The organism is Actinomyces marseillensis (genome assembly GCF_900155605.1).
In the GTDB taxonomy this organism is placed as follows: domain Bacteria; phylum Actinomycetota; class Actinomycetes; order Actinomycetales; family Actinomycetaceae; genus Pauljensenia; species Pauljensenia marseillensis.
This window is the reverse complement of sequence record NZ_LT707420.1, coordinates 1,523,199-1,574,928: the sequence shown is the minus strand read 5'-3', so window position 1 is coordinate 1,574,928 and position 51,730 is coordinate 1,523,199. Positions and strand designations below refer to the sequence as shown.

Annotated in this window: 49 protein-coding genes (1 of these 49 running past the window's edge); 48 read left to right on the top strand and 1 reads right to left on the bottom strand. The window is 55.5% G+C overall.

The features are described from left to right. The 30 genes from BQ8011_RS06950 to BQ8011_RS06810 form a co-directional block, all read left to right on the top strand. Positions 1 to 2,384, top strand: a 2,384-nt coding sequence (locus tag BQ8011_RS06950) for an HAD-IIA family hydrolase (protein ID WP_234952152.1), incomplete at its 5' end; no start/stop codon positions are given. 2 nt (positions 2,385 to 2,386) lie between these two features. Beyond that, positions 2,387 to 2,527, top strand: coding sequence for a hypothetical protein (locus tag BQ8011_RS09070; RefSeq protein WP_173656062.1), 141 nt, complete (start codon positions 2,387 to 2,389; stop codon positions 2,525 to 2,527). Further along, positions 2,524 to 3,393: a TlyA family RNA methyltransferase gene (locus tag BQ8011_RS06945; protein ID WP_072455903.1), complete on the top strand. Its 870-nt coding sequence runs from the start codon at positions 2,524 to 2,526 to the stop codon at positions 3,391 to 3,393. Before BQ8011_RS09070 ends, BQ8011_RS06945 begins: the two co-directional genes overlap by 4 nt. Then, entirely contained in the window at positions 3,390 to 4,250 is an 861-nt protein-coding gene (locus BQ8011_RS06940) for an NAD kinase (RefSeq protein WP_034503568.1), read from the top strand. The genes BQ8011_RS06945 and BQ8011_RS06940 overlap by 4 nt, the downstream gene beginning before the upstream one ends. Next, a complete protein-coding gene (locus tag BQ8011_RS06935) occupies positions 4,247 to 5,722 on the top strand; it encodes an AAA family ATPase (protein ID WP_084797513.1) in 1,476 nt (491 codons plus the stop codon). Before BQ8011_RS06940 ends, BQ8011_RS06935 begins: the two co-directional genes overlap by 4 nt. 33 nt (positions 5,723 to 5,755) lie before the next feature. Then, the gene (locus tag BQ8011_RS06925) at positions 5,756 to 8,332 is read left to right on the top strand and encodes an HAD-IIA family hydrolase (protein ID WP_234952151.1); all 2,577 of its coding nucleotides are present in this window, start codon (positions 5,756 to 5,758) and stop codon (positions 8,330 to 8,332) included. A 2-nt stretch (positions 8,333 to 8,334) separates the two neighbouring features. Beyond that, positions 8,335 to 8,475, top strand: a complete 141-nt coding sequence (locus BQ8011_RS09065; RefSeq protein WP_173656062.1) for a hypothetical protein — start codon at positions 8,335 to 8,337, stop codon at positions 8,473 to 8,475. Further along, the gene (locus BQ8011_RS06920) at positions 8,472 to 9,341 is read left to right on the top strand and encodes a TlyA family RNA methyltransferase (RefSeq protein ID WP_072455903.1); all 870 of its coding nucleotides are present in this window, start codon (positions 8,472 to 8,474) and stop codon (positions 9,339 to 9,341) included. The genes BQ8011_RS09065 and BQ8011_RS06920 overlap by 4 nt, the downstream gene beginning before the upstream one ends. Continuing rightward, entirely contained in the window at positions 9,338 to 10,198 is an 861-nt protein-coding gene (locus tag BQ8011_RS06915; RefSeq protein ID WP_034503568.1) for an NAD kinase, read from the top strand. Before BQ8011_RS06920 ends, BQ8011_RS06915 begins: the two co-directional genes overlap by 4 nt. Next, positions 10,195 to 11,880 (top strand): DNA repair protein RecN, encoded by a 1,686-nt coding sequence (gene recN / locus BQ8011_RS06910; RefSeq protein WP_072455901.1) that lies wholly within the window; start codon positions 10,195 to 10,197, stop codon positions 11,878 to 11,880. The genes BQ8011_RS06915 and recN overlap by 4 nt, the downstream gene beginning before the upstream one ends. Then, positions 11,877 to 13,085 (top strand): putative cytokinetic ring protein SteA, encoded by a 1,209-nt coding sequence (gene steA, locus BQ8011_RS06905; protein WP_072455899.1) that lies wholly within the window; start codon positions 11,877 to 11,879, stop codon positions 13,083 to 13,085. Before recN ends, steA begins: the two co-directional genes overlap by 4 nt. Positions 13,086 to 13,095: 10 nt before the next feature. Further along, positions 13,096 to 14,001, top strand: coding sequence for a copper transporter (locus BQ8011_RS06900; protein ID WP_034503562.1), 906 nt, complete (start codon positions 13,096 to 13,098; stop codon positions 13,999 to 14,001). A gap of 9 nt (positions 14,002 to 14,010) precedes the next feature. Next, entirely contained in the window at positions 14,011 to 14,628 is a 618-nt protein-coding gene (locus BQ8011_RS06895) for an NUDIX domain-containing protein (RefSeq protein ID WP_081940820.1), read from the top strand. Positions 14,629 to 14,766: 138 nt separating this feature from the next. After that, entirely contained in the window at positions 14,767 to 15,459 is a 693-nt protein-coding gene (locus BQ8011_RS06890) for a helix-turn-helix transcriptional regulator (RefSeq protein WP_034503557.1), read from the top strand. A gap of 38 nt (positions 15,460 to 15,497) precedes the next feature. Next, positions 15,498 to 16,940, top strand: coding sequence for a Fe-S cluster assembly protein SufB (gene sufB / locus BQ8011_RS06885; protein ID WP_034503555.1), 1,443 nt, complete (start codon positions 15,498 to 15,500; stop codon positions 16,938 to 16,940). Next, positions 16,940 to 18,121, top strand: coding sequence for a Fe-S cluster assembly protein SufD (sufD, locus tag BQ8011_RS06880; protein WP_034503553.1), 1,182 nt, complete (start codon positions 16,940 to 16,942; stop codon positions 18,119 to 18,121). Before sufB ends, sufD begins: the two co-directional genes overlap by 1 nt. 62 nt (positions 18,122 to 18,183) lie before the next feature. Next, positions 18,184 to 18,936: a Fe-S cluster assembly ATPase SufC gene (sufC, locus tag BQ8011_RS06875; RefSeq protein WP_034503551.1), complete on the top strand. Its 753-nt coding sequence runs from the start codon at positions 18,184 to 18,186 to the stop codon at positions 18,934 to 18,936. Positions 18,937 to 18,945: 9 nt separating this feature from the next. Then, positions 18,946 to 20,223, top strand: coding sequence for a SufS family cysteine desulfurase (locus BQ8011_RS06870; protein WP_072455897.1), 1,278 nt, complete (start codon positions 18,946 to 18,948; stop codon positions 20,221 to 20,223). Continuing rightward, positions 20,223 to 20,690: a Fe-S cluster assembly sulfur transfer protein SufU gene (sufU, locus tag BQ8011_RS06865; protein ID WP_072455895.1), complete on the top strand. Its 468-nt coding sequence runs from the start codon at positions 20,223 to 20,225 to the stop codon at positions 20,688 to 20,690. Before BQ8011_RS06870 ends, sufU begins: the two co-directional genes overlap by 1 nt. After that, positions 20,690 to 21,157, top strand: coding sequence for a metal-sulfur cluster assembly factor (locus BQ8011_RS06860; RefSeq protein ID WP_072455893.1), 468 nt, complete (start codon positions 20,690 to 20,692; stop codon positions 21,155 to 21,157). Before sufU ends, BQ8011_RS06860 begins: the two co-directional genes overlap by 1 nt. A gap of 74 nt (positions 21,158 to 21,231) precedes the next feature. Beyond that, entirely contained in the window at positions 21,232 to 22,482 is a 1,251-nt protein-coding gene (locus BQ8011_RS06855) for a carboxylate--amine ligase (protein ID WP_072455891.1), read from the top strand. 13 nt (positions 22,483 to 22,495) lie between these two features. Then, entirely contained in the window at positions 22,496 to 23,515 is a 1,020-nt protein-coding gene (locus BQ8011_RS06850; protein ID WP_034503541.1) for a lipid II:glycine glycyltransferase FemX, read from the top strand. Positions 23,516 to 23,652: 137 nt separating this feature from the next. Beyond that, positions 23,653 to 25,641: a threonine--tRNA ligase gene (gene thrS, locus BQ8011_RS06845; RefSeq protein ID WP_072455889.1), complete on the top strand. Its 1,989-nt coding sequence runs from the start codon at positions 23,653 to 23,655 to the stop codon at positions 25,639 to 25,641. Between the two features lie 2 nt (positions 25,642 to 25,643). Continuing rightward, entirely contained in the window at positions 25,644 to 26,207 is a 564-nt protein-coding gene (locus tag BQ8011_RS06840) for an HIT family protein (protein WP_072455887.1), read from the top strand. Further along, complete coding sequence (pgsA, locus tag BQ8011_RS06835; protein ID WP_072455886.1) at positions 26,207 to 26,836, top strand: phosphatidylinositol phosphate synthase; 630 nt, start codon at positions 26,207 to 26,209, stop codon at positions 26,834 to 26,836. The genes BQ8011_RS06840 and pgsA overlap by 1 nt, the downstream gene beginning before the upstream one ends. Then, positions 26,833 to 27,756 carry an LpxL/LpxP family acyltransferase gene (locus BQ8011_RS06830; RefSeq protein ID WP_327021910.1) on the top strand — a complete coding sequence of 308 codons (924 nt, stop codon included), beginning with the start codon at positions 26,833 to 26,835 and terminating at the stop codon, positions 27,754 to 27,756. Before pgsA ends, BQ8011_RS06830 begins: the two co-directional genes overlap by 4 nt. After that, positions 27,757 to 28,935: a glycosyltransferase family 4 protein gene (locus BQ8011_RS06825; RefSeq protein WP_072455882.1), complete on the top strand. Its 1,179-nt coding sequence runs from the start codon at positions 27,757 to 27,759 to the stop codon at positions 28,933 to 28,935. Further along, positions 28,928 to 29,554 (top strand): hypothetical protein, encoded by a 627-nt coding sequence (locus BQ8011_RS06820; RefSeq protein WP_072455880.1) that lies wholly within the window; start codon positions 28,928 to 28,930, stop codon positions 29,552 to 29,554. The genes BQ8011_RS06825 and BQ8011_RS06820 overlap by 8 nt, the downstream gene beginning before the upstream one ends. Then, a complete protein-coding gene (locus tag BQ8011_RS06815; RefSeq protein ID WP_072455878.1) occupies positions 29,555 to 30,823 on the top strand; it encodes a PrsW family intramembrane metalloprotease in 1,269 nt (422 codons plus the stop codon). It abuts the gene before it with no gap. Next, complete coding sequence (locus BQ8011_RS06810) at positions 30,820 to 31,335, top strand: NUDIX hydrolase (protein WP_072455876.1); 516 nt, start codon at positions 30,820 to 30,822, stop codon at positions 31,333 to 31,335. The genes BQ8011_RS06815 and BQ8011_RS06810 overlap by 4 nt, the downstream gene beginning before the upstream one ends. 57 nt (positions 31,336 to 31,392) lie before the next feature. On the opposite strand, the gene BQ8011_RS06805 is transcribed toward BQ8011_RS06810, so the two are convergent. Further along, entirely contained in the window at positions 31,393 to 32,631 is a 1,239-nt protein-coding gene (locus BQ8011_RS06805) for a glucose-1-phosphate adenylyltransferase (protein ID WP_034503520.1), read from the bottom strand. 118 nt (positions 32,632 to 32,749) lie between these two features. Here BQ8011_RS06805 and glgA point away from each other — a divergent pair, with 118 nt between their 5' ends. From glgA to BQ8011_RS06710, 18 genes are all read left to right on the top strand, one after another. Continuing rightward, entirely contained in the window at positions 32,750 to 33,961 is a 1,212-nt protein-coding gene (gene glgA, locus BQ8011_RS06800; RefSeq protein ID WP_034503516.1) for a glycogen synthase, read from the top strand. Between the two features lie 52 nt (positions 33,962 to 34,013). Further along, positions 34,014 to 34,802, top strand: a complete 789-nt coding sequence (locus BQ8011_RS06795; protein ID WP_072455874.1) for an ABC transporter ATP-binding protein — start codon at positions 34,014 to 34,016, stop codon at positions 34,800 to 34,802. Positions 34,803 to 34,830: 28 nt separating this feature from the next. Beyond that, the gene (locus BQ8011_RS06790) at positions 34,831 to 35,271 is read left to right on the top strand and encodes an NfeD family protein (protein WP_034503510.1); all 441 of its coding nucleotides are present in this window, start codon (positions 34,831 to 34,833) and stop codon (positions 35,269 to 35,271) included. A 31-nt stretch (positions 35,272 to 35,302) separates the two neighbouring features. After that, positions 35,303 to 36,256 (top strand): SPFH domain-containing protein, encoded by a 954-nt coding sequence (locus BQ8011_RS06785; protein ID WP_034503507.1) that lies wholly within the window; start codon positions 35,303 to 35,305, stop codon positions 36,254 to 36,256. 9 nt (positions 36,257 to 36,265) lie between these two features. Further along, entirely contained in the window at positions 36,266 to 37,603 is a 1,338-nt protein-coding gene (locus BQ8011_RS06780) for a glutamine synthetase family protein (protein WP_072455872.1), read from the top strand. Beyond that, positions 37,600 to 40,554, top strand: a complete 2,955-nt coding sequence (locus tag BQ8011_RS06775) for a bifunctional [glutamine synthetase] adenylyltransferase/[glutamine synthetase]-adenylyl-L-tyrosine phosphorylase (protein WP_072455870.1) — start codon at positions 37,600 to 37,602, stop codon at positions 40,552 to 40,554. Before BQ8011_RS06780 ends, BQ8011_RS06775 begins: the two co-directional genes overlap by 4 nt. Before the next feature lie 15 nt (positions 40,555 to 40,569). Beyond that, a complete protein-coding gene (locus tag BQ8011_RS06770) occupies positions 40,570 to 41,232 on the top strand; it encodes a histidine phosphatase family protein (protein ID WP_072455868.1) in 663 nt (220 codons plus the stop codon). A gap of 423 nt (positions 41,233 to 41,655) precedes the next feature. Next, positions 41,656 to 42,417, top strand: a complete 762-nt coding sequence (locus BQ8011_RS06760) for a YebC/PmpR family DNA-binding transcriptional regulator (protein WP_034503495.1) — start codon at positions 41,656 to 41,658, stop codon at positions 42,415 to 42,417. Between the two features lie 3 nt (positions 42,418 to 42,420). Further along, the gene (gene pdxS / locus BQ8011_RS06755) at positions 42,421 to 43,323 is read left to right on the top strand and encodes a pyridoxal 5'-phosphate synthase lyase subunit PdxS (RefSeq protein ID WP_034503492.1); all 903 of its coding nucleotides are present in this window, start codon (positions 42,421 to 42,423) and stop codon (positions 43,321 to 43,323) included. Then, positions 43,317 to 43,913 carry a pyridoxal 5'-phosphate synthase glutaminase subunit PdxT gene (gene pdxT, locus BQ8011_RS06750; protein ID WP_072455864.1) on the top strand — a complete coding sequence of 199 codons (597 nt, stop codon included), beginning with the start codon at positions 43,317 to 43,319 and terminating at the stop codon, positions 43,911 to 43,913. Before pdxS ends, pdxT begins: the two co-directional genes overlap by 7 nt. Before the next feature lie 2 nt (positions 43,914 to 43,915). Beyond that, positions 43,916 to 44,545 (top strand): crossover junction endodeoxyribonuclease RuvC, encoded by a 630-nt coding sequence (gene ruvC / locus BQ8011_RS06745; protein WP_072455863.1) that lies wholly within the window; start codon positions 43,916 to 43,918, stop codon positions 44,543 to 44,545. A 43-nt stretch (positions 44,546 to 44,588) separates the two neighbouring features. After that, positions 44,589 to 45,182, top strand: a complete 594-nt coding sequence (gene ruvA, locus BQ8011_RS06740; protein WP_072455861.1) for a Holliday junction branch migration protein RuvA — start codon at positions 44,589 to 44,591, stop codon at positions 45,180 to 45,182. Continuing rightward, a complete protein-coding gene (gene ruvB / locus BQ8011_RS06735; RefSeq protein WP_034503482.1) occupies positions 45,172 to 46,206 on the top strand; it encodes a Holliday junction branch migration DNA helicase RuvB in 1,035 nt (344 codons plus the stop codon). Before ruvA ends, ruvB begins: the two co-directional genes overlap by 11 nt. 102 nt (positions 46,207 to 46,308) lie before the next feature. Next, positions 46,309 to 46,686: a preprotein translocase subunit YajC gene (locus BQ8011_RS06730; RefSeq protein WP_034503479.1), complete on the top strand. Its 378-nt coding sequence runs from the start codon at positions 46,309 to 46,311 to the stop codon at positions 46,684 to 46,686. 29 nt (positions 46,687 to 46,715) lie between these two features. Further along, entirely contained in the window at positions 46,716 to 48,671 is a 1,956-nt protein-coding gene (gene secD / locus BQ8011_RS06725) for a protein translocase subunit SecD (RefSeq protein ID WP_072455859.1), read from the top strand. Further along, positions 48,668 to 49,738, top strand: a complete 1,071-nt coding sequence (gene secF, locus BQ8011_RS06720; protein ID WP_072455857.1) for a protein translocase subunit SecF — start codon at positions 48,668 to 48,670, stop codon at positions 49,736 to 49,738. The genes secD and secF overlap by 4 nt, the downstream gene beginning before the upstream one ends. After that, positions 49,735 to 50,277: an adenine phosphoribosyltransferase gene (locus BQ8011_RS06715; protein WP_072455855.1), complete on the top strand. Its 543-nt coding sequence runs from the start codon at positions 49,735 to 49,737 to the stop codon at positions 50,275 to 50,277. Before secF ends, BQ8011_RS06715 begins: the two co-directional genes overlap by 4 nt. A 42-nt stretch (positions 50,278 to 50,319) precedes the next feature. Next, positions 50,320 to 51,730, top strand: partial view of a RelA/SpoT family protein gene (locus BQ8011_RS06710; protein ID WP_072455853.1) — the 5' portion only. The gene runs 899 nt beyond the window's last position; 1,411 of the gene's 2,310 nt are visible here — the first part of the coding sequence; its start codon is at positions 50,320 to 50,322; the stop codon falls past the right edge of the window.

Genomic DNA, 51,730 nt, shown 5'->3' with positions numbered 1-51,730 from the left:
GTCGTCGTTTTGATCGTGATGACCGTCGTGGGGGTGAGCGTTCCGATCGTTCGCGTTTTGATCGCGGTGATCAGCGCGATGGTCGTCGTTTTGACCGTTCTGAGCGTGATTTCCGTTCTTCTGATTCTCGTGAGCGTCGCTTTGATGGTGAGCGTTCGGGGCGTTTTGACCGGGATTCTAGAGACCGTCGCTTCTCAGGGCGCGACGACGGCCGGGGGAGTCGTCGTTTTGATCGTGATGACCGTCGTGGGGGTGAGCGTTCCGATCGTTCGCGTTTTGATCGCGGTGATCAGCGCGATGGTCGTCGTTTTGACCGTTCTGAGCGTGATTTCCGTTCTTCTGATTCTCGTGAGCGTCGCTTTGACGGCGAGCGCTCGGGGCGTTTTGACCGCGATTCTCGCGACCGTCGCTTCTCAGGGCGCGACGACCGCCGAGGCACAGGACGCGATTTCCGAGATACGAAGCGCAGCAGCGCACCTCGTTCGCGCGACGAATACACCGCACCCAACGGAGATGAACCAACTATCCCCGCCGGCGTATCAGCTGAAGAACTGGATAAAGATGCGTTGCGTTCCCTGGCAACGCTATCGGGGATCAACCGCGACATTGTCGCTCGACACCTTGTTATGGCCGGTCAGTTGATCGACCTCGATCCTGAGCTCGCATACAAGCACGCTAAGGCTGCAGCTTCTCGCGCGGGCCGTGTCGACGTTGTCCGTGAGGCCTCGGCGCTGACGGCTTACGCTGCAGGACACTACGAAGAAGCACTGCGTGAGGTGCGTGCGATGCGTCGTTTGCGCGGAGACCTCTCTTTGCGCGCTATTGAAGCCGACTGCGAACGCGGACTTGGGCGTCCTGAGCGAGCGATTGAAATCATTGACCAGACGGATACCTCTCAGCTCGACCTTGCAGAGCAGGTTGAGTTGGTTCTCGTCTCCTCAGGTGCGCGCGCAGATTTGGGGCAAAATGAAGTCGGCCTCGTTATTGTCGATGACGCGATTGCTGCTCTTGGCGAGGATGCTGATCCCGAGTTCCTTCGCCGCCTGATGTCGGTTCAGGCAGATCGCTTGCGCGAACTTGGCCGCGATGAGGAAGCTGATCAGGTTGAGGCAAACATTCCTGAAGAGGAAGAAGATCCCGACATTGTTGACGTTGGTCTTTTTGCCGATGCAGATGTCGATGATCGTCGTTCACCGCTGAAAGGCTCGAAGGGAGCGCTCTACACGAACTTTGACGCAGCTCTTCTGGATCTTGACGGTACTGCCTACTCTGGCAAGCTTCCTATCGAACACGCAGCTACGGCCGCTGAAGAAGCGCGCGAAGCCGGCCTGAAGATCGGTTTCGTAACGAACAACGCTTCGCGTACTCCGCTCACTGTTGCCGAACAGCTCAAGGAACTGGGCTTCAAAGCCGAGCCGAAGGACATCATGACCTCGGCGATGGACGTTATTGCTGTGATGAGCGAGCACCTCGACGAGGGAGCATCGGTATACGTGGTTGGCGGAGAAGGCTTGCGTCAAGCACTCCGCGAAGCTGGCTATGTTCTCGTTGACAGTGCTGACGAGGAACCCGCGGCGGTTGTCCAAGGCTTTGATGCCTCGGTGACCTGGACTCAACTTACTGAGGCCGCCTTTGCCTTGCAGCGTGGCGCGCAGTATTTTGCGACGAACCTCGACGCAACACTCCCGCAAGAACGCGGATTCGCACTTGGAAATGGCGCGCTTGTGCGTGCGGTGAGCTACGCGACCCGGAAGCGCCCGGTTGCTGCAGGCAAGCCTGAACCCGGTATCTATCAGCGCGCTGCCGAGCTCCTTGATAGTGAGAATCCAATTGCAGTCGGAGACCGCCTCGAAACTGATATTCTCGGCGCTGTTGCGGCCGGAATCCCGGCACTGCATGTTCTTACCGGTGTCCACGACGCTCGCGCGGTAATTTGTGCGCCCAGGGGTCAGCGCCCCAGTTATCTCGCAATGGATATGCGCGGATTGCTTGAAGAACACCCGTCGCCGAAGCACCACGCGGATGGAACGTGGACCTGCGGCGTCTCGCAGGTCGCGCGCCTGCGACGCGACGGCCATCTGACCCTGGATGACGTTGAATTGCGTGAAGGCGCAGTCATCACGATCGATTCCTATCGTGCGCTTGCCGCTGCAGCGTGGGATTCTTCTTCCGATCTTGACGTGGTTTGCCCGACTGTGACGGTCGTTGCCAACGATGACCCCTCTGGTGTCTTCGAGGCGCTCGAAGAAGAAACTGTTGAGGCGCCTGTTTCTATTGCTGAACAGACTGCGGAAGGCAAAGAGGCGCTTGAGTTTCTTCCCGGCGAAGAAGACCTCCAAGAACTTCTCGCAGAGACCGCTGATCTTGAAGAGCAGGACGACTGATTATGCCGTCTGAAGTGAGCGAGACGGGGAGTTCATCCTTGCCCGATAACTTCGATGAACTCCCAGTCGCGCAGCAGATCGAGTTGCTTGAACAGCTAGATCTGCGCCTTCGGCGCAAGCTTGAGGAGCGCATTGCCCCATGAAATTGCGTCGTATCGATTCAGAACTTGTTCGGCGGAACATGGTGCGCTCGCGTTCTCACGCACAAGAGTTGATTGCGCAGCGACGCGTCCTTCTTGACGGACAGGTTGTTGAAAAACCCGCACGCCAAATGGATCCGGCGCAGGCTTTGGTCATCACTCAAGGCGATGATCCGGACTACGTCTCTCGAGGTGCATTTAAGCTTGCAGGTGCCCTCGATGCCTTGGCAGATCGTGCACCTACTGTTGAAGGACGGCGATGCATGGACGCGGGGGCCTCGACTGGTGGCTTTACTGACGTCCTGCTTCGTCGAGGCGCGGCGAGTGTCGTTGCAGTTGATGTCGGATACGGTCAATTAGCTTGGCGTCTTCAAAGTGATCCCCGTGTGGAAGTCATGGACCGAACGAATGTACGGCTCATGAAAACGGGAGATATCGACCCGGCACCGCAGTTGGTCGTGGGGGATCTTTCATTTATTTCTTTGACCCTCGTGCTTCCTGCCCTGGTTGCTGTAGCGGATCCGCAAGCAGATTTCCTACTCATGGTTAAACCGCAATTCGAAATTGGTAAAGACCGTCTCGGAAGTGGTGGAGTGGTGAGGAATCTCGATCACCATCGAGAGACCATTGCCAAAGTAATCGAGTGCGCGCGAAATCTGGGCCTTGGGATCGCCGCCGTTGAGGCCTCGCCGCTTCCCGGACCTTCTGGAAACGTCGAGTATTTTGTTTATATGCGCGCTGACCATCCCAATGCTCTTGAAGAAGACCAAATTCCAGGAGCTATCGACAGAGCAGTCCTCGAGGGGCCTGCTGGACGCACGCGCGCGGCGCACTCCGCTCACGATGCGCAGGAGGGAACGGCCTCGTGAAGAAAATTCTCTTAGTTCGCCACGTTCAACGCCCTGCTGCCATTGCAGCAACTGAAGTCGCAATGCGCGAGTTGGAACAGCTCGGTATCGCGGTTGTGAGCGAAGACCCGCTCAAATCAGAAGTAGCAGACGGCGATTCTCCCGAACTTGTTTTGGCGATGGGCGGCGATGGAACGATTCTTGCCGCGGCAGAAAGTGCTCGTCGCTACGACATTCCTCTTTTGGGAATTAACGCCGGCCATATGGGCTTCCTTGCCGAGGCCTCTCCCGAGTCGATACCGAAGCTCATGCATCGTCTTGCTACGGGTGATTTTGACGTTGAAAAGCGCTCAACACTTGATGTCTCCATCAAGCTTCCCGGCGATAACACCATCGAAGACTGGGCACTCAACGACGCAGTCGTGAAGCACACCGATCCAGCGCACCCGGTTCATCTGATTCTCGTTGTCGACGGACAGGATGTTTCTACTTACGGTGCTGACGGCATGATCTTGTCAACGCCGACTGGGTCAACGGCCTATTCCTTCTCTGCAGGCGGCCCGGTTGTCTGGCCAGATACTGAGGCTGTTGTCATTTCTCCGATTGCAGCGCATGGTCTCTTCACTCGTCCTCTTGTCGTCGGGCCTAGTTCGACAATCGAAGTATTCATCAATGAAGAGAATTGGAGCGCACCGGAAGTGTGGTGTGATGGGCACCGGCGTACCGTGGCTCCTTCGGGAACATCTGTCATTGCCAAGGTTTCGGCGAACCCGGTTCGCTTGGTCCGGATGTCACACACTCCTTTTTCTGAGCGCCTCGTGACTAGGTTTAACCTGCCCGTGCGGGGGTGGAGAACTCCGGAGGGGAACGCTTCATGATCGAGTCATTGGACATTGACAACCTCGGCGTCATTGAAAGCGCACACGTTGACTTTGGCTCGCGCTTTACGGTGCTCACGGGGGAAACCGGTGCTGGTAAAACGATGGTGCTGACCTCCCTCAATCTTTTGCTGGGTGGGCGCGCTGACCCGCAGATGGTCCGCCGAGAAGGGGAGGACGAGAGCGCTGCACGGGCGAGCGTCGACGGTGTTTTTTCAGTTCCTCCATCGATCGCTCAAGAAATTGACGAGATGGGCGGGGCGGTTGATGACGGTCTTTTGTATGTCTCTCGTACCGTTCCGTTGAACGGGCGTTCTCGGGCTGCCTTGGGTGGGCGCGCAATGCCGGCCTCAGCGCTGTCACGAATTGTTGGCTCTTTGGTGACGATTCACGGCCAATCTGATCAGCTGCGTCTGCGCTCGCAATCAGCTCAGCGAGACGCTTTGGACTCCTATGGAGATGCTCAGCATAAAGAATTGCTGGCCTCCTACGGGCATGCGTGGAAGAAAGCGGTGGAGATTGCCAATCGTCTTCGTGAGGTGCGCCGCTCAAGTATCGAGCGGGAAGAAGAGATTGCCCGCCTGAGCCAGGCTCTGGAACTTTTCGATGCCCTCCGCCCACACGAAGGCGAAGAGGAAGAAATGGTTTCGCAGATCCAACGCCTGACGAATACGGAGGACCTGCGTCGCCATGTTGGAGCTTCGCTTGCCTTCTTAGAAGGAGACGAGGACACGGATGGGGTTATTGATCTCATTGGACGGGCACTGGATTGCCTACGTACGGCGGCGCGTTTCGATCATTCGTTGACCGCTATCGGCCAGCGCTTTAAGCAATCCGCCCTTGAATTATCGGCAGTACGTGACGATCTTGCGCACTATCTCTCTACCGTCGAGGCCGATCCTGAAACGCTAGCGGCACTACACGCTCGTCGTGCGTCTTTACGCCAGTTGATGGAAGGGCGAGCAGCAGATATTAGCGGACTTCTTGAATGGGAGAAGGAAGCTCGTGCCCGCTTGCAGGCGCTAACCGGTGAAGATGATGACCCCGAATCCCTTGAGCGGGCTTTAGCGCAGGCTCAAACAGCTGTTCTTGAATGGGGCGACAGACTCGCTGCATCACGCCGACAACTTGGCGCGGAANACCTGGAAGCTAAGCCCGCAAGCGCCGATGGTACTGCACCTGGGAGGGTGTGGGAGAGTAGGACACCGCCACAACACACTCAACGGCTTGGCCCCGGAACCCACACGGTCCCGGGGCCAAACCTTTATATACTGATGCTCGCAAGGCGAGCGAGCGGCCGACTACCGCGACGATGCCTAGGCTGGGTGATACGACACCCAGATACGATTTACGCAACGCGGTCGACGAGGCCAATCCCACAGTTTTTGGCAATCCACAGGTTGTCAAGCGCGCTGGCTTGTTTGCTACTCGCCCATTATGCTGGATGCGTTCATAGTTTTAATTCAAGATAGGTGCGGTCGAAGGGCCCGAAGAAAGTAGGAATTGTGGCAGATAGGTTTGACTCCTCGCAGCGTCGCGGACGTGGATCAAGGGGAGACGGCGGTTCATACTCTCGCGGCGATTCTTCTCGTGGACCGCGCCGTTTCAATTCTTCCGATCGACGTTCCTCGCGTGATGGTGGGCAAGGTTTCGACCGTCAGGGACGCTTCGCCGATCGCGACCGTGGCAATTTCGATGGTCGTCGTTTTGATCGTGATGACCGTCGTGGGGGTGAGCGTTCCGATCGTTCGCGTTTTGATCGCGGTGATCAGCGCGATGGTCGTCGTTTTGACCGTTCTGAGCGTGATTTCCGTTCTTCTGATTCTCGTGAGCGTCGCTTTGATGGTGAGCGTTCGGGGCGTTTTGACCGGGATTCTAGAGACCGTCGCTTCTCAGGGCGCGACGACGGCCGGGGGAGTCGTCGTTTTGATCGTGATGACCGTCGTGGGGGTGAGCGTTCCGATCGTTCGCGTTTTGATCGCGGTGATCAGCGCGATGGTCGTCGTTTTGACCGTTCTGAGCGTGATTTCCGTTCTTCTGATTCTCGTGAGCGTCGCTTTGACGGCGAGCGCTCGGGGCGTTTTGACCGCGATTCTCGCGACCGTCGCTTCTCAGGGCGCGACGACCGCCGAGGCACAGGACGCGATTTCCGAGATACGAAGCGCAGCAGCGCACCTCGTTCGCGCGACGAATACACCGCACCCAACGGAGATGAACCAACTATCCCCGCCGGCGTATCAGCTGAAGAACTGGATAAAGATGCGTTGCGTTCCCTGGCAACGCTATCGGGGATCAACCGCGACATTGTCGCTCGACACCTTGTTATGGCCGGTCAGTTGATCGACCTCGATCCTGAGCTCGCATACAAGCACGCTAAGGCTGCAGCTTCTCGCGCGGGCCGTGTCGACGTTGTCCGTGAGGCCTCGGCGCTGACGGCTTACGCTGCAGGACACTACGAAGAAGCACTGCGTGAGGTGCGTGCGATGCGTCGTTTGCGCGGAGACCTCTCTTTGCGCGCTATTGAAGCCGACTGCGAACGCGGACTTGGGCGTCCTGAGCGAGCGATTGAAATCATTGACCAGACGGATACCTCTCAGCTCGACCTTGCAGAGCAGGTTGAGTTGGTTCTCGTCTCCTCAGGTGCGCGCGCAGATTTGGGGCAAAATGAAGTCGGCCTCGTTATTGTCGATGACGCGATTGCTGCTCTTGGCGAGGATGCTGATCCCGAGTTCCTTCGCCGCCTGATGTCGGTTCAGGCAGATCGCTTGCGCGAACTTGGCCGCGATGAGGAAGCTGATCAGGTTGAGGCAAACATTCCTGAAGAGGAAGAAGATCCCGACATTGTTGACGTTGGTCTTTTTGCCGATGCAGATGTCGATGATCGTCGTTCACCGCTGAAAGGCTCGAAGGGAGCGCTCTACACGAACTTTGACGCAGCTCTTCTGGATCTTGACGGTACTGCCTACTCTGGCAAGCTTCCTATCGAACACGCAGCTACGGCCGCTGAAGAAGCGCGCGAAGCCGGCCTGAAGATCGGTTTCGTAACGAACAACGCTTCGCGTACTCCGCTCACTGTTGCCGAACAGCTCAAGGAACTGGGCTTCAAAGCCGAGCCGAAGGACATCATGACCTCGGCGATGGACGTTATTGCTGTGATGAGCGAGCACCTCGACGAGGGAGCATCGGTATACGTGGTTGGCGGAGAAGGCTTGCGTCAAGCACTCCGCGAAGCTGGCTATGTTCTCGTTGACAGTGCTGACGAGGAACCCGCGGCGGTTGTCCAAGGCTTTGATGCCTCGGTGACCTGGACTCAACTTACTGAGGCCGCCTTTGCCTTGCAGCGTGGCGCGCAGTATTTTGCGACGAACCTCGACGCAACACTCCCGCAAGAACGCGGATTCGCACTTGGAAATGGCGCGCTTGTGCGTGCGGTGAGCTACGCGACCCGGAAGCGCCCGGTTGCTGCAGGCAAGCCTGAACCCGGTATCTATCAGCGCGCTGCCGAGCTCCTTGATAGTGAGAATCCAATTGCAGTCGGAGACCGCCTCGAAACTGATATTCTCGGCGCTGTTGCGGCCGGAATCCCGGCACTGCATGTTCTTACCGGTGTCCACGACGCTCGCGCGGTAATTTGTGCGCCCAGGGGTCAGCGCCCCAGTTATCTCGCAATGGATATGCGCGGATTGCTTGAAGAACACCCGTCGCCGAAGCACCACGCGGATGGAACGTGGACCTGCGGCGTCTCGCAGGTCGCGCGCCTGCGACGCGACGGCCATCTGACCCTGGATGACGTTGAATTGCGTGAAGGCGCAGTCATCACGATCGATTCCTATCGTGCGCTTGCCGCTGCAGCGTGGGATTCTTCTTCCGATCTTGACGTGGTTTGCCCGACTGTGACGGTCGTTGCCAACGATGACCCCTCTGGTGTCTTCGAGGCGCTCGAAGAAGAAACTGTTGAGGCGCCTGTTTCTATTGCTGAACAGACTGCGGAAGGCAAAGAGGCGCTTGAGTTTCTTCCCGGCGAAGAAGACCTCCAAGAACTTCTCGCAGAGACCGCTGATCTTGAAGAGCAGGACGACTGATTATGCCGTCTGAAGTGAGCGAGACGGGGAGTTCATCCTTGCCCGATAACTTCGATGAACTCCCAGTCGCGCAGCAGATCGAGTTGCTTGAACAGCTAGATCTGCGCCTTCGGCGCAAGCTTGAGGAGCGCATTGCCCCATGAAATTGCGTCGTATCGATTCAGAACTTGTTCGGCGGAACATGGTGCGCTCGCGTTCTCACGCACAAGAGTTGATTGCGCAGCGACGCGTCCTTCTTGACGGACAGGTTGTTGAAAAACCCGCACGCCAAATGGATCCGGCGCAGGCTTTGGTCATCACTCAAGGCGATGATCCGGACTACGTCTCTCGAGGTGCATTTAAGCTTGCAGGTGCCCTCGATGCCTTGGCAGATCGTGCACCTACTGTTGAAGGACGGCGATGCATGGACGCGGGGGCCTCGACTGGTGGCTTTACTGACGTCCTGCTTCGTCGAGGCGCGGCGAGTGTCGTTGCAGTTGATGTCGGATACGGTCAATTAGCTTGGCGTCTTCAAAGTGATCCCCGTGTGGAAGTCATGGACCGAACGAATGTACGGCTCATGAAAACGGGAGATATCGACCCGGCACCGCAGTTGGTCGTGGGGGATCTTTCATTTATTTCTTTGACCCTCGTGCTTCCTGCCCTGGTTGCTGTAGCGGATCCGCAAGCAGATTTCCTACTCATGGTTAAACCGCAATTCGAAATTGGTAAAGACCGTCTCGGAAGTGGTGGAGTGGTGAGGAATCTCGATCACCATCGAGAGACCATTGCCAAAGTAATCGAGTGCGCGCGAAATCTGGGCCTTGGGATCGCCGCCGTTGAGGCCTCGCCGCTTCCCGGACCTTCTGGAAACGTCGAGTATTTTGTTTATATGCGCGCTGACCATCCCAATGCTCTTGAAGAAGACCAAATTCCAGGAGCTATCGACAGAGCAGTCCTCGAGGGGCCTGCTGGACGCACGCGCGCGGCGCACTCCGCTCACGATGCGCAGGAGGGAACGGCCTCGTGAAGAAAATTCTCTTAGTTCGCCACGTTCAACGCCCTGCTGCCATTGCAGCAACTGAAGTCGCAATGCGCGAGTTGGAACAGCTCGGTATCGCGGTTGTGAGCGAAGACCCGCTCAAATCAGAAGTAGCAGACGGCGATTCTCCCGAACTTGTTTTGGCGATGGGCGGCGATGGAACGATTCTTGCCGCGGCAGAAAGTGCTCGTCGCTACGACATTCCTCTTTTGGGAATTAACGCCGGCCATATGGGCTTCCTTGCCGAGGCCTCTCCCGAGTCGATACCGAAGCTCATGCATCGTCTTGCTACGGGTGATTTTGACGTTGAAAAGCGCTCAACACTTGATGTCTCCATCAAGCTTCCCGGCGATAACACCATCGAAGACTGGGCACTCAACGACGCAGTCGTGAAGCACACCGATCCAGCGCACCCGGTTCATCTGATTCTCGTTGTCGACGGACAGGATGTTTCTACTTACGGTGCTGACGGCATGATCTTGTCAACGCCGACTGGGTCAACGGCCTATTCCTTCTCTGCAGGCGGCCCGGTTGTCTGGCCAGATACTGAGGCTGTTGTCATTTCTCCGATTGCAGCGCATGGTCTCTTCACTCGTCCTCTTGTCGTCGGGCCTAGTTCGACAATCGAAGTATTCATCAATGAAGAGAATTGGAGCGCACCGGAAGTGTGGTGTGATGGGCACCGGCGTACCGTGGCTCCTTCGGGAACATCTGTCATTGCCAAGGTTTCGGCGAACCCGGTTCGCTTGGTCCGGATGTCACACACTCCTTTTTCTGAGCGCCTCGTGACTAGGTTTAACCTGCCCGTGCGGGGGTGGAGAACTCCGGAGGGGAACGCTTCATGATCGAGTCATTGGACATTGACAACCTCGGCGTCATTGAAAGCGCACACGTTGACTTTGGCTCGCGCTTTACGGTGCTCACGGGGGAAACCGGTGCTGGTAAAACGATGGTGCTGACCTCCCTCAATCTTTTGCTGGGTGGGCGCGCTGACCCGCAGATGGTCCGCCGAGAAGGGGAGGACGAGAGCGCTGCACGGGCGAGCGTCGACGGTGTTTTTTCAGTTCCTCCATCGATCGCTCAAGAAATTGACGAGATGGGCGGGGCGGTTGATGACGGTCTTTTGTATGTCTCTCGTACCGTTCCGTTGAACGGGCGTTCTCGGGCTGCCTTGGGTGGGCGCGCAATGCCGGCCTCAGCGCTGTCACGAATTGTTGGCTCTTTGGTGACGATTCACGGCCAATCTGATCAGCTGCGTCTGCGCTCGCAATCAGCTCAGCGAGACGCTTTGGACTCCTATGGAGATGCTCAGCATAAAGAATTGCTGGCCTCCTACGGGCATGCGTGGAAGAAAGCGGTGGAGATTGCCAATCGTCTTCGTGAGGTGCGCCGCTCAAGTATCGAGCGGGAAGAAGAGATTGCCCGCCTGAGCCAGGCTCTGGAACTTTTCGATGCCCTCCGCCCACACGAAGGCGAAGAGGAAGAAATGGTTTCGCAGATCCAACGCCTGACGAATACGGAGGACCTGCGTCGCCATGTTGGAGCTTCGCTTGCCTTCTTAGAAGGAGACGAGGACACGGATGGGGTTATTGATCTCATTGGACGGGCACTGGATTGCCTACGTACGGCGGCGCGTTTCGATCATTCGTTGACCGCTATCGGCCAGCGCTTTAAGCAATCCGCCCTTGAATTATCGGCAGTACGTGACGATCTTGCGCACTATCTCTCTACCGTCGAGGCCGATCCTGAAACGCTAGCGGCACTACACGCTCGTCGTGCGTCTTTACGCCAGTTGATGGAAGGGCGAGCAGCAGATATTAGCGGACTTCTTGAATGGGAGAAGGAAGCTCGTGCCCGCTTGCAGGCGCTAACCGGTGAAGATGATGACCCCGAATCCCTTGAGCGGGCTTTAGCGCAGGCTCAAACAGCTGTTCTTGAATGGGGCGACAGACTCGCTGCATCACGCCGACAACTTGGCGCGGAATTGAGCGCGAAAGTCACGAGTGAACTTCACGCACTTTCGATGCCGGATGCGAATTTCACTGTGTCATGGGAGGAGCATTCGCCCTCATCCACCGGTTTGGAAGATCCGGTCATGCTTTTGCAACCCCACCCACAAGCACCGCCACGCCCTCTTGGCGTGGGGGCATCCGGCGGTGAGCTCTCGCGAGTCATGCTGGCTTTAGAAGTGCTTTTGGGTGAATCTGACTCCGATGTGACCTTTATTTTTGACGAGGTCGATTCTGGAATCGGCGGGAAAACCGCTGTAGAAGTGGGAGCCCGTCTTGCGCGTCTTGCTGAGCATCATCAAGTCGTTGTCGTCACCCACCTCGCACAGGTTGCTGCTTATGCGGATCACCATCTTTTAATTGAGAAGAATGATGGACGTACGAGTATCCGCGTGCTCGAAGGAGAAGAGCGAGCAGGGGAGCTTGCGCGGATGATGAGTGGGGATGCGCACTCTGAGGCGGCGCGCCGGCATGCTTATGAGCTCTTGGGGCTGGACATGCCACAATCGGAAGCGTGAGCCAAGAAAAATCAGGACTTTCAGGTAGCAGGAGTACCTCGGTTGAGGGCCGCGTATGGATTGCGCGCGATCTCCATCAGAAGATTCCGACAATTGATGAAGGCGATTTCCTGCTCATCGAGGATAACGATCTTACACAGGCAGATGCCGAGCTTCTCATTGAAAGTGGCGTTCAGCTCGTCATCAATGCGGCGCTATCGGTCACTGGACGCGTGCGTAGTCGAGGCCCTCAGACACTGATCGATGCGGGTATCGTTCTCCTCGATGATTGTGGATCTGATGTCTGGGCGCTTAAAGACGGTGATTCGATTACGGTCAAGGGAACGGACATCCTACGAGAAGGCAAGCGAGTTGCTCAGGGGCACCGCTATGAGTCGCTGAAGGATCTTCCCTCAGACATTCCTGATGCGGATCAGGCTCTCTCCGACCAACTTCAAGCTTTTGAGGCCTCGACCTCGACATTCTTGGAATATGAAGGTGCGGGCGTCCTACGAGGGGAGGGCTACCCGGAGCTTGCGACGCAGGTTAGTGGCCGTCAGGTCCTGCTCGTCTGCGATTCCCCGCGTGCGAGCCAGCAGTTGCGTGATCTTGGCCAGTGGATTCGCGATACGCAACCGCTTGTGGTGGCAGTTGAAGGCGGCGCATTGCGCGCAAAGCGTGCGCATCTTAAACCCGCCATTATCGTTGGAGACATGACCGAGGTGCCTGACAAGATCATTCGTTCAGGTGCAGAGATTGTCGTTCCTCGTGCACATGAAGGAGATCAGGGGCGCGACCGTTTGAATCGTATGGGGATCGACTACCATCAGATCGATCTCAGTGCCTCGGCTCAAGATGTCGCAATTAGTCTTCTGAGCTTTATGGATCCCGCAGCGATTGTCGTCGCTGGCGATGCGCGCGAACTCGAGGACTACCTTGAACTGCCTCGTTCCGTCGTTACTCCCGCTTTTTTGATTCGCTTGCGAGCTGGTGATTTGTTGATTCCAGCCCATGCAGTGAGTGCAACATACCGGAGTCGTATTCGAGGCGGATGGCTCTTCCTCCTTGCATGCGTGCTTTTCGCGTCGATGGGAGTGGCACTTTGGGCTACTCCGTGGGGGCATGACCTCTACATGAGTGTCTGGAATTGGATCTCGCAATTGTGGTCCCCGTCGAATTCTGCTAGTTCCGATCTAGTCCACTGGACTGAAACTGTCACGTTCTAAGGAAGAAAACATGGTCAACTTTCGCTATCACATCGTGTCTTTGATCGCGGTTTTTGTTGCACTGTGCTTGGGGGTTGTCCTGGGTGCAGGGCCGCTGCAATCGCGTATTTCTTCCGGTTTGACGCCCACTACCTCGACGGCCTCGTCAAATGAGGCACTGGCGCAGGCTCAGAACAATAGCAAAATTGAAGCTCGCGCTGTTGCAGAGCTCGCCCAGGGGCGCCTTGCAGGATCGCTCAACGGCGTTTCAGTTGCGATCGTGACTGTTCCTGGAAGTGATAGCTCAGATGTTGCTTCCATGCGAGATACGCTTGGAACTGCAGGCGCTCAGGTCGTTGGTGAGGTTGAGCTTACCAACACGTGGCTCAGCGCCGACTCTGCAACTTTCCGCAACACCCTTGCAACTCCTTTGGCTTCGCACCTGACCGGTCTTGCCGGTGATGCCGGTGCAGAGGCAGTCATCGGACAGGCGATCGTCACCTCTCTGACTCAGAGCGGATCTGAACCTGATCTTGTCAAGCAGATTCTTACCGGGGGAGATACTCCCGTTATGCGCATGACCAAGGATCCGCAGGGCGGTGCCCAGGCTATCGTTGTCGTCGCACCTCGTGGCAACACTAGTGCAAATACGCAGACGGCAGATCCTTCCTCGCTCGCATCACAGGCATCATGGGAAGGCCTGGCAAAGACTATTGGGAATGCGCCTGCCGGTGGCCTCATCTTGGGTGATGCTTCGACTGATCGTTCTACTCTCACAGCTCTGCGTCGCGGGAATGTTCCGGCAACAACCGTTGATCAAGTCGGAACTACGCAGGGAACAATTTCGGCGGTTTTGGCGCTGAAAGATGCCCACTCAAGCGCACGTTCCTTCGGTGTCGGTAGCGGCGCAAGTGCAATTTTCCCTCCGGCCCAGTGAGGAATGACCATGACTGAGATTCGTGACCAACACGTTCCCGTTCAGACTCTTTCGTCGCGCGAGGTTTTTTCTGGAAAGGTTTTCGGTATTCAGCGCGACGAATTAGTCCTGAATGAAGCACAGGAACCGATCCTTCGCGAGTACATGTCTCATCCGGGGGCGGTCGTTATCGTCGCTCTTCGCGGTGACGGGGGAGAAGAAGAGATTCTCCTCGAACGTCAGTACCGTCACCCGGTCGGCGCCAAGCTATGGGAAGTACCGGCTGGACTCCTCGACATTCCGGGAGAAGACCCGCTGGTTGGAGCTCAGCGAGAACTCGCCGAAGAGGCAGACCTTGTTGCGGAGCAATGGGATGTTCTCCTGGATATCTTTAATTCCCCGGGCTGCTCGTCGGAATCGATCCGTATTTTCCTCGCACGCGAGCTCTCACAGACACAGACTCCCTTCGATCGAGAAGATGAAGAGGCTGATTTCGAATATCAGTGGGTCAAGCTCGATGATGCCGTCACTGCGGCATTGCAGGGGCGTTTGCACAACGCCTCGACGGTCTGCGCTGTTCTTGCAACCGAAGCAGCACGCAGGCGCGGATGGGAACTCAGAGGGGTATCATCCCCTTGGCTTCGATAGATTCAGGACCTTCGGCCCAAATTCTGTGACATGAGTCGCCTGTTCTACCGGGTATTTCGCAACGAAAATGTTGCTTAAAGAGCGTATGATTTTCCTGAGATTCAAGAGTTGTGAATGTAGATTCGCTTGGAGGGCAGCGTGGAAATCAGTGATGCGCGCACCCGGCAGCAGGTGCGTGATCTTGTTGTCGAAAAGGGGCCCGTCACAGCATCAACGATTGCACGGATCCTTGGGTTGACAACCGCTGCGGTGCGCAGGCACCTGACGATTCTGCTTTCCGACAGTGAAATTGCAGAGCATGAGTTTGCTCAGGTTGGTCGCCGCGGCAGGGGACGTCCGGCCCGTCATTACGTCGCAACCGCGCGTGCTCACGAAAAGCTTTCCGATAGCTACTCTGACCTGGCCGTCAAGGCATTGGGTTATCTCGGGCAAGTTGGTGGGGGAGAAGCCATTGACTCTTTTGCCGCTGCTCGTTCGCGCGAAATTGAAAGGCGCTACGCCTCGACTGTTCGCGAAGCTGGACATGACCCTCGCTTGCGCGCTCAAGCGCTTGCTGACGCCCTGACTGCTGATGGCTACGCTGCAACAGTGCGAGAGATCGGCGGAGGCGGATTTGCAGTGCAACTGTGTCAAGGTCACTGCCCGATCCGGCAAGTTGCCGGTGATTTTCCGCAGCTCTGCGAGGCTGAAACTGCCGCTTTCTCGCGACTGCTCAATGTTCATGTCCAACGACTTGCAACCCTTGCAGGCGGAGAACATGTGTGTACGACCCACATTCCTGTGGCAACGCCCGTGATCTCACCCGCAGCGCGAGCCGCTCTTCGCAAGTAGCTCGCACTCCAGAAATAACCGAATTGACGAGGAAAAATATGACCCAGTCACCACCGGTCACCGACGCAACTACTCTGAGTGACGATGAGATCATCAGTTCCATCGGCGCCTATGAGTATGGGTGGCACGATAACGATGACTATTCGAAAGACGTCCCTCTTGGGATCAACGAGTCGGTCGTTCGTTACATCTCCGATGTAAAGGATGAACCTCAGTGGATGCGTGAACGCCGCCTCAAGGCGTTGGAACTCTTCGAACGCAAGCCGATGCCCACCTGGGGTCCGGATTTGTCGCACGTTGATTTCGATGCATTCAAGTACTACGTGCGTCCGACTGATCGTCAGGTTAATGACTGGGAAGACCTTCCTGAAGAAATTCGCGATACCTACGATCGTCTGGGCATTCCAGAAGCCGAAAAGAACCGCCTTGTTTCGGGTGTCGCGGCTCAGTATGAGTCCGAGGTCGTCTACCAGCAGATTCAAGAAGATCTTGAACGTCAAGGTGTGATTTTCACGGACACAGACACTGGTTTGCGTGAACATCCCGAAATCTTCGAAGAATATTTCGGTAAGTGTGTTCCTTCCGGTGACAACAAGTTCTCTGCACTCAACACAGCTGCGTGGTCGGGTGGATCTTTCGTCTACGTTCCGCCGGGTGTGCATGTGAACATTCCTCTGCAGGCCTACTTCCGCATTAACACTCAGGCAATGGGACAGTTCGAACGAACGCTCATCATCGCGGACGAGGGTTCTTACGTCCACTATGTTGAGGGTTGTACCGCTCCGATTTATGACGAGAATTCCTTGCACTCCGGTGTCATCGAGATTTTCGTTAAGAGGGGCGCTCGCGTTCGCTACACGACGGTTCAGAACTGGTCGACTAACGTCCTTAACTTGGTGACTCAGCGTGCCATGGTTGAAGAGGGCGGGACCATGGAATGGGTTGACGGCAATATGGGTGCCGCCATCACTATGAAGTACCCGGCATGCTTCCTCATGGGTGAACATGCCCGCGGCGAGACCTTGTCGATCGGCTTCGCCGGTCCCGGGCAGCAGCAAGATACAGGCGCAAAGATGGTGCACATGGCGCCGCATACGTCTTCTTCGATCGTCTCAAAGTCGGTCTCTCGCGGCGGTGGGCGTACCTCCTACCGTGGCCTCGTGCAAATCAATGCGCGAGCACGTCATTCCAAGTCGAATGTTCTGTGTGATGCGCTTTTGGTCGACAAGGTTTCGCGTACCGATACCTACCCCTATGTCGACGTGCGCACGGACGACGTTGAAATGGGACACGAGGCAACGGTCTCTAAGGTGTCTGCGGACCAGCTTTTCTATCTGATGAGCCGCGGCTTGGATGAGAACGAGGCCATGGCGACCATCGTGCGCGGCTTTGTTGAGCCGATTGCCAAGGAACTTCCTATGGAATACGCCCTCGAATTAAACCGACTTATTGAATTGCAGATGGAAGGATCTGTTGGCTGATGACGACCCAAGAGACCATGGCCCGTCCGCATTCTCATGGAGCGGGAGCCCCGGTGGCACATTCCTCGCGTGGAGATCGCCCGACCTCGTTTTCGCTGAGCGATATTGCCGTCCCTCACGGACGTGAAGAAGACTGGCGTTTTACTCCAATGCGTCGCATTGAGAAACTCTTCGAAACTCAGAACTTTGAGTCTGAATCTTTGGGTGTGCGTATCGATGCTCCCGAAGAAGTCCTTGTTGAAGAAGTTACTCGTGATGATCAACGTCTTGGTAGCGTGCTTGCGCCCGGAGACCGTACTTCGGTTGTGGCATGGAACGCCTTCACAAGCGCACAGATTGTTACGGTTCCGAAGAAGACCGAGCTATCGGCTCCGATCATGATTGACATTGATGGAGACGAGGCGACTCGAGTCCAGCATCTAGCCCTTCGCGTCGAGTCGCAATCGGTCGCCACCATTGTCATGAATCATCGAGGCGGCGGGCATGGCGCGCTCAATCAGACCGTTGAGATCGAGGCAGGTGACGCCTCGGACCTTACGATCGTTTCCATTCAAGAATGGGATGATGAATTCCTGCACGCCTCCAACCACCGTATTGCGATCGGACGCGACGCGAAGGTCCGTCACATCATCGTGACCTTGGGTGGCGACTTAGTGCGTATCTGCTCCGACACCGATTACCGAGGCCCCGGTGGCGAGCTCACCATGCTCGGCCTGTACTTCGTTGATTCGGGTCAGCACTTGGAACACCGAGTCTTCGTTGATCATTCGCAGCCTAATTGCTACTCTCGCGTGACCTACAAGGGTGCGTTGCAGGGGAAAGACGCTCACTCGGTGTGGATCGGGGACTGCCTCATTCGTGAAGCTGCCGATGGAACCGATACCTACGAGCTCAACCGCAATCTTGTGCTCAGTGAAGGTGCGAAGGCAGACTCTGTCCCGAACTTGGAGATCGAGAATGGTGAAATCATCGGAGCAGGCCACGCCTCGGCAACGGGACGCTTCGATGATGAACAACTCTTCTATCTCATGAGCCGCGGAATTGCCGAGGCCGATGCACGACGTCTGGTCGTGCGAGGCTTCTTTGCCGAACTCATTGAGCAAATCGGCGTGCCCCAGGTGCAGGAACACCTGATGAACGCCATCGAAAAGGAACTGGAACGCGCCGCTCTTGGCGCCTGAGGCTACACGACAGTAGTACGAGAACTACAGTGCGGCGTCTAGCGCCGAAGAGGAGAAAAACAATGTCGACTTTGACGATTAAAGACCTTCACGCATCGGTTGAGACCGCTGAAGGACCGAAGGAAATTTTGAAGGGCGTTAATCTGACCATTAACTCCGGTGAGATTCACGCAATCATGGGCCCCAATGGCTCTGGTAAGTCCACCTTGGCTTATGCTCTCGCGGGGCACCCCGCCTACGAGATCACCAGCGGTGAAGCCTACCTCGATGACGCCTCGATCCTTGACATGAGCGTCGATGAGCGCGCCAAGGCGGGCCTCTTCTTGGCAATGCAGTACCCGGTCGAGGTTGCGGGTGTTTCCGTCTCGAACTTCCTGCGTACCGCCAAGACCGCCATCGACGGCCAAGCGCCTCAGCTGCGTCACTGGGTCAAGGACGTCAACCAGGCAATGGAAAACCTACGCATGGATCCCAGCTTCGCCGAACGTGATGTCAACGTCGGTTTCTCCGGTGGTGAAAAGAAGCGCCTCGAGATCCTGCAGATGGAGCTCCTCAAGCCTTCCTTCGCGATTTTGGATGAGACTGACTCCGGTCTTGACGTTGATGCCTTGCGTATCGTCTCTGAAGGCGTGAACCGCGTCCATGGAAACACCGGTTGCGGCGTCATGCTCATCACCCACTACACTCGCATTTTGCGCTACATCAAGCCCAGCCATGTTCACGTCTTCGTGAACGGTCAGGTTGCTGCGCAGGGTGGTCCTGAACTGGCCGATGAGCTTGAAGAGAACGGCTACGATTCCTACTTGGAGAAGTGACCCTGATCCGTGTCTGAAGATTTTTCGCTTCGTGAGCTGAGCCGCCTGCGTGCCGACTTTCCCATCTTGGGACGTGTCGGCCGCGGCGGCCAGGCGATCGCTTATCTCGATTTCAGTGCGACTTCACAAAAGCCGACACCAGTGATTGAAGCGATCACTGAGTTTTATCGCTCGACTAATGGGGCAGTGCATCGGGGGACTCACCTCCTTGGCGATGAATCAACTGCCGCTTTTGAAGAAGGTCGCTCGGTCCTTGCCAGCTTTATCGGTGCGCGAGCCGACGAAATCGTGTGGACGAAGAATGCAACCGAGGCGATTAATCTTGTGGCCTTGGCGATTCGCAATGCGACTGGGCCGGGGGAGAGCGCAGGCAACCCTCTTGCGCTCGCTCCGGGGGATCGCATTGTCGTAACTAGGGCTGAACACCATGCGAACCTTGTTCCCTGGCAGCAGTTGTGTCAGGCAACCGGTGCCGAACTGCGCTGGCTTGATTTGCATGAGGACGGACGAATCGATACCGATACACTCGATGTCATCAACGAGCGTACGCGACTGGTCGCCTTTACCCATGTCTCAAATGTGACCGGTGCGGTCTCACCCGTGAACCAAATTGTTTCTCGGGCACGCGAGTGCGGTGCTTTGGTTCTCTTGGATACCTGTCAGTCCAGTGCACACATGCCAATCAACGTTCGCGACTTGGGCGTCGATTTCGCCGTCTTTTCGTCGCATAAGATGCTCGGCCCAACGGGAGTCGGCGCGCTTTGGGGCAAGAGAGAGCTCCTCGACGCGATGCCTCCGGTTCTCACCGGTGGTTCAATGATCGAAAACGTCACTATGGAGAGCTCGAGTTTCATGCCGGCTCCTGAACGATTTGAAGCTGGTAGCCAGCCCATCGCTCAAATTGTTGGCTGGAGTGCGGCGCTGCGCTACCTATCCGCTATTGGCATGGACCGCGTTGCCGAACACGAGCGCGTTTTAACCGCCTACATGCTTGACGGAATTAGCGGAATCGACGGAGTGCGTGTTCTTGGGCCCGGCTCAGAATTTGAACGTATCGGTGTTGTTGCTTTCGCCGTTGATGGAGTTCATCCTCATGATGTGGGTCAAGTTCTTGATTCTCATGATGTTGCGGTGCGAGTCGGCCATCACTGCGCGATTCCGCTTCATAGCTTCTTTGGTGTTCGTTCTTCGTCGCGCGCGTCAATCGGGCCGACGACTTCGCGTGAAGAGGTCGACCGTTTTATTGATGCACTTGGCCAGGTTCGTTCCTATTTTGGAGGTTGCTGATGTCAAGCTTGGAACAGATGTACCAGCAGGTGATTCTCGATCATGCTCGCGAGCGTCACGGCTGCGGTAATCCCACTGAGTTATCCGCCTCTTCTCATCAGGTCAACCCGACCTGCGGAGATGAAACGACCTTGGGCGTGACACTGAGTGACTCCGGTGTCATCGAGTCCTTAGCGTGGGATGGGGACGGCTGTTCGATCTCTCAGGCATCCCTCTCGATGCTCTCTGACATGGTTGCAGGTGCGGATCTTGCTCGAGTACGTGAGCTCTATTCCGCGATGGAAACAATGATGCATTCACGAGGGCAAGGCGTGGATGATGACACTTTGGACCTATTAGAAGACGCGGCTGCCTTGGAGGGAACTTCTCAGTTCCCCAATCGTGTCAAGTGCGCGCTTCTTGGTTGGTATGCGCTGCGCGATGCTCTCGCGCAGCTTGGAACCGATATTGCAGGAGAAAACGAGTAATGGATACTTCTTCCAACCCGATGGCACAAAACGATGCCGTTGAGCAACGCTTTGCTCCTGCGGCCTCGACTCTGCCAGAGTCAGCTGCTTCTCACAGTGATGCACCCGCTCCTGGGAACGTTTTCAATATTGAGGGCACTGATATCAGAGAAGATGGGACTATCGCTGGAGTAGATGTCCTCGAGGCGCTCAAGGATGTCATTGACCCCGAACTTGGGATCAATATTGTTGACCTTGGCCTGGTCTATGGGATCAACATCTCGTCCAATGATGCCGTTGTCATTGACATGACGCTGACCTCCGCTGCTTGCCCCTTGACCGATGTGATCGAACGTCAAGCTCAGATGGTGTTAGCTCCGCTTTCCAACGATGTTCTGATCAATTGGGTCTGGATGCCAGCCTGGGGTCCAGATCGAATCACCAGCGATGGACGTGAACAGCTTCGCGCGATCGGCTTTAACGTCTGAGCGCGTAGTCCCCTGTGTGTGAACCCCTTCCGCTATGCTGGAGGGGTTCACCTCTATCGAGCGAAAGAGAAACGATGACTGTGGCCGACGCTCCTGTGCAGCCTGTTCTTTTGGGCGGAGATTTTGGAGTCTACGCTTTGGCGCGTTCTTTCCACGAGGCCTACGGAGCTACTTCGATTGTCCTTTCCCATGCTCCGACGGTTTCAATCGCGCGCTCGTCGTTTTGCCATGTCCAGCCGATCATTGCGCATGCCTCAGATGAGGTTTTGCTTGAGACTTTGATGCGCATTGCATCGACCTATTCCGATCGTGCTTTGGTTCTGGTCGCCAATCATGACCTCCATTCCGAGTTCGTCGCGAGGAATTGGGATGCGCTCAGCGCTCATTACGCATTGCCCTTCCCCTCCATGGAAGTCATCGACTATGTGACCGACAAGGGGGCATTCGCTCGCTTATGCAATGATTTGGGCGTTCCTACACCGGCAACCGTCGTTGTTTCTTTCCGAGATTTCTCCACTGCCGAGGCCTGGGTTGCGCCTAAGATTCCCTTTGCCTTTCCCGTGGTCGCTAAAGCTGCTCGAGGTAATGACTACGACGGGCTGGAATTCGAAGGAAAGCGCAAGATCTGGTTTGTCGAGAGTGCCCAAGAACTCGATGAACTGTGGGCACGTTTGGGAGAGGTCGGTTTTAAGGGAGACTTCGTTGTTCAGGAGCTGATTCCTGGTGACAACACGCAGATGCGCTCGGTGACCGCGTATGTGGACTCGAAGGGACGCATGACGCTGATCGGGTCAGCGCGCGTGCTTCTTGAAGACCATGCTCCGACCATGATCGGTAATCCGGTTGCCATGATTACTGAATCTTTCCCACAGTTGTGGGCGGATGCTCAGCGTATTCTCGAAGCTGCCAACTACCGTGGGTTTGCGAATTTTGACGTGAAAATTGATCCACGCGATGGACGGGCGCTCTTCTTCGAAGTCAATCCGCGAATTGGTCGTAACAGCTGGTACATGACCGCCGCTGGGCACAACCCAATGATTCCGATGGTTGACGACTTAGTTAAATGTCTTTCACGGGAGCGCGATGAGGTCCACGAGGAGATCTTGTACTCGATGGTTCCCGATCGTCTGCTCATGCGCTACCTACGCGATCCCGAGCTCGCGAAACGGGTGCGTGGTTTGATTCGCAGTGGAAAGCGATTTGACCCGCTGTTCTACTCGCGTGATAGGGATCTTCGCCGATCGATCACTTTGCATCTGCAAAAGCTCAACCACTATCGCAAGTTCCATCGGTATTACCCTCAAGCGAACGATCGTTCATTCTAAGGGGATTTTTGTCATGTCACAGGTACAGCTCCGCTCGATTACAGCCGAAGAAATGCGTATCGGCGCTGCCGGCGTAACCCCGCTTCCGGTTGAACAATCTGCAATTTGGGAGCAATACGAAGCTGTTGAAGGACGTAAACTTTGGGGTCGCCTCGAGTATTGCGAGGAAGGAAAGCGAATCGCCCTGGTTGCGCTCTACGAGTACTCAATGCGAGGAGCGCGCTATCTGTGGGCGAAACACGGCCCTGTGTGGCTGAAGGAAGCAACCCCTGCACGTGAGCGCGCATTCCGCGATGCTTTGGCCCGCTATGTTCGCGAAAAAGACTCTTCGGTTGTCTTTATTCGTTTGCATGCGACTTTCTCCGCAGACGATCTTCGAGATGTCATGCAGATCATCACCTACGATCGGACGGTCATCATTCGGTCCCACGGTGGTGATGAGGAGAAGATTCTTGCTGATATGACGAAGGAAGGCCGTCGCCAGCTTCGACGTTCCCGAAAGGCCCTTGCGCAGGTCGAAACCAGCATTGCTGACGAACGCGAAGCCGCCGCACAGGACTTCAGTGAATACTACGAAGTTTTGAAGGAAACCGCGCAGCGCGACGGTTTCCACCCGCATCCTCCCGAGGTCTATGCAACGATGCTCAAGGTTTTGGGCGAACAACATTCGCACCTATATGTCCTTCGCGTCGATGGCAAGGTTGCCGCGTGGAACCTCATTTTGGTGAACGATCGTCAGGCCGAATGCTATTACGGTGCAACGACAGCGCTGGCGCGCAAACTTGGCGCGATGCCAGAGCTGGATGTTCAATGCGCACTCACTCTTGGCCCCGATCTTGATCCGCAGGGTGGTATCGATCTTATGGGCATGCACTCGCCTCGCGTGCCGGAGCTTTTTACCGTTGGCAAGTACAAGCTGAACTTTGCCAAGGGCTACACGGATGTCCCCGGAGCGTGGGATCTTCCTTTGCGCCCGCGACTCTACGCGGGGCTGCGTAACTTGCTTTCACTCAAGCGCGCACTGCGTTCGTGACATTGCCGCCTCGGCGGCTACGATAGAAGGGTCCAAGCCTGTCGATTCTCGATAAGAGCGTTTGACGCGCCTTCGTATGCGTGCAGTTGACAGGTAGAGATGGCGCTTGTCGCCAGAAACCCGAAGGAGCACAGCTCGTGCCTGTTATCAACGTAACTATTGATGGCGTTGCTGTAGAAATTGAAGAAGGCTGCACCGGTTTGCAGCATTATGCCTCGCGTAGCGACGTCGTCGCTATGACAGTCGATGGAAAAGCATGGGATCTCTCCCGTGAAATCCCATCCGGCGCAACGGTGGAAGCAATTACCCTGAACTCTCCAGCCGGTCTGGAAATCCTGCGTCACTCCTGCACACACGTCATGGCTCAGGCGGTTCAGGAAGTGTTCCCGGACGTGAATCTTGGAATCGGCCCCTTCATCACCGATGGTTTCTACTATGACTTCGGGAATATCGATTCGGTCACTCCTGAACTCATGCGCGACCTGGAAAAGCGCATGAAGCGCATTGTCAAAGAAGGCCAGACCTTCCGTCGCCGCGTGGTCAGTGAAGACGAAGCCCGCGAAGAACTTGCCGATCAGCCCTACAAGCTTGAGCTCATCACCACTAAGGGTGGGGGAGCAGAGGATGCTTCTGTCGAGGTTGGCGGCTCTGAACTGACAATCTACGACAATGTGCGCCGTGACGGCACAACCGCTTGGAAGGACCTGTGCCGCGGCCCCCACCTGCCTTCAACCAGGCCGATCGGCAACGGTTTCGCGCTCACCAAGTCGTCTTCCGCATACTGGCGCGGCGACCAAGCCAACGACCAACTGCAGCGAATTTACGGAACTGCGTGGGCCTCGAAGGAAGATCTTGTCGCCTATCAAGAACGACTCAAGGAAGCTGAGCGACGTGATCACCGTCGCCTCGGTGCTGAGCTTGATCTTTTCTCCTTCCCAGAGGAACTCGGCGCTGGTCTGCCTGTTTTCCACCCCAAGGGCGGCGTCCTCAAGCGTGTCATGGAAGATTACGTGCGCGAAGCCCACATTGAGAACGGATTCCTCTACGTGGGTACTCCCCACATCTCAAAGGAAGATCTCTTCCATACCTCGGGTCACCTTCCCTACTATGCGGACGGGATGTTCCCGCCCATGGATGATGACGGTCAGCTCTACTACCTCAAGGCCATGAACTGCCCGATGCATAACCTGATCTTCAGGAGCCGAGGCCGTTCTTACCGTGAACTTCCGCTGCGCCTCTTCGAGTTCGGTACCGTCTACCGCAATGAGAAGTCCGGTGTTCTTCAAGGACTCACTCGCGTTCGCTCTATCACTCAGGATGATTCGCACTCCTATGTGATGCCCGAGCAGGCCGGTGATGAAATTAAGCACCTGTTGAACTTCATCTTGACGCTTCTTCGCGATTTCGGTTTGAACGACTTCTACCTCGAGCTGTCTACCCGCGACACCGATGGAAAGAAGAAGGACAAGTTCATCGGAACCGATGAACAGTGGGAGGAAGCCACCGAGATCTTGCGTCGCTGCGCAGAAGAAACCGGTTTGGATACCGTTCCCGATCCGGGCGGTGCTGCATTCTACGGCCCGAAGATTTCCATTCAGGCGAAGGACGCAATCGGACGTACCTGGCAGATGTCGACTATTCAGTACGACTTCAACCAACCGCACCGTTTTGGACTGGAATACACCGCTCCTGATGGAAGCCACCGTGAACCGGTCATGATCCACTCGGCGAAGTTCGGCTCGATCGAGCGCTTCATCGGCGTGCTGACCGAGCACTATGCAGGAGCATTCCCCGCGTGGCTTTCGCCCGTGCAGGTACGACTTGTTCCCGTTGCCGAGGCCTTTGATGAGTACGTGGATACGGTTGCTCAGCGTTTGCGAGAGCGTGGTATTCGCGTCGAAGTTGATCATTCCGATGATCGCTTTGGCAAGAAGATCCGTAACGCCGCAAAGCAGAAGGTTCCCTTCACTTTGATTGCGGGCGGGGAAGACCAAGAAGCGCAGGCAGTGTCCTTCCGTTTCCGCGATGGCTCCCAGCTCAACGGTGTTCCCGTCGACGAGGCGGTTGAGCGTATCGCGCACCACATCGCGACCCGCAATAACGCTGATCCTAGCGCTGAGGACTGACAATGAGTGACACTCTTCCGACCGAGGATTCACGGGCACTTGCTGGTGTTCCCGACGGTTTTGATCGTTTGTGGACGCCGTATCGGATGGCCTACATACATGGCGATCACAAACCCGCCGATTCCTCGTCGGAAGAGTGTCCTTTTTGTGCTGCGCCATCGCGCACTGACCAAGAAGGGCTCATCGTTCACCGCGGGGACACGTGCTTCGTTTTGATGAATCTCTTCCCTTACAACTCTGGGCACCTCTTGGTCTGTCCCTATCGCCATGTCTCTGACTACACGCAGCTGAGCGACGAAGAACGCATTGAATTGGGGCGCCTGACCGCAACGGCAATGCGAGTGGAACGCGAAACCGCCAACCCCGCTGGATTTAATTTGGGGATGAACCAAGGCGAGGTAGCGGGAGCGGGGATTGCTGCTCATCTCCACCAACACATCGTTCCCAGGTGGGCAGGAGACGCGAATTTCTTCCCCATCATTGCGCGCACGAAAGCTGTGCCTGAACTACTTGAAGACGCGCGTGCGCGTCTAGCGGCGGCTTGGCCAACGTCACAGGAGAACTAGTGCTCGGAAACCACGGACGTTCAATTACCAAAACGATCTTCACTCCGCTTGCCAGGCTTCTGCTGGCAGCACACGTGACACCAAATATGGTGACCGTTACGGGGACTCTCGTCACGATCGCGGTTGCAGTTTCTACTTTGCCAAGGGGCTATCTCTGGCAGGGGGCGCTCGCGTTGGGAGTCGTTCTATTTTGCGATTCTATTGACGGAGTCCTTGCACGAATGAGTGGGACCTCTTCGCCTTTTGGTGCTTTCCTTGACTCGACGATGGATCGCCTGGGCGATGGCGCTGTTTTTGCTTCTCTTGTTGCTTTTGCCGTCTTCACCATGGAGCCTTCGACAACTCGAACAGTGGCGATTATCGCGGGCCTGATTGCGATTGTTGGCGCGGCGACCGTTCCCTATGCTCGTGCGCGCGCAGAGTCTGTCGGTGTTATTGCCAAGGTTGGGATTGCCGAGCGTACTGATCGATTGATTATTGCTTTATTGGGAGCCGCTCTTTACGGTTGGGGTGCTCCAGCCTTCTTCTTTGCCGCAGGTCTATGCTGGGTTGCTTTCGCTTCTCTGGTGACCGTTATTCAACGCGTGCACTTCACCGCTCGCCACATTGAACAACCCACGGAGTCATGATGTCGGGTCGCGGCCTTGTGTGGGCGTTTAAAGTCGTTCCACATCTTCCTTTTGGATGCGTCCGATGGCTTGGCCGTCGCGCGGCGGATCTGATGTGTCTTCTCAACGGTTCGAGCGTGCGAAGAATGCGCGCAAACCATGAGCGTTTATTAGGACACCCAATTTCGCGCGTCCAGTTGCGCGAAGCTGTGCGTTCACACGTCAACGCCTACGTCGAACAACTTAGTTTTGGCGGACGCATCGGCGAAGCGCTGCGCAGCCGCGTTGATTTAAGTCAAGCCCAAGGGCTGATCGAACTGAGTTCCTCCGGTCCGGTCGTGCTTGCTCTTGCGCATTCGGGGACATTCGATCGTGTAGGTGCAGCGGTTTGTGCTCAGGGACTGGGGATTCTTACCGTTGCAGAAAAACTGAATCCACCAGAACTCTTCGATGCCTTCGTCAACCTGCGGAGCAATGTTGGCATGGAAATTATCGGTGTGTCGCCGGGGGATAGCGTCTTCCACACCCTTCGTGATCGGGCTGAAGGACGCGCAGGCCTCGTTGTCCCGCTTCTTGCGGATCGCGATATTTCCGGATCAGGGATCGAGGTGGACTTCGGTTCCCGCAAAGCGCTTGTCGCAGCCGGTCCTGCGGCGCTTGCTCGCGCGCTACGAGCACCCTTGGTTGCCGGGGTTGTCTCCGATGTCGATAATTCGGGCCGCCCAGAATTCGTTCGTTTGGAAATTACCGAAAACCTCTACGATCCAGATACCGAAGATCCCGACGTTCCCGAACTGACCCAGCGATGGGTGAATGCGTTAACACCGATTCTTCAACGTAGGATTCGCGAGTGGCATATGATGCAAGCAGTCTTTGTTGAGGATTTAGATCCGGAGCGGTTGGAGAGAGCGCGTCAGCGCGCAGCGCAGAAGGGGCACTAGGTGAAGATCGGAATAGTTAATCCCTACTCCTGGGACGTTCCCGGCGGCGTTCAATTCCACATTCGCGATTTCGCCCTTGAACTGCTTGAACGCGGCCACGAGGTCAAGGTTCTTACCCCGGCGAAAAATACAACGGATTTACCCGAGTGGATCACCGCGGTTGGGTCATCCGTCGCTATTCCTTTCAATGGTTCCGTTGCGCGTCTTTCTTTCAGCCCCATTGCGAATGCGCGAACAAAGAAATGGCTTGAAGAAGGCGATTTCGACGTACTTCACGTTCACGAGCCCGAGGTTCCATCGATTTCGATGCTCGCTCTTCGAGCCGCAACCGTTCCTGTCATTGGGACATTCCACGCGGCGCTGGACTATTCTTTCTCGCGCTCAGTTTCTTCTCCTGCTCTTGATCCGCTTCTTGAGAAGCTTGCCGCGCGAATTGCTGTTTCTGCCGAGGCGCGTCGCACCCTTGTAGAACATCACGGTGGCGACGCTGTGATCATTCCCAACGGTGTCGACACCTGCTTTTTTGCCGAGGCTGAGCCTAAGGAAGAGTGGGCTGCAACGGTCGATCGCCCGGTTGTTGTTTTCCTGGGACGCCTAGACGAACCGCGTAAGGGCCTTCCTGTTTTCGCCGATGCAATCGACGCGGTCCTTCAGGAAGTCCCCGGGGCTCGTTTCTTGATCGCTGGGCGAGGCGGTGCTCACGAATTCCAAAAACAACTGGAGCGCTTTGGCGATTCAGTCGAATTCCTCGGGGGAGTGAGCGATGAAGATAAAGCCTCACTTCTCAAAGGCGCGACTGTTTATGTCGCACCGCAGACTGGTGGTGAGTCTTTCGGGATCGTTTTGGTCGAGGCGATGGCGGCGGGCTGTACCGTTCTTGCCTCTGATCTCGAGGCATTCCGCGCTGTGCTTGACCAAGGCGAATCAGGAGCGCTATTTGCAACGGGTGATAGCGCTGATCTTGCTCGCCAGCTCGTTGCACTGCTCAAGGACTCTGAGCGCTGTAGTGCACTTGCGCAACGCGGCCTGAATGCAAGCCGTCGCTATGGATGGGATACCGTGACAGATCAGGTTCTTGCTCTCTATCAGACCGTTTTGGTCTCAGCTCAGGGACAACCTGCTGATCCATCGGCTTTAGATTTGCTCCGGGGCCGAAACGGGGGAGATGACAGTGAATAACCCACTCATGCTCCTTATTGCGATCCTTACTGTCGGCTGCGTTGCTCTCGTCATTCGTCAGTCTGCGATTCTTGCGACTCGTCTGGATCGTCTACATTGGCGTATTTTGACGACGCGGGATTCACTTGCTCTTCTTCTCGATGAACGAGCTCGATACGGGCAAAGGATTGCCGAGTATCCCGACTTGCCTTCAGTGGTATCGGCCGAGCTCTCTTCGGCTGCTTGCGCATGTGTGCGACGTGAGGATCTTCCTCTAGTCGCTGATGGCCTCGATAGAAGAAGTACTGAAGCAGCAGCAACAGACGAAGAAACACGAACTCAGTCATTGGCTTACCTTGAGGCACAATCAACGCTTTCACGTGTGCTCCGTAGTGCGATCAATACCGAGGTCCGTGCGGCGATGGAGAATGATCCCTACTGGTCTCGCGAACTTCACCAGCTCGATCAGGTATCGTACAAAGTGCAATTAGCGCGTTCAATGCATAACCTCTACGTCAGTCAGACACGTAAAATTCGAGAGCGTACCTGGGTCAGGCTGGCGCATTTGGCTGGACATGCTCCCTATGCTCTGAGCGTCGACTTTGATGATGACACCCTTGAAGATGGACTTGGCTATTAAATGAGTGACACTACTGCGCGTTGGGGTGGTCCGGGGGAGGACTACCGTCTGAAGAAGATTAGAACCACGGAATCGGAACTCATTCGGCCTGAAGACCCCGCTCCTGAACTTGCCCCGAGTTGGCATATCCCGCAGCGAGTGAAGACCCTGCCCTATCTGGAAATTATCTTTACGCTGCTGGGAACCCTCGGTGTCATTGTTCTTATGGCGACATATGTCAGCACCGGAGGTGTTGTATCCGCTGCAACGATGACTCTTCTTGCCCTGATCCCGCTTGGAATTGTGCTTGGCGTTTTGAATTACCTCGATCGTTGGGAGCGAGAGGGCTGGAAGGCAAAATTCTTGTGCTTCATCTGGGGGGCGGGCGTTGCTACGGCGTCATCTCTTGTCGTCAATAGCACTCTGAATCTTGATCTTGCACGCACTTTGGGAGACGCGAATATAGCGACGGTACTGGTCGCTGTGATCGTCGCTCCTTTTGCTGAAGAACTCTTCAAGGGCCTCGGCGTCATCATCTTTATTGTTGCCCGAAGAAACTCAATTAATTCTCGGCTCGACGGATTGATTACCGGTGGTATCGTCGGTGCCGGATTTGCGTTTATTGAAAATATTCAGTATTTCCTGAAGTCCAGTTCATCAGGCAGCTTGATGTTGACTTCGACGGTATTTAACCGTGGAATCCTTTCGCCTTTCGTTCACCCGATGGCAACCTCTTTCACGGGAATGGCTATCGCCTTGGTGATTATTCGCTGCTACGGTCCGCTGTGGAGCACAATCCGCGTATTTCTCGGATACCTCACCGCAGTCTTCTTCCATGCCTTCTGGAATTTCCTTGCAAGCGTGAACGATCAAGGAAGCTGGTATGTTGCATACCTGTTCTTTGAAGTGCCCCTTTTCGTCGCCTGGTTTGTATTCCTTCTGATCCAATACTCCCGAGAATTGTCGAATATTCAGCGAGGCCTCATTCCCTATGTCGTCGGAGGCTGGGTCCTGCCCGTTGAAGTGGGTATGGTGAGCGATCGCGCTCAACGACGGAACGCGGTTGAGTGGGCCGCGAAATCCGGATCGGAAGCTCGCAAGTCCATGGATCGGTTCTTGAACGCGCTTGCTGCCGTTGGCCTCGATGAAGCGAATCGCGAAAAACGTCGCCGGCCGGACCCCGGGCGTGATGCTTACGACCGCGCCCTCCTCGACAAAGCGATCCAGGAACGGAGTCGATTCCTCTCATTGACGCAACTGTCCCAAACGGCAGCCCAGGTGGGGGCGTGAGCGCGCACAATTGGCCTCGGGACGCGGAAGGAATCCCGCATAGACGTGCGGCGCGAGTCATTCTTTTTGATGAAGAAGACCGTGTGCTTCTGGTCCGAGGCCACGACGCGGACAATCCCGAGCGCTCGTGGTGGTTCACCGTTGGCGGGGGAATCGAAGATGGAGAAAACGCTCGACAATGTGCGTCGCGCGAGCTTTTTGAAGAAACTGGAATCCGCTTAGCCCCGGAATTATTGATCGGACCTATCGCTCGTCGCCGTGCAGTTTTTGATTTTGAAACAGTCCTTGCGCGTCAAGACGAAGAGATCTTTTATGCGCGTACGCACCGCCAGCAACTGAGTGATTCCCGCTGGACCGAAGAGGAACAACGCGTCATTGATGAATACCGCTGGTGGGATATCCATGATTTTGAGGCTCAATCAAATGACTATGAATTCTATCCAACCCAGCTCATCGAACTGATTCGCGTCTGCCTTGCTGGTTGGGATGGAAGGACTCTCGTCGTCGAATAACTTTACTGGCCTCCGAACATTACCTTCGGAGGCCAGTAAACGTCTCATGCGCAGCTCTTAGCGAGTAACGACGACTCCCTTGGGGACGACAGTAATACCCGATTCGGTGACTGTGAAGCCACGTTCGAGGTCGTGCTCGAGGTCAACACCGACAACCGCTCCCTCTTCGACGACAACTCCCTTATCGAGAATCGTCTTCGAAACGATTGCATGACGGCCCACTCGGGTGCCGTTCATGATGACCGAATCCGTCACCTGTGCCCACGAGTGGACGTAGGTGTTGGGAGAAATGATCGAGTGGTAGACCTCGCCACCGGAGATAATCACACCGGGGGAGACGAAGGAATCCACAGCGTGACCCATGCGGGAATGCTCGTCGCCATAAACGAACTTTGCAGGAGGCAGGGAACCATCCAAGAGGGTCATTGTCGGCCAATCCCTGTTGTACAGGTTGAAGACCGGGTGAACACTAATGAGGTCCATATTGGCCTCGTAGTAGGCGTCCAGGGTACCAACATCGCGCCAATAATCGCGGTCACGATCGGTAGATCCGGGGACGTCATTATCCTTGAAGTCGTAGTAGCCGCACATACCGCGCTCGACGAACCAAGGGATGATATTGCCACCCATGTCGTGCTTGGAGAGAGGATCTTCTGCGTCTTCACGAAGCGCGGCAATGAGTTCTGCCGTTGTGAAGACGTAGTTACCCATGGATGCAAGGACCTGATTGGGGTTATCGGGAAGGCCTTGCGGGTTCTGCGGCTTCTCAACAAACTTATCGACGTGCCCGTCCTTACCTTCGATGACACCCAAAGAAGGCGCTAGCTCGATGGGCTGACGGATACCGGCCACGGTTGCAGGAAGACCCGACTCGATGTGGTGCTCGACCATCTGTGAGAAATCCATGCGGTAGATATTGTCGGCACCTGTAATCACGATGTAATCGGGATTTTCATCGTCGACGATGTTGAGCGACTGATAGATCGCATCGGCGCTTCCCAGGTACCAGTGCGGGCCGCGACGCTGCTGAGCGGGCACAGGTGCAATGAAGTTACCGAGGAGAGGAGAGGTATACCAAGTTCGCGTGACGTGGCGGTCAAGCGAGTGTGACTTGTATTGAGTCAGGACCACGATTTTCATGTATCCCGAATTGACCATATTCGAGAGAGAAAAATCGATGAGACGGAAGTGACCACCGAAGGGAACGGCCGGCTTTGCCCGATCCATGGTCAAGGGCATGAGCCGTTTACCCTCGCCTCCGGCTAGAACGATCGCAAGAACATGATTTTTAGCCATGACACAAGAGTATGCGTAAACGCACACTTTTGGTGGCCGATTTTAAAACGTGGCGAAGAACATAGTTCACGCAACATTTCCGCTAAGCTAGAGACATCCGTGCGTCAAAGGAGCTCACATGCGCGTTGATTTGCTGACCCGAGAATACCCGCCACATGTCTACGGGGGAGCGGGAGTCCACGTTACCGAATTGGCCAAAGTTCTTCGCCCTCGGGTTGATGACCTGCGGGTTCAGGCTTTTGATGGTCCTCGCGAAGGAGAAAAAGGCGTCTTCGGCTACGAGGATCTGCCTCAACTCGCACAGGCAAATGCTGCGCTTCGTACTCTTGGAGTTGATCTTGAAATCGCAGCCCAGACGGTTGGCGCTGACCTTGTGCATTCTCATACGTGGTATGCAAATTTTGCCGGACATATTTCGGCTTTATTGAACGATATTCCGCATGTGATTACCGCACATTCCCTTGAGCCTTTGCGTCCGTGGAAAGCTGAACAGCTCGGTGGCGGTTACCGCGTGTCTTCTTTCATTGAGCGTTCCGCCTACGAGGCCGCAGCTGGGGTGGTTGCTGTATCGCACGGAATGCGTGAAGACATTTTGCGCGCTTATCCGGCGGTTGATCCCGATCGTGTGCACGTGATCCACAACGGAATTGATCTGTCGCAGTGGCATGTGCCCACAACGCCGGAAGAAAAGGAACATCAGGCGAAGGTCTTGGCCCAGTGGGGAGTGGATCCCAAGCGGCCGTCGGTGATCTTTGTTGGTCGCATTACTCGCCAAAAGGGACTCCCGTACTTCTTGCGCGCTGCGCGTTTGCTTCCCGACGACGTTCAGGTCATTTTGTGTGCTGGAGCTCCCGATACCCCACAGATTGCAGCCGAAGTTGAAGGACTCGTTGCAGAGCTTCAAGCCACTCGCAATGGTGTCATTTTGATTTCAGAAATGCTTCCGCGCGCCGACCTCATCGCACTCTTGGACTGTGCGACTGTTTTTGTCACTCCCTCGGTCTATGAACCTCTTGGAATCGTCAACCTTGAAGCTATGGCCGTCGGCTTGCCCGTCGTGGGAACCGCAACGGGAGGTATCCCCGATGTCATTGTTGATGGAGAGACGGGATACCTTGTCCCGATCGAGCAACTACACGATGGGACCGGAACTCCCCTTAACCCGGAAGCTTTCGAGCATGATATGGCTGAGCGTTTGATTCAAGTCTTGGCTTCGCCCGAAAGAGCTCGAGAAATGGGACATGCTGGGCTTGTACGCGCGCGGGAACATTTCTCGTGGGATGCAATCGGTGAAAAGACGGTTGAACTCTATAAACAACTCGTTCACTGAGCCTGATTGATTTGGAAAAGACACACTGTATATCCTGCGAGATACTGAAACAATGGATACCGTGATTGAGCTCAATGATGTCAGCTTGACCCGTGGCGAGACCGAGATTCTTCGTGAAGTTTCTTGGCGTACCTCGCGCCAAGAACAATGGGTAGTTCTGGGGGCAAACGGAGCAGGGAAAACATCCCTTGTTCGCGTCGCCAGCGGAAAAGTTGCGCCATCTTCTGGGCACGCATGTTTTGATGGTGTTCCACTCGAATCATGCCAACCCCAGGAACTGGCAGCTCGTTGCTCTTTGGTATCTCTTTCGAGTACACAACGGCTGCGCCCAAGTACGCGAGTGATTGATGTTGTTCGATCTGCCGCGTGGGGCGTTTCATCGCCTTTTGGCGAGGAATACGAAGACGTTGATACCGCGCGCGCACGTGACCTGCTCGCTCTCTTCAGCGTTGCCCAACTTGAAGATCGCCCATTCCATACTCTTTCCGAGGGGGAAAGGCAAAGAATCGTCCTTGCCCGCGGACTGATGTCGGATCCAGAAGTTTTGATTCTCGACGAGCCCGCGGCGGGACTCGATTTGGGCGCGCGAGAATTGCTCATCGCTGCAATGGCCGAGATCATCTCTGGCCGCGCTGCCCCTCAGGTCGTCTTGGTGACGCATCACCTCGAAGAGATTCCTCAGGAGATTACGCACGCACTGGTTATGAAAGCCGGTGAAGTCTTTGCCGCTGGCCCTGTTGAGGAAGTCCTAACCGGACGAGTTCTATCTGAAGCCTTTGAACTGGCGCTGAGCGTAGAAAATGACCACGGTCGCTGGTTTGCGCGCGGCCTACCTCGTTGAGTACTAGCTGACTGGAAGGAGAAACAATATGACGTGGTGGATGTGGCTGCTGGCAGCCCTACTCCTTGGAATCATTGAAGTTCTCAGCATTACTTTCGTGTTCCTGATGTTCGCCATTGGAGCCGTTGCTGCGGCGATTACCGCATTTTTCGGTGGTGGCCTCATTGCGCAAGTCGTAGTTTTCGTTGTGGTTTCGCTTCTCTTGCTCATCGTCATGCGCCCGCTCATGAAAGGACGTATCCAACGATCGGGTGATGACGTCCGAACGAATGCGGATGCGCTGATCGGAAAGAGCGGCTACGTGACGCAACTCGTGGGGGAACGCGATGGTCGCATTCAGTTCTCCGGAGGCGAATGGAGCGCACGGAGCACAGGCGAGCTTATCCCCGTGGGTACTCAAATTGAGGTTGTCGCTATTGAAGGCGCAACCGCGGTTGTTCGTCCACTGACAAATCAGCCATTGAATTAATCAAAATATTTCCAAGAAAGGAGTGTGGATTATGGCAGACGATTTTCTCGGATCCGTAGTTGCGATCGTCGCAGTAGTCTTCGTCCTCTTTGTAGCAATTTCGCTGCTGAGAGCCGTCCGAATTGTTCCCCAGTCTGAGGCTTTCGTTGTTGAACGCCTCGGTCGTTTCCGCTCAGTTCTACACGGCGGTTTTCACCTTCTGGTGCCTTTTGTTGATCGTGTCGCGGCACGAATCGACCTGCGTGAACAGGTGGTGAACTTCCCCTCACAGTCGGTCATTACTGCAGACCAGGCTATGGTCGAGATCGACTCTGTGATCTACTTCCAGATCACTGATCCTCGGAGCGCGACCTACGAGGTTGCTAACTTCCTCCAGGCGATCGAACAGCTCACCGCAACAACCCTGCGTAATCTCATCGGCTCCTTGGACCTGGAAGAAACCCAGACCAGCCGCGAATCGATTAACAAGCAACTCCGTGGTGTTCTTGACGAGGCAACCGGCCCCTGGGGTATTCGCGTGACACGCGTTGAACTCAAGTCGATTGAACCGCCGCCGAACGTCTTGTCCGCTATGGTGCAGCAGATTACTGCTGAGCGTACGAAGCGTGCAACGATTTTGACTGCTGAAGCAGAGCGTGAAGCGCAGATCAAGAAGGCTGAAGGTGCAAAGCAGGCTGCCGTCCTCGCGGCCTCGGCACAGCAGGAAGCGCAAGTGCTGCAGGCTCGGGGTGAGAAGGAAGCCCTCATCCTCCAGGCTGAAGGTGCTCGCCAGGCACAGATCCTGCGTGCACAGGGCGAGGCGGAAGCCATCTCTGTCGTGTTTACGGCCATTAACCAGGGACAGGCTACGCCGGAACTGCTCTCCTACAAGTACCTGGAGATGCTGCCCCGTATTGCAAATGGTCAAGCCTCGAAACTGTGGGTGCTGCCCTCAGATCTCACCGGTGCCCTTGACGCGATCTCAAAGGGCTTCGGTCGTTCCTAAGGAAGACAGATGAAACAGCATCAGGAACAAGTCCTTCGTAGCGTTGCTCAAGAAGACATTCGTCTGATTCGTTTATGGTTCACGGATGTCGCAGGCGTTCTCAAATCGGTCGCCATCGACCCGGGAGAACTCGAAGAGGCATTTGCTGAAGGGATCGGATTCGATGGTTCTTCAATCGAAGGACTGACTCGTGTCTACGAATCCGACATGCTTTTACGTCCTGATGCTGCAACCTTCCAACGGTTACATAACAAAGGTGAGGGCGACGTCCACGGAAGAATGTTCTGCGATGTTCTGACCCCCGATGGGCTGCCCTCTCCCGCCGATCCCCGAGGCGCGCTCGAACGCGCGGTTCAGCGCGCCTCGGAGATGGGGTTCTCGGTTTTTGCGCATCCAGAGATCGAGTTCTATCTTTTACGCCAGCCCGTGGATATCAACCACCTCGAACCCGTTGACCAGGCTGGCTATTTCGACCATGTCACGCGCGGGCTCTCCAACGATTTTCGCCGCAAGATTGTTCATGCCCTGGAAGATACGGGAATTCAAGTCGAGTTCTCACATCATGAAGCGGGTCCTGGACAAAATGAGGTGGATTTGCGTGCGGTTGACGCGCTGCGTGCTGCTGACAACATTATGACGGCGAAGACCCTCATCGAAGAGGTCGCACTCTCGGAGGGAATGCTCGCAACCTTTATGCCCAAGCCTTTTGCCGATCAGCAAGGTTCGGGAATGCACACGCACCTCTCGCTTTTCGAAGGTGATGAGAACGCCTTCTATGATCCTTCGGGACGCTACCAGCTTTCCGAAATTGGGCGCTATTTCATCGCTGGCTTGCTTCACCACGCGCGTGAGATTGCAGCAATTACCAACCAACACGTGAATTCCTATAAGCGATTGTGGGGCGTGGGAGAAGCGCCTTCCTTCATCTGCTGGGGACACAATAATCGCTCGGCACTCGTTCGCGTTCCGGCATATAAGCCCACGAAGACCACCAGTGCGCGCATTGAATTCCGAGGCCTCGATCCAGCTGCCAACCCCTACCTTGCCTTCGCTGTACTTATTAGGGCCGGACTTGATGGCATTGAGAAGAAAATGTCACTCGCCGACGAGGCCGAAGACAATGTCTGGCAGCTCAGTGATACCGAGCGACAGATTTTGGGAATTCACCCGCTGCCTTCTTCTCTTTCTGATGCTTTGCGTGCGATGCGCGAATCAGAACTTGTCGCTGATACTTTGGGTGAGCAGGTTTTTGAGCACGTTTTGCGTGAAAAAGAGAGTGAGTGGCGCGAATACCGTCGTCAGATTACCCCCGGGGAATTGCGGCAATTCCTTAAGGTCAATGGATGATCTCTGACCAGGATCTTCGTCGCTGGGGCGTACATCAACCCGAGCGCGTCCGTGCGCTTCTCGACGAGAGTGGTCTGGTTATTGAAGATCTTGGCCATGCTCTTGAAAAGTGCGCGGATATCGAGCAATTCGCGCTCGTGTGCGCGCGTGCTGCTGATCAGTGCCCGCAACTCATCGAGGCCTTGAATTCTGATGCCGAGGCCGCGTGTCGATTTGCCGCGGTCATAGGCTTTTCCTCGTGGTGGGGTGACTACCTCCTACAGCACCCCGATTTTTTGACGATGCCGCCACCGCCGAGCGGCCTCGGGATGGTTGAGTATCTGCGCCAGGTACTTCCGCAAGGATGGGAAGAAGATTGCGCAGGCGAAGACTCAAACGCGTGGAGCTTTGCGGCGTGCGCCATGCGTAGCGCTTATCGGCGCGCACTCTTTGAGATCGTTGCCGACGATCTCTTGTCCCCAGATCCCTGTGCTCCGCAGCATTTCCAATCAGTTGCTCGTCGGATTTCAGATCTCGCAGATGCTGCCCTTGAAGCTGCTCTCTACATCGCGCAATGTCTTGAAGACAGGTGCAGGCAGATCCCTCTATGTGTCATTGCAATGGGAAAAACGGGGGGACAGGAACTCAACTATATTTCCGACGTTGACGTCATGTACGTCCTCGGTGATTCTCCCGCTCAACAAAACGGGGGAGAGCCACAAAGTGCTGAAATGCTTGAACGTGCGACCAAGATGGCCAATATCATCAACGCAGTGTGCTCAAGTCCGGCCAGCGAAGCACCCCTGTGGAGTTTAGACGCAAATCTTCGTCCAGAAGGGCGCGATGGTGCGCTCGTGCGTACCCTCGATTCTTTCCATAGCTATTGGAAACGTTGGGCTCAGAACTGGGAATTTCAGGCTCTTCTTAAAGCGCGTCCCTGCACGGGGGACCAACGCACAGGTGAGGAATTTCTACGGCTTGCCTCTCCCTTCATTTGGGAGGCGTCTGCGCGTGACGGATTTGTTGATGAAGTTCGCAGCATGCGCCTGCAGGTCGAGCGTTCCGTTCCAGAAAAGAACCGGGATCAAGAACTCAAACTCGGCGTCGGCGGATTGCGCGATATCGAATTTTCTGTTCAATTTTTGCAACTGGTCCACGGCAGAAACGATGAGCGTATTCGCCAAGCCTCAACACTAGATGCGCTCGAAGCACTGAGTGCCGAGGGATACATTGCCCGCAGCGACGCAGCAAGCTTGTGCGAGAGCTATGCCTATCTGCGTACTCTGGAACATCGCTCGCAACTATTGCGTATGCATCGAACGCATAATCTTCCGCATTCTCAATCTCAACTTGAGCGCCTTGTGCGATCTTTATATGGCACTGATACAAGCACGCATGATCTTCACGAGCATTTGCGTTCACTTCGCCAACAGGTACGCGCTCTTCATCATTCTGTCTTCTTCCGGCCGATTATTGCAGCCAGCGCGCAGGCCGATGATGACCTGATCCGTTTGGATCCGCAACAGGCTATGGAACGTTTGCGGGCACTCGGTTATCTGGACCCACGTAGCGCTATGGGGCACATTCAATCTTTGAGCACGGGAACCAGCAGACGTGCGATGATTCAACGCCACTTGCTTCCAGTGCTTTTATCGTGGATTGCCGATGGGGCAAACCCCGACATGGGTTTATTGAACTTTCGTGTGCTTTCCGAAGAAATCGGCGATTCGCACTGGTATTTGGCGCTTTTGCGAGACAGTGATTTCGCTGCGTCGCAGCTGTGTCGAGTTCTTTCTGCTTCCGAGTGGCTTGGTGCGCTTCTTCGTCTCTTTCCCGAGGCGGTGTCCTGGCTTGATTCGCCAGAGTTACTGGAGACTCCATCTCAAGAAACCCTTCGCGGACAGATGCTTGCAACCGCAAGGCGCGCGGCCAGCACCGAGGACGCTGTCGAAAAAATCCGTTTAATTCGGACTCGAGAAGTACTTCGAATCGCTTTGAGGGAAGTTACGGGCAGCAGTTCAGGTATCGGTCAAGCACTATCTGACGTTGCTGATGTGTGCCTTCAATCCTCGCTTGAAACACTGATCGAACGGGAAGCAGATGAGTGTGGGGTGCACGGCCTAGAGCTGTGTGCTCTGGGGAGCTACGGTGCGCAAGAATTAACGTACACCTCTGACCTTGATGTCATCGCAATCATGAATGACGAGGCCAGTAGTGAAGAGGCGAGTGTAGCTCACACTCTTTTGACTCGACTTAAGCAACTGCTCGCGCGTCCCAGCAGGGCACTTACTGTGGCCCTTGATTTCAACTTGCGTCCGGAAGGAAAGAACGGCGCCTTAGTTCGCAGCTGCGATTCCTACATTGATTATTACCAGAAATGGGCGCAAAGCTGGGAAAAACAAATGCTCGTGCGCCTTCGTCCCCTTGCAGGTGGGCCGAACGCACATCGTTTATGGGAGTTCGTCCAAGATTACTGTTATTCGAGTTCTCTGAGCGCTGCAGAGAGACAAGAAATTCAGCTCATGAAGGTGCGCGTTGAACGCGAACGAATTCCCGGTGGAATCGATCCGCGAATGCATGTAAAGCTCGGGCCAGGTGCCCTATCGGATATCCAATGGCTCGTGGAGCTCTTCCAACTGCAATGGGGATATGACGATCCTTCTCTTCGAGTTGCTTCAACCAAATCTGCCCTTGATGCATTGTGTAAAGACGGACATCTATCTTCTCAGTCCTACAATCTCATCGAATCAACATGGACGATGGCACAGCGTCTTCGACGCTTGAAAGTAATCGCAACAGGCCCATCGGCTTCCAAGAATGATGTCCTGCCATCGAATGCTGATCAACTCGTTGCTTTGGCAATGCTCATGGGATATTCGCGTGAGAGTCGCTCTCAGATGATTGATCAGTGGCTGGCCGCCTCACGCAAAGTCCGCACGCTTTTTGAGAAACTGTTCTGGGATATCACCTAGGAGAAGAGAAAACGCGTGAAGTTAGTACTTATTCGGCACGGACAAACAGCAGCCAATCTCTCGGCGGCATTGGATACGCGGCTTCCCGGACTTCCCCTGACAGACCTCGGGCAATCACAAGCCCAATCGCTGAGCGAACGCTTCTCCAAGGAAGTTGGCGATCGCCTCGATGCCCTCACAGTTTCAGCAATGACGAGGACGCGGCAGACCGCAGCGCCCCTTTGTGAACGCTATGGTGTCAAACCCCAGGTGAGCGCGCAGATCCGGGAGGTCTCTGCAGGGGACTTTGAGATGTCGTCTTCCCCGGTCGCGATCCGTGTTTATGTTGAAGCCTGCTATGCATGGATGAACGCCAACTTTGCTCATCGCATGCCTGGGGCAGAAGACGGATACGAATTTCTTGGTCGCGTCGTGCCGATTATCCGTGATGTCATGGAGCGTGCTTACCTCTCCGGGGGAGACGAGGGAGTAGGCGGCATCGTGGCGCACGGCGGGTTAATCCGAGTTCTTTCCGCCGTGCTGAGCGAAGATATTCGCCTGGGTGTGAGCCCCACCCAGTTCATGTCAAATACTGGAATGGCGGTTTTTGAGGCCAGTATTCATGAGTTTCGTCAACTGGGAGTCGGTGAAATTGCCAATCTGAAGGCGCTGAGCTGGGACGGGCATCAACTGGGCTAAAGTGCACAACCCCTCCACGGCCTCGGCAATTACTCTTCGCGGGTGGGGGAATCTGAAGGCATCGGGGAGTCAGAGAAAACGCTGACCTCGTAAGGGAAATTTCTGTATCTGAGATAGTCCATGAGGAACTGCCTGTGATCTGCGCACGCGAGCCACTTTTTCGTGCGGCCGGTGTGAATCTTAGGATTCGACCACTCAATGAGAAATTCCGCGGGATTCTCACACTCTCGCGTTGAGCACACCGAGTGCTCAATACCGTGTCCCAAAGCCATGGCGAATCCTCCCACGATGATGCGTCTGTTTCGCAGTGCAAGTCCACTGACAGATCTGTGGCATTGTCCCATAAAACGCGTGCCCGGTGGGGAAGTTTGTAGATGCGCTGTAGACTGACACAGTATTAATCCAGCCCAAAAGGGAGAAGTAATGTCGGGACACTCTAAGTGGGCGACTACCAAGCACAAGAAGGCGGCGATTGACGCCAAGCGCGGTAAGCTCTTCGCACGACTCATTAAGAACATTGAAGTTGCTGCTCGTACAGGTGGTGGCGATCCTGCTGGTAACCCCACCCTTTTTGACGCTATTCAAAAGGCGAAGAAGAACTCTGTTCCCGCAGACAACATCGAGCGCGCCATCAAGCGCGGTTCGGGTGCAGAAGCAGGCGGCGCAAACTACGAGACCATCATGTATGAAGGCTACGGCCCCAATGGTGTTGCTTTCCTCGTGGAGTGCTTGACCGATAACCGTAACCGTGCAGCATCCGATGTTCGCCTTGGTTTCACGCGTCAGGGCGGTTCTCTTGCCGATCCCGGATCTGTTTCCTATCTCTTCTCAAGGCGCGGTGTCATTGAGGTTCCTGCGGCTGAGGGCGTTGATGAAGACCGACTGATGGAAGTTGTTCTTGACGCTGGAGCAGAGGAAGTTGAAGACCTCGGTGAGGGTTTCGTCATCGAGTGTGATCCCAGTGATGTCGTTGCGGTCCGCACTGCGCTGCAGGAAGCCGGTATTGACTACGATTCGGCCGAAACTCAATTCGTTGCCTCTACCGAGGTTGAACTTGACCTCGAAGGCGCTCTTAAGGTCAACAAGCTGATCGATGCACTCGAAGACTCAGACGACGTGCAGAACATCTACACGAATATGTCTCTTTCCGACGAGGTGCGCGCCCAGCTGGAAGAAGAGGAGTAAAGGATGACTGAGCAGACGACCACACGCGAGGTCGGAACTCCGCAGGTGAAGCGGGGCATGGCTCAGATGCTCAAGGGCGGCGTCATCATGGACGTCGTTACTCCTGAGCAGGCAAAGATTGCCGAGGACGCCGGTGCAGTTGCCGTTATGGCACTTGAGCGCGTTCCCGCTGACATCCGCGCTCAAGGTGGCGTTGCCCGCATGTCTGACCCGGATCTCATCGACGGCATCATTAATGCCGTTTCGATCCCGGTCATGGCAAAGGCCCGCATTGGCCACTTTGTCGAAGCTCAGGTTCTTCAGTCTTTGGGCGTCGACTACATCGACGAGTCAGAAGTTTTGACCCCCGCGGACTACTCCCACCACATCGACAAGTGGAACTTCACGGTTCCCTTCGTCTGTGGTGCGACCAATCTTGGCGAGGCTCTTCGTCGTATCAACGAGGGCGCCGCGATGATTCGCTCCAAGGGCGAGGCCGGCACCGGCGATGTATCGAACGCGACTACGCACATGCGCAAGATCCGCGACGAAATTCGCCGTCTCACCTCACTGCCTGAAGACGAACTCTACGTTGCCGCGAAGGAACTGCAGGCTCCCTATGAGCTGGTCGCTGAGGTTGCTCGTGAAGGACGCCTTCCCGTGGTTCTTTTCACCGCTGGCGGTATTGCTACTCCCGCGGACGCTGCAATGATGATGCAGCTCGGCGCAGAAGGCGTTTTCGTGGGCTCCGGCATCTTTAAGTCCGGCAATCCCGCGAAGCGTGCGGCCGCAATCGTCAAGGCAACGACCTTCTACGATGATCCCGCCGTGATCGCTGAGGTTTCCCGAGGCCTCGGTGAGGCAATGGTTGGCATCAACGTTGACGATCTTCCTGTTGACCATCGATTGGCTGAACGCGGATGGTAACGGTCGGCATCCTTGCCCTTCAGGGCGATGTCGCAGAACATGTGCGGGCGCTGGAAGAATCCGGCGCCCGCGCTGTCCTTGTGCGACGTCAAAGTGAACTAGACGCTGTCGACGGCCTCGTTATTCCCGGCGGGGAATCGACGACCATGTCGAATCTGCTTCTGTCTTTCGGCCTCTTCGATCCGCTATCGAAGAAAATCGCGGATGGGATGCCCGTTTACGGGACCTGCGCGGGAATGATCATGCTCGCTACGCATATCCTTGACGGCCGAGACGACCAGCGTTCCTTTGCTGCGATCGATATGGTTGTGCGCCGCAATGCTTTTGGGCGGCAGGTCGATTCGTACGAAGAAGATCTTTTCATCGACGGGATTGAAGGCGCGCCTTTCCCGGCGGTCTTTATCCGTGCTCCCTGGGTTGAGTCGGTCGGCAATGACGTGAAGGTTCTTGCCCGCGCGGGGAATCTGCCTGATGGCCCCATTGTTGCTGTTCGCAGCGGCCACGCCATGGCAACCTCTTTCCATCCAGAGATCGGCTCAGACTCACGATTCCATGACCTTTTCGTACGGATGATCCGCGGAGAAGCCTGAAGATGCGGGTATTGGGTATTGACCCAGGTATTACGCGGTGTGGACTCGGCGTTGTAGACGTCGATGCGACTCGTCGGGCCTCGATGGTTTTCGTTGGTGTCGCGCGTTCGTCAACTGAGCTTGCTCAGCATTTTCGCTTGGCGAAGATTGCCGATGCGATTGATCGCGTCATTGGGCTCTACCATCCTGAAGTGGTTGCCATCGAGCAGGTTTTTGCACAAGACAATTTGCGTTCCGTTTCGACAACAATGCAGGTTATGGGCGTAGCCCTTGCTGCAGCGGGGCGCGCGGGGCTGCCGATGGCGATCCATACTCCATCCGAAGTGAAAAGTGCCGTCACGGGAAACGGCAATGCCGACAAAGCGCAAGTCCAGCATATGGTTGCTCGTATTCTCGGATTAGATAAGCCGCCCAAGCCTGCAGATGCTGCGGACTCCCTCGCGATAGCGATCTGCCATGCGTGGCGGGGGACCGGACTTCTTGGAGCTCGATCGGATTCAACGGTTGCAGTTTCCTCTTCAGGAAAGCTCTCTGCGCGCGGACAGCTGACTCCCGCACAAGAAATGTGGGCACAAGCGCAAGCGGCTCAGCGCCGCACCGGCGCGGTCGATCCCAGGCGGCGGCGCAGCTAGGGTATCGTACGTATGTTTGGTCCCATCGATTTGAGGTGAAGTCATGATTTCCAGAGTTCTCGGCACAGTGGCGCAAGTTGGCGTCGACGATGTTGTCGTGGTCTACGGGGGACTTGGCTTTAAGGTCTTCATTGTTCCGCCCTTGGCAAGCGAGTTGCACAAGGGAGATGAGGTTGAGCTCTACACCCACTTAATTGTTCGCGAAGACGCATTGACTCTCTATGGTTTTAAGACCGAAGAAGAACGAAAAGTCTTCGAGATTCTCATGTCTGTGACCGGAATTGGACCTCGAATTGGACTAGCCGCTCTGTCTGTCTTCAGCCCGAATGATCTGCGCCGAGCCGTCGTTGACCAGGATGCGGCAACGCTTTCGCGCATTCCGGGAGTTGGAAAGAAAGTTGCCTCGCGAATGCTCGTTGAATTGGGGGACAAACTGGGTCTTCCCGCGCAGCTTCCCGAGGCCTCGGCGCCCTCAGCCGGGGTGGTTGAAGCAGAAGTGAAGGCCGCGCTCATCGGGCTTGGATGGAATGAAACAAAGGCGGAGAACGTCCTGTCTGAGCTCGGTGGAAACGGGCTTAACGCTTCCGATCTTTTGCGGGCTGCACTCATGAAGCTGGGAGGCGCTAATGGCCGATGAATTTGAGCCCTCGATCAACATTGTTGCTCCGGATGCCGGAGAACTCGAGAGGGCTGCCGAGGCTGCACTTCGCCCCAAGCGTCTCAGTGAGTTTGTGGGTCAAAGTGTCGTGCGCAATCAGCTTCAACTGGTGCTCGATGCTGCTCGTGCACGAGGCGCGAGCGCTGACCATGTGCTTCTTGCTGGCCCTCCCGGGCTAGGAAAAACGACCCTGGCCATGATTATTGCAGCGGAGATGGGAACCTCACTGCGACTGACTTCTGGTCCCGCCATCCAACATGCCGGTGATCTTGCGGCGATTTTGTCCGGCCTCCAAGAAGGCGATGTCCTCTTTATTGACGAAATCCATCGTCTTGCGCGCACAGCCGAGGAAATGCTCTACCTGGCGATGGAAGACTTCCGCGTTGACGTGGTGGTAGGAAAAGGACCCGGGGCAACCTCAATTCCTTTGACCCTTCCCCCCTTCACTGTCGTCGGAGCAACGACGCGATCGGGGCTTTTGCCGGCGCCTCTTCGCGATCGTTTCGGCTTTACGGCACATCTGGAGTTTTATTCGACTGAAGACCTAGAGATGGTTGTGAAGCGTTCTGCTGATCTCCTCGCTACGCCCATCGATGCACAGGCTGCCCATGAAATTGCCTCACGCTCTCGAGGCACTCCCCGTATCGCAAACCGTCTACTGCGGCGAGTCGTCGATTTTGCGCAGGTACGTGGAAATGGGCAGCTCACTCTTGAGGCCGCTCGGGGAGCTCTCGAGCTTTTTGAAGTTGATGCCTTTGGTTTGGACCGACTCGACCGCGCCGTTTTGGATGCGATGTGCCGTCGTTTTGCCGGGGGACCGGTGGGACTGACCACTTTGGCTGTCACGGTTGGAGAAGAAGCAGAAACTGTCGAGACGGTTGCGGAGCCCTATTTGGTGCGTGAAGGCTTCATTTTGCGGACGACACGCGGGCGCATGGCGACGGCGAAGGCTTGGAAACACTTAGGGCTTACTCCGCCGCCTGAATCGACGCTTTTTGAGTGATTTTTGTGAACCCGGACGGTATGTCACCGAAAACCAAGCGTAGCTATTAGACTGTATGCGGATAGTTATCGTGCGTATCTGCCCCTAGAAGAAAGACACACCGTGGATTATAAATTCCTGCTCTTCCTTGCCATCGCAGTCGTTGCCATGTTTGTGATGAATGCTCGTGCCCGCAAGCGCATGATGGAGCAAGAAAAAGAAGCAGAACGACGTCGCAACGAAATGATGGTTCCGGGTGCGTGGGTTCGCATGCGCTGCGGATTCTGGGGACGCTTTGTTGACAAAGACGGCGAGATCATCATTCTTGAAACTCCCGGCGGCTCCGAAACTTACTGGGATCAGCGCGCAGTTCTTGAAGTTGCTGAAGAACTTCCCTTCCAAGGCAGTGAGTCTGACAACCAGGACGATACGCAAGAAGAGCCGGAAGAAGAACCTATCCTCGGCTTGGATTCGCAGGAAAACCCCACCGACACGAAGTAATCCCCTAAGGGACCCAAAGGCAGCCCATCGTGAAAACTCAAAAGCGCCATCCATGGCGCGCACTCTTTACTCTCATCTTTATTTTTGTTCTCGGGACAGCCTCGCTTGTCGTCGGAAAACTGACGAATAAGGGCGCTTCCTACACGCCTTCCTTGGCTCTGGACCTGCAAGGTGGAACGCAGCTTATTTTGACCCCAGTTTCGACGGGACAGGGCGATCGAGAGGTTACTGAAAGCGATATCACCGAAGCGATCAACATTATTCGCCAGCGTATTGACGCATCCGGTGTGTCTGAGTCTGAAATCTCTTCTCTGGGGTCGAGCAATATTTCTGTGTCGATCCCCGGTACTCCTTCCCAGGAAACCCTGGACCTGATTCGTTCGTCTTCGCAGATGAACTTCCGTCCGGTTCTGGCGATGCTTCCTGCAGTGACGCAGTCGCAGGGGACGCCTACGCCCTCGGCGAGCCAAGAAGCGAAAGTGACGAATCCTCAGAACAGTGAGTCTCCTTCTCCTTCAGAGTCTGCATCGGCTCCTGAGAGTGCTTCTCCTTCAGAGAGCGCATCGCCGTCGGCGTCTGCAAGCCCGAGCTTGGTCACTACCGCACTGAGCGAAGAGCGCGCTAAGGAGCTTGCTGATATCAATAAAGACGGCGTTCTTTCTGATACACCCAGTGAGAATCCCGAAAGTAACTCGGATCTGAAGTGGGCCACGGAGCAGGCTCGCTATGACCTTTTCACTTTGGACTGCACCACTGCTCGTGGCGGACGCACCGAAGCCCCCGCGGATAAGCCCTACGCTGCTTGTGACGCGGATGGGAACATTAAGTACCTTCTTGGTCCGGTTGACGTTTCGGGTGCCAATCTTGCCGATGCAAGCGCCGGAATGGGCGTGAACCAACAGGGGCACACGACCGGTGAATGGATCGTCAATCTGACGTTCAACGACGAGGGCGCGAAGCAATTCGCTGAGGCATCGAAGCGGCTCTACGATCTCAGCCAAGATACTGAGGGCGGTAAGAGCTACGGCAAGCCTGATCGCAACCACTTTGCAGTGGTGCTGGATGGACAGGTGATTACTGCTCCCTCGATGAACGCTGTGATCACAGACGGAAAGGCCCAGATTTCGGGTAACTTTACCGCGAAGACCGCTTCAGCTTTGGCGAACCAGTTGCGCTTCGGTTCTTTGCCCTTGAACTTCGAAGTTCAATCGGAACAGCAGATTTCTGCAACGCTCGGCTCTGAGCATCTTGAAAAGGGTCTGTGGGCTGGCCTCATTGGTCTGCTTCTCGTTGTCCTCTACATGATTTGGCAATACCGTGGCCTTGCCGTTATTTCAGCAGGTTCGCTGCTCGTCGCAGGATGCCTAACCTATCTGGTCATCACGGTTCTTTCATGGGCCGTTGGTTATCGATTGTCACTTGCTGGCATTGCGGGCTTGATCGTTTCTGTCGGTGTTACTGCGGACTCCTTTATCGTCTACTTCGAACGTATCCGAGATGAAGTCCGCGATGGACGTCCACTCAGTGCCGCGGTTGATGAAGGCTGGGATCGTGCGAAGCGAACCATTTTGGTCTCCGATGCGGTCAACCTTGTTGCAGCTGTTGTTCTCTACGTCCTCGCTGTCGGTGGTGTTCAAGGCTTCGCCTTCACCCTGGGCGTGACAACGGTCGTGGACTTGGTCGTGATCTTCCTCTTCACGCACCCCATGATGGAGCTTCTCATTCGCACCGAATTCTTCGGTGGAGGACACAAGCTCTCAGGTCTCGATCCCGAGCACTTGGGTGCGCGCTCGGCAATTACTTATGCCGGCCGAGGCCGTGTGGTTGTTTCAGCGCAGGGTTCCGAATCTGAGCAATCGGGCGCAGATGGTGAAGTCATGTCACTTGCCGAGCGCAAACGTGCTGCCCGTTTGGCGGAGCAAGAAAAGGCGGAGGCAACTGCCACACCTGAGGTTTCGGACAAGCAGGAGGGAGAAGACCAATGATGAGTTACGCGCAGTGGGGCAATGCCCTGTACTCGGGTGAGAAGTCCTATGCGATCGTTCCTAAGCGTCGGATCTTTGTCCGAGCTGCTTACGCCGTTATTGCTGTGTGCATCGTGTTGATTGCCATTCTTGGCCTCAACCGTTCATTCGAATTTACCGGCGGTTCGCAATTTACACTGACCGGTCTGACCAACACCTCACAGCAGCCGGCATACGATGCAATCCAGAAGGCCAACTTGGCCTCTGAAGTTCGCGTTTCCTCGGTGGGCGTCGACGGTATCCGTGTTCAGACGGAATCCTTGGATTCTCAGAAGACTCTTGCGGTTCGCGAGGCCTTGGCTCAGGCGTACAGCGTCAACGCCAGCGATGTTCAATCCGCTTCGATTGGCCCCTCTTGGGGACGTGACGTGACGGCGAAGGCTGCTCAATCACTGATCATTTTCTTGACTCTTGTTGCCGTTTTGATGACGGTTTACTTCCGGTCATGGACAATGTCGGTTGCCGCGATTTTTGCGCTCTTCCACGATATTGCAATGACTCTTGGCTTCTTCGCGGTTACCCGCGTTGAGGTTTCGCCGGCAACGGTCATCGGCTTCCTGACAATTTTGGGCTACTCACTTTACGACACCGTCGTGGTTTTCGATAAGGTTCGTGAGCTTACCAAGGGAATCAATGATCAGAACCGCTACACCTATGGCGACATGGTGAACTTGGCTGTGAACCAGACGATGGTTCGTTCACTGAACACCTCCATCGTTGCCTTGCTCCCGGTCGGATCCATTTTGATTATTGGATCTTTGCTTTTGGGAGCGGGAACGTTGACCGATATTTCACTTGCACTGTTTGTCGGAATGATCGTCGGCACGTACTCGTCAATCTTTATCGCTTCGCCTTTGCTGGTCTTGCTTGAAGAACGCCGTGCCTCTACAAAGGAACACAATGAAATTGTTGCCCGTCGACGTGAACGCGACGGCGGCAGCAGCGACCATGTCCGCGTTGCACCGGTCCAGCCCGGTCGACGCCTCGCAAATGATGCCCAACCCAAGAGGAAGAAGGCCCGCCGATGAGCGCTGAGCTCGGCACAGTTGTCAGTGATTTGGTCTTGAGCCACCTGCGAGAGGTTCAAGACTTCCCCGAGGAAGGTGTGCTGTTCCGCGACATCACACCGCTGCTTGCAGACGGAGAAGCCTTTGCGAAGCTCATCGAGCTCCTCGCAGATCACTACCGCGGTCGTATTGATGCAGTAGCAGGCTTGGAATCACGAGGCTTCATCCTCGCTGCTCCCTTGGCTACCGCTCTTGGAATTGGGATGATTACGGTCCGAAAGGGAGGCAAGCTTCCCGGTCCGGTGATCGGTATCGACTACGATCTCGAGTACGGAAGCGCACGTATGGAGCTCAATCCGGGCCTCGTTCGTGAAGGTGCACGTGTTCTTGTCGTCGACGACGTGTTGGCGACGGGTGGAACTGCAGCGGCATCTGTGAAACTGCTTGAGCAGTGTGGCGCGAAGATTGAAGCCGTTGCTATTTTGCTTGAGCTTGAGGCGTTGAAGGGACGTACAAAGCTGGAGCCTCACGTGAAGGTTGAAACTGCTGTCGTTTTCTAATTCGGGCCTTTCATTCCCGCAGATCACTTGTATCATTGAGGAATGAGTGAGCAAAAAGACGATGTGACCCGGCCGCCCGCGGCCGGGTCACGTGTGCGTTCAGGACTTGTATGGTTCGGTGCTCGTTCAAAGACGACGACACCCGAGATTGAACCTCTGATTCGTGCTTTACGTGCAAATCACCCGAAAGCCGATATTTCACTGATCGAGCGAGCGTATCATACGGCAGAAAAAGCCCATCGCGGTCAAATGCGTAAGAGCGGGGAACCTTACATTACTCACCCGGTAGCCGTCGCCACGATTTTGGCTGAGGTTGGTATGACCTCGCCAACGCTTGCTGCGGCTCTTTTGCACGACACTGTTGAAGACACCGACTACAGCTTGGAACAACTCACCGCAGATTTTGGTCCCGCAATTGCACAGCTCGTCGACGGCGTGACAAAGCTCGACAAAATCCGTTACGGAGCAAACGCCCAGTCGGAGACTCTGCGCAAAATGATCATCGCGATGAGTCGTGACATCCGTGTTTTGCTCATCAAACTTGCTGATCGCCTCCACAATGCCCGCACGTGGCGTTTCGTACCTGTCGAATCCGCGAAGAAGAAGGCGCGCGAAACGCTTGAGATTTACGCTCCGCTGGCACACCGCCTCGGAATGAACATGATCAAATGGGAGCTTGAAGAACGCTCCTTCAAGGTCCTCTATCCCGAAATCTACGAGGAAATCGATCATCTCGTTGCCGAGCGCGCTCCCGAGCGAGACGTTTACCTACGCGAAGTAATCACCCAGATTGAAGAAGATCTACGCAGGTCCGGAACTCAAGGTACCGTGAGCGGGCGACCTAAAAACCACTATTCGATCTATCAAAAGATGATCGTTCGTAATAAAGCCTTCGATGAGATCTTTGATCTGGTCGCGGTGCGCGTGCTGGTTGAGACAGTTCGCGACTGTTATGCGGTTTTGGGAGCGCTTCACGGCCGGTGGAACCCTATTCCCGGGCGTTTCAAAGACTATATCGCCATGCCAAAGTTCAACTTCTATCAGTCGTTGCATACGACGGTGATTGGTCCCGGTGGGCGTCCGGTCGAGATTCAGATCCGCACCTACGAAATGCACGAGCACGCCGAGCACGGCGTTGCCGCACACTGGAAGTACAAGCAGAATCCGAACGCGAATTCGCTTGAGTCGGATCGAATGAGTGCTGACGAACAGATGAACTGGCTTCGTGCACTCGTCGATATGGAACGGGAAACCGGCGATCCCGAAGAATTCTTAGATTCTCTTCGCTACGAGATTTCCGGCGAAGAAGTTTATGTCTTTACCCCCAAAGGTGAAGTCGTTGTCCTTCCGCGAGGGGCAACACCGGTTGATTTCGCCTACACGGTGCATACCGAAGTCGGCCACCACACGGTCGGTGCGAAGGTCAATGGGCGCCTCGTGCCTCTTGACACGC

What these genes read in the sequence shown, in the direction of transcription:
- BQ8011_RS09070 (WP_173656062.1), top strand. Translation starts at nt 2,387, where the DNA reads ATGCCGTCTGAAGTGAGCGAGACGGGGAGTTCATCCTTGCCCGATAAC.
- BQ8011_RS06945 (WP_072455903.1), top strand. Translation starts at nt 2,524, where the DNA reads ATGAAATTGCGTCGTATCGATTCAGAACTTGTTCGGCGGAACATGGTG.
- BQ8011_RS09065 (WP_173656062.1), top strand. Translation starts at nt 8,335, where the DNA reads ATGCCGTCTGAAGTGAGCGAGACGGGGAGTTCATCCTTGCCCGATAAC.
- BQ8011_RS06920 (WP_072455903.1), top strand. Translation starts at nt 8,472, where the DNA reads ATGAAATTGCGTCGTATCGATTCAGAACTTGTTCGGCGGAACATGGTG.
- recN (WP_072455901.1), top strand. Translation starts at nt 10,195, where the DNA reads ATGATCGAGTCATTGGACATTGACAACCTCGGCGTCATTGAAAGCGCA.
- BQ8011_RS06900 (WP_034503562.1), top strand. Translation starts at nt 13,096, where the DNA reads ATGGTCAACTTTCGCTATCACATCGTGTCTTTGATCGCGGTTTTTGTT.
- BQ8011_RS06895 (WP_081940820.1), top strand. Translation starts at nt 14,011, where the DNA reads ATGACTGAGATTCGTGACCAACACGTTCCCGTTCAGACTCTTTCGTCG.
- sufB (WP_034503555.1), top strand. Translation starts at nt 15,498, where the DNA reads ATGACCCAGTCACCACCGGTCACCGACGCAACTACTCTGAGTGACGAT.
- sufD (WP_034503553.1), top strand. Translation starts at nt 16,940, where the DNA reads ATGACGACCCAAGAGACCATGGCCCGTCCGCATTCTCATGGAGCGGGA.
- sufC (WP_034503551.1), top strand. Translation starts at nt 18,184, where the DNA reads ATGTCGACTTTGACGATTAAAGACCTTCACGCATCGGTTGAGACCGCT.
- sufU (WP_072455895.1), top strand. Translation starts at nt 20,223, where the DNA reads ATGTCAAGCTTGGAACAGATGTACCAGCAGGTGATTCTCGATCATGCT.
- BQ8011_RS06860 (WP_072455893.1), top strand. Translation starts at nt 20,690, where the DNA reads ATGGATACTTCTTCCAACCCGATGGCACAAAACGATGCCGTTGAGCAA.
- BQ8011_RS06855 (WP_072455891.1), top strand. Translation starts at nt 21,232, where the DNA reads ATGACTGTGGCCGACGCTCCTGTGCAGCCTGTTCTTTTGGGCGGAGAT.
- BQ8011_RS06850 (WP_034503541.1), top strand. Translation starts at nt 22,496, where the DNA reads ATGTCACAGGTACAGCTCCGCTCGATTACAGCCGAAGAAATGCGTATC.
- BQ8011_RS06840 (WP_072455887.1), top strand. Translation starts at nt 25,644, where the DNA reads ATGAGTGACACTCTTCCGACCGAGGATTCACGGGCACTTGCTGGTGTT.
- BQ8011_RS06830 (WP_327021910.1), top strand. Translation starts at nt 26,833, where the DNA reads ATGATGTCGGGTCGCGGCCTTGTGTGGGCGTTTAAAGTCGTTCCACAT.
- BQ8011_RS06815 (WP_072455878.1), top strand. Translation starts at nt 29,555, where the DNA reads ATGAGTGACACTACTGCGCGTTGGGGTGGTCCGGGGGAGGACTACCGT.
- BQ8011_RS06805 (WP_034503520.1), bottom strand. Translation starts at nt 32,631, where the DNA reads ATGGCTAAAAATCATGTTCTTGCGATCGTTCTAGCCGGAGGCGAGGGT.
- glgA (WP_034503516.1), top strand. Translation starts at nt 32,750, where the DNA reads ATGCGCGTTGATTTGCTGACCCGAGAATACCCGCCACATGTCTACGGG.
- BQ8011_RS06795 (WP_072455874.1), top strand. Translation starts at nt 34,014, where the DNA reads ATGGATACCGTGATTGAGCTCAATGATGTCAGCTTGACCCGTGGCGAG.
- BQ8011_RS06790 (WP_034503510.1), top strand. Translation starts at nt 34,831, where the DNA reads ATGACGTGGTGGATGTGGCTGCTGGCAGCCCTACTCCTTGGAATCATT.
- BQ8011_RS06785 (WP_034503507.1), top strand. Translation starts at nt 35,303, where the DNA reads ATGGCAGACGATTTTCTCGGATCCGTAGTTGCGATCGTCGCAGTAGTC.
- BQ8011_RS06780 (WP_072455872.1), top strand. Translation starts at nt 36,266, where the DNA reads ATGAAACAGCATCAGGAACAAGTCCTTCGTAGCGTTGCTCAAGAAGAC.
- BQ8011_RS06775 (WP_072455870.1), top strand. Translation starts at nt 37,600, where the DNA reads ATGATCTCTGACCAGGATCTTCGTCGCTGGGGCGTACATCAACCCGAG.
- BQ8011_RS06760 (WP_034503495.1), top strand. Translation starts at nt 41,656, where the DNA reads ATGTCGGGACACTCTAAGTGGGCGACTACCAAGCACAAGAAGGCGGCG.
- pdxS (WP_034503492.1), top strand. Translation starts at nt 42,421, where the DNA reads ATGACTGAGCAGACGACCACACGCGAGGTCGGAACTCCGCAGGTGAAG.
- pdxT (WP_072455864.1), top strand. Translation starts at nt 43,317, where the DNA reads ATGGTAACGGTCGGCATCCTTGCCCTTCAGGGCGATGTCGCAGAACAT.
- ruvC (WP_072455863.1), top strand. Translation starts at nt 43,916, where the DNA reads ATGCGGGTATTGGGTATTGACCCAGGTATTACGCGGTGTGGACTCGGC.
- ruvA (WP_072455861.1), top strand. Translation starts at nt 44,589, where the DNA reads ATGATTTCCAGAGTTCTCGGCACAGTGGCGCAAGTTGGCGTCGACGAT.
- ruvB (WP_034503482.1), top strand. Translation starts at nt 45,172, where the DNA reads ATGGCCGATGAATTTGAGCCCTCGATCAACATTGTTGCTCCGGATGCC.
- secF (WP_072455857.1), top strand. Translation starts at nt 48,668, where the DNA reads ATGATGAGTTACGCGCAGTGGGGCAATGCCCTGTACTCGGGTGAGAAG.
- BQ8011_RS06715 (WP_072455855.1), top strand. Translation starts at nt 49,735, where the DNA reads ATGAGCGCTGAGCTCGGCACAGTTGTCAGTGATTTGGTCTTGAGCCAC.